50 protein-coding genes, 1 pseudogene and 1 other annotated feature (2 of these 52 only partly in view) are annotated in these 57,671 nt (G+C 41.7%); of the genes and pseudogenes, 19 read left to right on the forward strand and 32 right to left on the reverse strand.

Annotated elements, in window-relative coordinates:
- Together O7C57_RS16850 and mak are read right to left on the reverse strand one after the other, a co-directional pair.
- Window positions 1–348: the 5' end (the start) of a bifunctional 2',3'-cyclic-nucleotide 2'-phosphodiesterase/3'-nucleotidase gene (locus tag O7C57_RS16850; RefSeq protein ID WP_163860698.1), read on the reverse strand. It extends 1,602 nt beyond the left edge of the window; only the first 348 of its 1,950 coding nucleotides appear in the window; the start codon lies at window positions 346–348; the stop codon falls past the left edge of the window.
- 215 nt (window positions 349–563) lie between these two features.
- Window positions 564–1,469: a fructokinase gene (gene mak, locus O7C57_RS16855; RefSeq protein ID WP_154622315.1), complete on the reverse strand. Its 906-nt coding sequence runs from the start codon at window positions 1,467–1,469 to the stop codon at window positions 564–566.
- A 196-nt stretch (window positions 1,470–1,665) separates the two neighbouring features.
- Here mak and rdgC point away from each other — a divergent pair, with 196 nt between their 5' ends.
- Window positions 1,666–2,571, forward strand: coding sequence for a recombination-associated protein RdgC (gene rdgC, locus O7C57_RS16860; protein ID WP_196713791.1), 906 nt, complete (start codon window positions 1,666–1,668; stop codon window positions 2,569–2,571).
- 226 nt (window positions 2,572–2,797) lie between these two features.
- Complete coding sequence (locus tag O7C57_RS16865; protein WP_154622317.1) at window positions 2,798–3,313, forward strand: GNAT family N-acetyltransferase; 516 nt, start codon at window positions 2,798–2,800, stop codon at window positions 3,311–3,313.
- Window positions 3,314–3,509: 196 nt separating this feature from the next.
- On the opposite strand, the gene yedF is transcribed toward O7C57_RS16865, so the two are convergent.
- The 3 genes from yedF to O7C57_RS16880 all read right to left on the reverse strand — a co-directional run bounded on the left by yedF (window position 3,510) and on the right by O7C57_RS16880 (window position 6,819).
- The gene (gene yedF / locus O7C57_RS16870; RefSeq protein ID WP_004926886.1) at window positions 3,510–3,749 is read right to left on the reverse strand and encodes a sulfurtransferase-like selenium metabolism protein YedF; all 240 of its coding nucleotides are present in this window, start codon (window positions 3,747–3,749) and stop codon (window positions 3,510–3,512) included.
- Window positions 3,746–4,960 (reverse strand): selenium metabolism membrane protein YedE/FdhT, encoded by a 1,215-nt coding sequence (yedE, locus tag O7C57_RS16875; protein WP_154622318.1) that lies wholly within the window; start codon window positions 4,958–4,960, stop codon window positions 3,746–3,748. The genes yedF and yedE overlap by 4 nt, the downstream gene beginning before the upstream one ends.
- Window positions 4,961–6,627: 1,667 nt before the next feature.
- Entirely contained in the window at window positions 6,628–6,819 is a 192-nt protein-coding gene (locus O7C57_RS16880) for a hypothetical protein (RefSeq protein WP_163860696.1), read from the reverse strand.
- A gap of 514 nt (window positions 6,820–7,333) precedes the next feature.
- Between O7C57_RS16880 and O7C57_RS16885 the strand changes: the two genes are divergently transcribed.
- A complete protein-coding gene (locus tag O7C57_RS16885; protein ID WP_163860695.1) occupies window positions 7,334–8,224 on the forward strand; it encodes an alpha/beta fold hydrolase in 891 nt (296 codons plus the stop codon).
- 381 nt (window positions 8,225–8,605) lie between these two features.
- Here O7C57_RS16885 and exbD read toward each other — a convergent pair whose 3' ends face one another.
- The gene (exbD, locus tag O7C57_RS16890; protein ID WP_154622415.1) at window positions 8,606–9,031 is read right to left on the reverse strand and encodes a TonB system transport protein ExbD; all 426 of its coding nucleotides are present in this window, start codon (window positions 9,029–9,031) and stop codon (window positions 8,606–8,608) included.
- 5 nt (window positions 9,032–9,036) lie between these two features.
- Window positions 9,037–9,972 (reverse strand): tonB-system energizer ExbB, encoded by a 936-nt coding sequence (gene exbB, locus O7C57_RS16895; protein WP_154622416.1) that lies wholly within the window; start codon window positions 9,970–9,972, stop codon window positions 9,037–9,039.
- Window positions 9,973–10,332: 360 nt separating this feature from the next.
- Here exbB and metC point away from each other — a divergent pair, with 360 nt between their 5' ends.
- Window positions 10,333–11,520, forward strand: a complete 1,188-nt coding sequence (gene metC / locus O7C57_RS16900) for a cystathionine beta-lyase (RefSeq protein ID WP_154622417.1) — start codon at window positions 10,333–10,335, stop codon at window positions 11,518–11,520.
- 167 nt (window positions 11,521–11,687) lie between these two features.
- Window positions 11,688–12,359, forward strand: a complete 672-nt coding sequence (locus tag O7C57_RS16905; RefSeq protein WP_154622418.1) for a DedA family protein — start codon at window positions 11,688–11,690, stop codon at window positions 12,357–12,359.
- A 43-nt stretch (window positions 12,360–12,402) separates the two neighbouring features.
- Here the strand turns inward: O7C57_RS16905 and O7C57_RS16910 are convergent, their stop codons facing one another.
- Complete coding sequence (locus tag O7C57_RS16910; RefSeq protein ID WP_154622419.1) at window positions 12,403–13,431, reverse strand: MerR family transcriptional regulator; 1,029 nt, start codon at window positions 13,429–13,431, stop codon at window positions 12,403–12,405.
- A 171-nt stretch (window positions 13,432–13,602) separates the two neighbouring features.
- On the opposite strand from O7C57_RS16910, the gene O7C57_RS16915 reads away from it, so the two are divergent.
- Complete coding sequence (locus O7C57_RS16915) at window positions 13,603–14,004, forward strand: hypothetical protein (protein WP_154622420.1); 402 nt, start codon at window positions 13,603–13,605, stop codon at window positions 14,002–14,004.
- A gap of 66 nt (window positions 14,005–14,070) precedes the next feature.
- On the opposite strand, the gene carB is transcribed toward O7C57_RS16915, so the two are convergent.
- The 3 genes from carB to dapB form a co-directional block, all read right to left on the reverse strand.
- A complete protein-coding gene (gene carB, locus O7C57_RS16920; protein WP_154622421.1) occupies window positions 14,071–17,292 on the reverse strand; it encodes a carbamoyl-phosphate synthase large subunit in 3,222 nt (1,073 codons plus the stop codon).
- A 14-nt stretch (window positions 17,293–17,306) separates the two neighbouring features.
- Window positions 17,307–18,470, reverse strand: a complete 1,164-nt coding sequence (gene carA, locus O7C57_RS16925; protein WP_154622422.1) for a glutamine-hydrolyzing carbamoyl-phosphate synthase small subunit — start codon at window positions 18,468–18,470, stop codon at window positions 17,307–17,309.
- Between the two features lie 446 nt (window positions 18,471–18,916).
- The gene (gene dapB / locus O7C57_RS16930) at window positions 18,917–19,738 is read right to left on the reverse strand and encodes a 4-hydroxy-tetrahydrodipicolinate reductase (protein WP_269723370.1); all 822 of its coding nucleotides are present in this window, start codon (window positions 19,736–19,738) and stop codon (window positions 18,917–18,919) included.
- A gap of 298 nt (window positions 19,739–20,036) precedes the next feature.
- Between dapB and O7C57_RS16935 the strand changes: the two genes are divergently transcribed.
- Entirely contained in the window at window positions 20,037–21,062 is a 1,026-nt protein-coding gene (locus O7C57_RS16935) for a TerC/Alx family metal homeostasis membrane protein (RefSeq protein ID WP_163860691.1), read from the forward strand.
- A gap of 70 nt (window positions 21,063–21,132) precedes the next feature.
- Here O7C57_RS16935 and O7C57_RS16940 read toward each other — a convergent pair whose 3' ends face one another.
- The 6 genes from O7C57_RS16940 to ribF all read right to left on the reverse strand — a co-directional run bounded on the left by O7C57_RS16940 (window position 21,133) and on the right by ribF (window position 27,628).
- Entirely contained in the window at window positions 21,133–21,792 is a 660-nt protein-coding gene (locus tag O7C57_RS16940) for an HAD family hydrolase (protein ID WP_247046870.1), read from the reverse strand.
- Window positions 21,793–21,878: 86 nt separating this feature from the next.
- A complete protein-coding gene (gene ispH / locus O7C57_RS16945) occupies window positions 21,879–22,832 on the reverse strand; it encodes a 4-hydroxy-3-methylbut-2-enyl diphosphate reductase (protein WP_154622425.1) in 954 nt (317 codons plus the stop codon).
- On the reverse strand, window positions 22,813–23,283 hold the full coding sequence (gene fkpB, locus O7C57_RS16950) for an FKBP-type peptidyl-prolyl cis-trans isomerase (RefSeq protein ID WP_154622426.1): 471 nt from the start codon (window positions 23,281–23,283) through the stop codon (window positions 22,813–22,815). Before fkpB ends, ispH begins: the two co-directional genes overlap by 20 nt.
- A 67-nt stretch (window positions 23,284–23,350) precedes the next feature.
- Window positions 23,351–23,851, reverse strand: coding sequence for a signal peptidase II (gene lspA, locus O7C57_RS16955; protein ID WP_154622427.1), 501 nt, complete (start codon window positions 23,849–23,851; stop codon window positions 23,351–23,353).
- On the reverse strand, window positions 23,851–26,661 hold the full coding sequence (gene ileS / locus O7C57_RS16960; protein WP_154622428.1) for an isoleucine--tRNA ligase: 2,811 nt from the start codon (window positions 26,659–26,661) through the stop codon (window positions 23,851–23,853). The genes lspA and ileS overlap by 1 nt, the downstream gene beginning before the upstream one ends.
- 28 nt (window positions 26,662–26,689) lie before the next feature.
- Window positions 26,690–27,628, reverse strand: coding sequence for a bifunctional riboflavin kinase/FAD synthetase (gene ribF, locus O7C57_RS16965; RefSeq protein ID WP_247046873.1), 939 nt, complete (start codon window positions 27,626–27,628; stop codon window positions 26,690–26,692).
- A 601-nt stretch (window positions 27,629–28,229) separates the two neighbouring features.
- On the opposite strand from ribF, the gene rpsT reads away from it, so the two are divergent.
- Window positions 28,230–28,490, forward strand: coding sequence for a 30S ribosomal protein S20 (gene rpsT / locus O7C57_RS16970; RefSeq protein ID WP_154622430.1), 261 nt, complete (start codon window positions 28,230–28,232; stop codon window positions 28,488–28,490).
- Window positions 28,491–28,542: 52 nt separating this feature from the next.
- Here the strand turns inward: rpsT and nhaR are convergent, their stop codons facing one another.
- A complete protein-coding gene (nhaR, locus tag O7C57_RS16975) occupies window positions 28,543–29,466 on the reverse strand; it encodes a transcriptional activator NhaR (RefSeq protein WP_154622431.1) in 924 nt (307 codons plus the stop codon).
- Between the two features lie 184 nt (window positions 29,467–29,650).
- Window positions 29,651–30,823 (reverse strand): Na+/H+ antiporter NhaA, encoded by a 1,173-nt coding sequence (gene nhaA, locus O7C57_RS16980; RefSeq protein ID WP_154622432.1) that lies wholly within the window; start codon window positions 30,821–30,823, stop codon window positions 29,651–29,653.
- A gap of 393 nt (window positions 30,824–31,216) precedes the next feature.
- Here nhaA and O7C57_RS16985 point away from each other — a divergent pair, with 393 nt between their 5' ends.
- Complete coding sequence (locus O7C57_RS16985; RefSeq protein ID WP_196713784.1) at window positions 31,217–32,065, forward strand: EamA family transporter; 849 nt, start codon at window positions 31,217–31,219, stop codon at window positions 32,063–32,065.
- Between the two features lie 53 nt (window positions 32,066–32,118).
- On the opposite strand, the gene dnaJ is transcribed toward O7C57_RS16985, so the two are convergent.
- The gene (gene dnaJ, locus O7C57_RS16990) at window positions 32,119–33,261 is read right to left on the reverse strand and encodes a molecular chaperone DnaJ (protein WP_154622434.1); all 1,143 of its coding nucleotides are present in this window, start codon (window positions 33,259–33,261) and stop codon (window positions 32,119–32,121) included.
- Window positions 33,262–33,371: 110 nt separating this feature from the next.
- On the reverse strand, window positions 33,372–35,285 hold the full coding sequence (gene dnaK, locus O7C57_RS16995; protein WP_154622435.1) for a molecular chaperone DnaK: 1,914 nt from the start codon (window positions 35,283–35,285) through the stop codon (window positions 33,372–33,374).
- Window positions 35,286–35,620: 335 nt separating this feature from the next.
- Between dnaK and satP the strand changes: the two are divergent.
- A pseudogene (satP, locus tag O7C57_RS17000) lies at window positions 35,621–36,186 on the forward strand (acetate uptake transporter).
- 48 nt (window positions 36,187–36,234) lie between these two features.
- Here satP and mog read toward each other — a convergent pair.
- Both mog and tal read right to left on the reverse strand, forming a co-directional pair.
- The gene (gene mog / locus O7C57_RS17005) at window positions 36,235–36,816 is read right to left on the reverse strand and encodes a molybdopterin adenylyltransferase (RefSeq protein WP_154622020.1); all 582 of its coding nucleotides are present in this window, start codon (window positions 36,814–36,816) and stop codon (window positions 36,235–36,237) included.
- A gap of 364 nt (window positions 36,817–37,180) precedes the next feature.
- Window positions 37,181–38,134 carry a transaldolase gene (tal, locus tag O7C57_RS17010; RefSeq protein ID WP_154622019.1) on the reverse strand — a complete coding sequence of 318 codons (954 nt, stop codon included), beginning with the start codon at window positions 38,132–38,134 and terminating at the stop codon, window positions 37,181–37,183.
- Between the two features lie 284 nt (window positions 38,135–38,418).
- On the opposite strand from tal, the gene yaaA reads away from it, so the two are divergent.
- The 4 genes from yaaA (at window position 38,419) to O7C57_RS17030 (ending at window position 41,613) form a co-directional block, all read left to right on the forward strand.
- Entirely contained in the window at window positions 38,419–39,195 is a 777-nt protein-coding gene (gene yaaA, locus O7C57_RS17015; protein ID WP_154622018.1) for a peroxide stress protein YaaA, read from the forward strand.
- Window positions 39,196–39,393: 198 nt separating this feature from the next.
- Window positions 39,394–40,389 carry an aldo/keto reductase gene (locus O7C57_RS17020; protein ID WP_269723371.1) on the forward strand — a complete coding sequence of 332 codons (996 nt, stop codon included), beginning with the start codon at window positions 39,394–39,396 and terminating at the stop codon, window positions 40,387–40,389.
- Between the two features lie 348 nt (window positions 40,390–40,737).
- The gene (locus O7C57_RS17025; RefSeq protein ID WP_154622189.1) at window positions 40,738–40,974 is read left to right on the forward strand and encodes a hypothetical protein; all 237 of its coding nucleotides are present in this window, start codon (window positions 40,738–40,740) and stop codon (window positions 40,972–40,974) included.
- Window positions 40,975–41,040: 66 nt separating this feature from the next.
- On the forward strand, window positions 41,041–41,613 hold the full coding sequence (locus O7C57_RS17030) for a hypothetical protein (protein WP_269723372.1): 573 nt from the start codon (window positions 41,041–41,043) through the stop codon (window positions 41,611–41,613).
- A 141-nt stretch (window positions 41,614–41,754) separates the two neighbouring features.
- Here the strand turns inward: O7C57_RS17030 and thrC are convergent, their stop codons facing one another.
- From thrC to thrL, 4 genes are all read right to left on the reverse strand, one after another.
- Complete coding sequence (gene thrC, locus O7C57_RS17035) at window positions 41,755–43,047, reverse strand: threonine synthase (protein WP_163860684.1); 1,293 nt, start codon at window positions 43,045–43,047, stop codon at window positions 41,755–41,757.
- Window positions 43,048–43,050: 3 nt separating this feature from the next.
- Window positions 43,051–43,980: a homoserine kinase gene (gene thrB / locus O7C57_RS17040; RefSeq protein ID WP_163860683.1), complete on the reverse strand. Its 930-nt coding sequence runs from the start codon at window positions 43,978–43,980 to the stop codon at window positions 43,051–43,053.
- A gap of 3 nt (window positions 43,981–43,983) precedes the next feature.
- Window positions 43,984–46,443 (reverse strand): bifunctional aspartate kinase/homoserine dehydrogenase I, encoded by a 2,460-nt coding sequence (thrA, locus tag O7C57_RS17045; RefSeq protein ID WP_154622192.1) that lies wholly within the window; start codon window positions 46,441–46,443, stop codon window positions 43,984–43,986.
- A gap of 24 nt (window positions 46,444–46,467) precedes the next feature.
- Window positions 46,468–46,589: a sequence feature (Thr leader region), on the reverse strand.
- Window positions 46,528–46,596 (reverse strand): thr operon leader peptide, encoded by a 69-nt coding sequence (gene thrL / locus O7C57_RS21915; RefSeq protein ID WP_071599685.1) that lies wholly within the window; start codon window positions 46,594–46,596, stop codon window positions 46,528–46,530. (Overlaps the previous feature by 62 nt.)
- Before the next feature lie 657 nt (window positions 46,597–47,253).
- Here thrL and arcA point away from each other — a divergent pair.
- A complete protein-coding gene (gene arcA, locus O7C57_RS17050; RefSeq protein ID WP_004926714.1) occupies window positions 47,254–47,970 on the forward strand; it encodes a two-component system response regulator ArcA in 717 nt (238 codons plus the stop codon).
- Between the two features lie 77 nt (window positions 47,971–48,047).
- Here the strand turns inward: arcA and creA are convergent, their stop codons facing one another.
- On the reverse strand, window positions 48,048–48,524 hold the full coding sequence (gene creA / locus O7C57_RS17055; RefSeq protein ID WP_154622193.1) for a protein CreA: 477 nt from the start codon (window positions 48,522–48,524) through the stop codon (window positions 48,048–48,050).
- 253 nt (window positions 48,525–48,777) lie between these two features.
- Here creA and robA point away from each other — a divergent pair, with 253 nt between their 5' ends.
- Window positions 48,778–49,674, forward strand: a complete 897-nt coding sequence (gene robA / locus O7C57_RS17060) for an MDR efflux pump AcrAB transcriptional activator RobA (RefSeq protein WP_154622194.1) — start codon at window positions 48,778–48,780, stop codon at window positions 49,672–49,674.
- A gap of 125 nt (window positions 49,675–49,799) precedes the next feature.
- On the opposite strand, the gene gpmB is transcribed toward robA, so the two are convergent.
- The gene (gpmB, locus tag O7C57_RS17065; RefSeq protein WP_154622195.1) at window positions 49,800–50,447 is read right to left on the reverse strand and encodes a 2,3-diphosphoglycerate-dependent phosphoglycerate mutase GpmB; all 648 of its coding nucleotides are present in this window, start codon (window positions 50,445–50,447) and stop codon (window positions 49,800–49,802) included.
- Window positions 50,448–50,499: 52 nt separating this feature from the next.
- On the opposite strand from gpmB, the gene yjjX reads away from it, so the two are divergent.
- Window positions 50,500–51,036, forward strand: coding sequence for an inosine/xanthosine triphosphatase (gene yjjX / locus O7C57_RS17070; protein ID WP_154622196.1), 537 nt, complete (start codon window positions 50,500–50,502; stop codon window positions 51,034–51,036).
- Window positions 51,037–51,196: 160 nt separating this feature from the next.
- Here the strand turns inward: yjjX and trpR are convergent, their stop codons facing one another.
- Both trpR and sltY read right to left on the reverse strand, forming a co-directional pair.
- Window positions 51,197–51,517, reverse strand: a complete 321-nt coding sequence (trpR, locus tag O7C57_RS17075) for a trp operon repressor (RefSeq protein ID WP_269723373.1) — start codon at window positions 51,515–51,517, stop codon at window positions 51,197–51,199.
- A gap of 70 nt (window positions 51,518–51,587) precedes the next feature.
- Entirely contained in the window at window positions 51,588–53,501 is a 1,914-nt protein-coding gene (gene sltY / locus O7C57_RS17080) for a murein transglycosylase (RefSeq protein ID WP_269723374.1), read from the reverse strand.
- Between the two features lie 677 nt (window positions 53,502–54,178).
- Between sltY and O7C57_RS17085 the strand changes: the two genes are divergently transcribed.
- Both O7C57_RS17085 and ettA read left to right on the forward strand, forming a co-directional pair.
- Window positions 54,179–54,706 carry a bactofilin family protein gene (locus O7C57_RS17085; RefSeq protein ID WP_154623554.1) on the forward strand — a complete coding sequence of 176 codons (528 nt, stop codon included), beginning with the start codon at window positions 54,179–54,181 and terminating at the stop codon, window positions 54,704–54,706.
- A 533-nt stretch (window positions 54,707–55,239) separates the two neighbouring features.
- Entirely contained in the window at window positions 55,240–56,907 is a 1,668-nt protein-coding gene (ettA, locus tag O7C57_RS17090) for an energy-dependent translational throttle protein EttA (RefSeq protein WP_154623553.1), read from the forward strand.
- A gap of 77 nt (window positions 56,908–56,984) precedes the next feature.
- On the opposite strand, the gene nadR is transcribed toward ettA, so the two are convergent.
- Window positions 56,985–57,671, reverse strand: partial view of a multifunctional transcriptional regulator/nicotinamide-nucleotide adenylyltransferase/ribosylnicotinamide kinase NadR gene (gene nadR / locus O7C57_RS17095; protein ID WP_154623552.1) — the 3' portion only. It continues 546 nt past the right edge of the window; the window shows 687 of its 1,233 coding nt (coding positions 547–1,233); the start codon falls outside the window, past its right edge; the stop codon is at window positions 56,985–56,987.

Consider the following 57,671-nt stretch of genomic DNA (forward strand, 5'->3'; position numbering starts at 1 on the left):
ACCAAAGTTACCGACGGTATATCCCATCGTATTCATCAGGCTATGAGCTGGGTGAGACTCTCCATTTTCAAGCCCTTTGGCCGCCATATAATCTGCTAAAGGGCTACCTTGAATCAGGTCACCGTTATCCACTAATACCGCATTCGTCACCTCGCCTTTTGCAGCTTTAATTAAACTTGCTGTTCGTACTAAACCAAATTGCTCAGTCGGCTTATCCTTATAGTAATCAAAATCAATCAAATTACTATGTATGTCGGAAGTTTCCATCACACGTAAATCGACTGTCGCGGCATTGACATTCAATGTCACGAACAATGCTAAAGCAGATAATTTAAAAATGTTATTCACCGTAATTCCCCTTACGTTGATTGATGTAAAATAATCGTTGCCAGTGCTGTGTGCCAAAATAGGGCTAGCACATCTTCATACTTGTCGATAGGCTAACCAGTTCGTATTTCGATAAGTGATAATCAACAATGCCCTTCTTATAAATTGAAGTCACCGTTTATCTTAATTAGACGTGTTTAATTCTAGATAAGTCACAGAATAAATGACGATAGTCACTACTTAGGCCAAAGCCACGCGGCGCCTCGGACACCGCTTGAGTCACCATGAATCGCTTGTCGAATCGGCGTATCGCATTCACGACCAAATACCCAATTTTTCACTCGTGTAGGCAATGAGTGATATAACCCCTCAACATTACTCATTCCACCACCTAAAACAATCACGTCAGGGTCTAACATATTAATGGCTTGTGCTAATGCCCTAGCTAGACGAGATTGGTAGTTATCCATTGCCGTTATGGCATGTGGGTCACCTGCTTTCATCAATGTGATAATGTCAGCGCCTGTTTTCGTATCGCCGGAGAGCTTGCGATAATCCGCCATAAACCCAGTACCGGATACAAACTGTTCAGTACAACCTGTTAATCCACAATAACATTGCTCGTCTTGCAAAAACGCGAAGTCTTGACTGTTCTGCCAAGGTAATGGGTTATGTCCCCACTCTCCTGCAACGCCATTTCCCCCTGAATGCACTTGTCCATTAATTGCGATACCCGCTCCACATCCGGTACCAATAATCACAGCAAATACAACAGGCGCGCCTTTTCCGGCGCCATCCACCGCCTCTGAGACAGCAAGGCAATTAGCGTCATTGGCAACTTTAACTGGCCTTTCAAGGATATTCGCGAGGTCAGCATCAAAAAATTGGCCATTAAGCCAAGTGGAATTGGCATTTTTCACTTTTCCAGTGACAGGGGATAAGGTGCCTGGGATACCGACCCCTACGCGACCTCTCTTTCCTGTTGCCATTTCTGCGTCATTCACTAATCCCGCAATCGCATCTAATGTTGCACGATAATTACCTCTAGGCGTTGCAACTCGCTTCCTAAAAAGTGTGTCACCATTATCTTCCAATGCAATCACTTCAATTTTGGTGCCACCAAGGTCAATGCCAATTCTCATCTTCACCCTCACTGCTTAGCTGTTTTCTGTATCATTGCCTGTATACATTATCAATTTCAAGCGATTAGCTATAAAATTGAGGCCTAATAACATAACAAATGATGCATAAAAGCATTTTTTTTCGCTAAATAATCGACAATTCGTTATCATAGCCACCGGCTAAAATAGGTCATCCATCAACAAAGGTAGGTTTTTCATGTGGTTCAAGAATATATTGGTCTATCGTCTGAATCGTGATTTGGCGCTAAGTGCTGACGATCTAGAGAGACAACTTGCCCCTCTCGCCTATCATCCATGTGGTAGCCAAGACATGATGAAAACAGGCTGGGTGTCACCTATGAAAGGCTCAGATTCACTGACCCATGCTGCTGGCAATCAAATTCTGATTTGTGCTAAAAAAGAAGAAAAAATGTTGCCTTCCCCTGTGATCAAGCAAGAATTACAAGAAAAAATTGAAAAGCTTGAAGCCGACCAAGGGCGAAAACTGAAAAAAACGGAAAAAGACGCGCTTAAAGACGAAGTCGTCCACTCTTTATTGCCTAGAGCATTCAGCAAATACAATAAAACCTATATATGGATTGATACGGTCAATCAACTCATCATCGTTGACGCTGCTAGTGCCAAGCGTGCTGAAGATAATTTAGCCTTGCTCCGTAAAAGTTTAGGCTCATTACCTGTTGTACCATTAACATTCAAAGATCCTATTGAGTTGACTTTAACCGAGTGGATCCGCTCAGGCTCACTTCCTCAAGGCTTTGCTGTTATGGATGAAGCTGAATTAAAAGCGCTCTTAGAAGAAGGCGGTATCATTCGCTGTAAAAAGCAAGAGCTCATTTCAGATGAAATTGCGACACATATTGAAGCCGGAAAGCTAGTCACCAAATTGGCTTTAGATTGGGAAGAGCGCATTCAGTTTATGCTGTCTGATGATGGCTCTCTGAAAAGGCTAAAATTCAGTGATACATTAAAAGAACAAAACGATGATATCGGTAAAGAAGATTATGCCCAACGTTTTGACGCCGATTATGTCCTAATGACTGGGGAACTCAGTGCGCTCATTGCACGCCTTATTGATGTTCTTGGTGGTGAAGCAGAACATTAATCGACGCCATATCAACTGATGGCATCACATATCACACTGTGTTGCCATCACTTTTTAGACCTCGCTAACATTGCCATCATTAAGTCATTGACTGCCTACCGAATCTCTGGTGAATTGAATTACATCTTGATAACAAAATAGCTGACATTTTTATTTGTTAAAAAAAATAATTAAACAAATAATGCAAGCTATTGAATAAGGTTAAACATCAATCGCAGGAATTGCTATGAAAGAGCACATCGAACCGGAAGTGGATGAACATTCACTTGTCACACTGCAAAAAATAACGGCAGATAATTTTTCTGAAATTTGCCTGCTCAGCCATACACTGAGTGAAGCGCAACGCAGCATGGTGGCAGATAATGCCTACTCCATTGTTGAAGCTCAGTTTTCAGACTGTGCGTGGTATCGCGGCATTTATGCTGATGATGTCCCTGTGGGTTTTATTATGTTGCATTCAGGGTTAGACGATGATGAGCTTGAATATGATGGAATTATGCTATGGCGTTTTATGATAGCTGAACCTTATCAAAAACTTGGATTTGGTCGTGAAGCCTTAATCCAAGTGATCCGCTATTTAAAAAAGAAAGGCTATCCACGACTTTATAATAGTTGTGGTGAAGGTGAAGAAAGCCCATTTGAATTCTATAAGAAACTTGGCTTTATCCCGACGGGGGATTATGTCGATGATGAGTGTGAATTAGTGCTTGATTTAACTAGCTGGCAGGAAGAGTCGTCATAAGCGAATGCGCGATGAATAACCTAACTCAGAATACTTATAATCTCAGTGTGAGGGAGTCAAAAACTGAAGTCAGCAGTGCGAGGTCTCAATAATTCGTGTTGCAGCAAGGCCGCCTACCCGTGGTAACCCTAGTCACACCTATAAATAGATGGCTAGGGTCACAAAGCAACCTACAACGCTGCAACTTGAAGTATGGCTATTTTTGGATTAAATAGCGAATAGTCGGTCCATCCTGTTGTATGTCCAGCACGGTATAACCATAATTTTTCGCATCTAAAGGAATATTATTGATGGATTGTGGGCAATCGCTGACCACTTCCAATATTTCCCCTTTTTTTAGCGATGGCATGGCTTCTAACGTCGCGACAGCTGGGTAGGGACAAGGTTCTCCCACCATATCTAATCGATAATCTGGAATGATTTCTTTATGGCTCATACAACCTCCGCTGATGCTGCAACCTGTTTTTGCCCGCGCTTACGGAAAAAGTACTTTTCCCACACCAGCATTAAGATAAACGCTATTGCTAATAATAAATAAGTCACCGCTAACCCACCTTGTGGGCCGAAGGTTTCCAATAGGTTCACTTTATCAAAGTCGGTTGCCAACCAAGGGCCTAAATCATCCCAATAGTAGGCAAGGATCGTGGCTCCGATTATGTTGCCAAAACCGACCCACCAATAGTGAACTTGTCCTTCAACGGCACGATACATCCATCCCGTTTCACACCCTCCTGCTAGCACGATACCGAATCCAAATAATAACCCACCGATGACGGCGTTAGGTCCTGCCCATAAAATTTTTGGCGTTGCACCTAATTGTACATAGCTAAAAATACCTATTGCACTTACGGCCATACCTATAATGATCGCCTTTGCCATATGGGTTCTTCCAGTGATCCATAAATCACGAAAAGCGGAAGTAAAACAAATTTGAGCTCGTTCAATCAGCAAACCAAAACCGATACCGCATAAGATAGCAATGCCTAATACAGGAGAATCCCATAAGGTATAGAAGCCCCATGCGATCGCTAAGGAAAAGATTATCATGCCTAACTTAAAGCGTTTTTTGGCAACATCTGCTCGCTGAGTGAGTGGTGAAGCAGCCGATACTTTTTTCAGATTAATTGGGATCCTAAACATTGGCATTAAAGTGAATTTCGCACCAAAGTAAGATCCTGCCGCCGTTGCAATGGCAAAATACCATGCATGCAGCGAGAACTGGGGAATGCCTGTAAAGAATGCGGCTAAATTACATCCCATTGCTAAACGTGCCCCAAAACCAGCAATGATGCCACCAATAATCGCTTGAAAAATACGAATACGATGTTGTGGCATACGTAATTTAACGTTATTTGCCCATAATGCTGCTGCAAAACAACCAGCAAACATCCCGATAATCATAACGCCATCGATTCTCTCTAATGGGCTACCCGATAAACCGATCACTTTAAAATATCCCCAGTTTTCAGGTTCGGCCCCAAATAACTGTAGAATATGTCCACCCCAACGGGTAAATTCACCTGTGACGGCCCAAAATGTTCCTGTTAATCCAAAGTAGTATGTCGATAAGATACCCGCAGCAATAACTGCCGGTAGAGGTTTCCAAAAACGGATGAGATAGTGAGATTTAAACTCAGACCAAGTCATTTTAACTTCCAAATCATTCGCGCCAGTACCTGGCAGAGAATTCCGCTGTTGTATTGTATGCACACTATCCCTTAAAGCTACGCCAGCAGCAGTAAGAAAATAACGCCTCGTCCCCACAGCAGATATGGATCACATCATACTCCGATAATTGAATTCGTGAAGTGATATGTTACAAATAATTTGCACTACTTATAGGCCTGCACGCGTTCGATTTTTGCGACTTGAAACCGCTTTTCAACAAGTGACATACCGCTTCATGGACACGCCGATGCCATCGCCTTCAGTGAGTCATCAATATAGCAGACAACAGATTAATAATAGCTACCCTGTTGTTTTATATGTGTATTTTAAGAAAAAAAAAGCGTTATCAGAGATAACGCAGGAATGTGTAGTCTTATTTTATCTATAATAGAGGAGTATAATATGAAATTGCCGTGTTACCGGCGTTGCATGCTATGCGTAGTCTGAAGTCAGCCCATTTGACCTCAGTAATAACATTTATCTACTTAAAAAAACGATTCATTGATAAGTCAAAAAATAGTGCTATATAAATCATTTTTATAAACTCAAGATATCAATCTTATTTTATTTTTCCCTAGTTTGGCGAATAGAAATAAAAAAATTGAATCATGAAAAGTGTTTAAAAGTATTTCTAAATGTTATTGAAGGCATTATAACCCAACATAATTGTTGCGCAAGTGTTTTTTTCATTTAACTTAAATTTTGTGGGAGTCATATTTTTTATACTTAAATCAATAGGTTATATAAATCAATTTCAAAATAAAAAAATAAATATATATTTTTAAAAATAATTTACATAATTATCCATTTCTTGAAAATGTTACAAAGCTAATTATTCAATTAACTCTTCTTATATAGATAATAGTTTTAAATTTAATTGTTAGATTTATTTATCCATATATCATCATGTGCACAAATATTAATCTAATTTATTTTATTACTTATTCTACTTGATAACACTTGTCATGGATAAATATAGTGAATATCAAAAACAATAAGAGTAGATTTTTTTTAGTCATAAAAAACATAAGGTTACAATATTGCCATAAAGACTAATAATCAGCCAATAATAAAAACTTAAGTGTTATCACTTAAATTTAAACAAAGCTAAATAACCTCATAATAAAGATATAGTTTATTTTTAATAATCACTTAGTGAAAAATCGAACCAAAAAATGAGATTTAATACACAAAAAAAGACACTCATCTCAATATTTAACTTGTTATAAAGCTGGAGTATTAATTCAAAAAACTAATCGTTACTCGTAATACGTTATACGTGTTAACAGAAAAAATAGCTTAGTTTTTTGCTCCTCTATCACTCCCAAATCGCTCTACCTTGCCAATACTCGTCAAATAATGATAAGAACTGGCTAACTTTGGGAGGCAGATAGCGCTTTGTGGGGTATAACGCACAAATAAAAAATTCAGGTTTGCAAAATTCGTTTAGAGCAGGAAGCAAACACCCTTTTTTAATCTCCTCCTGGCAAGAAAAGCCCCTAGTTGGCAAATACCCTGTCCCTCAATCCAGGCAGATAAAATGGCCTCAGTATCATTTAAAACCAAACGCCCTTTAGGCATATATGATTGTAAATTTGAATTAATTTTAAATTGCCATGGAACGTTATATCCCTTATGTCGAAAAATTAGTCAGTTATGGTATTTAGTGGTTGTAAGTCCTCTGGCATACCATGTTCTTGTATGTAATGAGGTTTAGCACAAGTTATCAGACGATGCGGAGCGAGTACTTTTCTAACTAAACGATTGTCATCATTAAAATCGATATCGACCTCCACTTCTGCCCATCGTTCTAAATAACATCGCACTATTGGCATCATAAAACGTTTTCCGAATGCAACAGGTACTGTCGACCTTAGTAACCCTTTTGGTCGCTGCTGCCCTTGACCCAATATATTTGCAATTTCGTATAATATTTTAAGTCTGGAGGAGCAACAGTGATCATATGGGGTGTTGCTTATGGTGGTGTTTCCGCCACCTTAATGACATGGATGATAGTGCATAGTTTCACCCTATCGAAATTACAGGTTCCTTATACATTTCATTTTTTAATGCGGGTATTGCACTAGGTTCTGCTTTAGGCGGTGTCGTTGTTCTATTAAATAGCTTAGATACAAATCTTATTGTTTCTGCATTGTTATTCATCAGCGTCCTTTTGATATTGCTAACTCACATCGTCAAAAAGGCCATTAACTAAAGATATTATCCTGATTTAAAAGGTGACTACGATAGAGTTTACCTTTAATTCTTGATAATCTTTACTCATTATTATGGCTAGTATTTTCAGTGAAATTACGGCATAAGCAGTACAAAATTCACAAAATTGGAAATAAAATGATAACAAACGCTGAAACAGTACTTTTTTATGATTCATTTGGCATTCCCAAAAACCCTGCTGTCGTACTAATTCCTGGTTTAGGGGGGCATAATATTAGCTGGACGGATGACTTTTGCCAGCAAGTTGCCGATGCGGGTTTTTATATCTTGCGTATTGATAATCGAGATGCCGGTTTATCCCCCCATTTGGATAACTTTCCCTCTATTAATCTCGGCGCACTCATTGAAAAAATGCAAAATAAGGAACAATTTGCTATTCCTTATACCTTGCTAGATATGGCTGAGGATATTGTCCAATTACTCAATAAGTTATCTATTAATAAAGCGCATATTATTGGACGCTCAATGGGAGGAATGATCGCGCAACTGGTTGCAGCTAAATACCCTGAACGTACATTATCCCTCTGCGCAATTATGTCATCAACAGGTAACCCAGAACTCCCACAAAGTGAGCCTGATGTCATGCAGATGCTCATTAGCCCAAGTGCCAACCCTCAAGAAAATTTAGACGCTTATTTATCTGGGCAACTGGCATTTTTCCAGCGGGTCAGTTCCTCGATCTGCCCATTCGATGAAAACTATTACCGTGACTATTTGCTACAGGCTCTGAAACGCAACTATTCACCTGAAGGCACTAAACGCCAAATTGTCGCAGTTGCTGTAACTGGCGATCTGCGACCTTATATTCAGCACATTGACACACCAACTTTAGTTATTCATGGCTCTATTGATCCGCTATTTCCGTTAGCTGCTGGCCAAGATATTGCTAATAATATTGCTAATGCAAAACTAGTCATTATTGAGGGTATGGGTCATGAAACGCCCCCTCTACTCAATCCAAAAATTGCGGATCTCATTATTGCTCATTTACATGAGGCAACGAATTAACTATCCAGTGTATAAATAAGGCTCTAACAGAGCCTTATTACCATTCCTCCTTCACCTTATTTCTTATACGGTAGGTAAATAGGGTTGGTAGTTGCTAAGATAAAAAGCGGTGGGTGAGTATCGTGATGTTGGATAAGGACTCGTTGTGAGCTTTAAGCTTAACCGTCATGTGATAGCTGATATGATAAAAACATCATACTGATAGCGCTGCCAGCGGGTTAATAACCCTGTCAGATGCAAGCAGCACGTCAAAAATGACCATTACGCATAATGAAAATCAGTTTATGGTGTTCGCTTGATAGCACAAAGCGGGAAAATCACGTTTTCCCGCTTTGTTAGCAATCTCAGTTCATTGCATTTTGAAGGATGCCTACTCATTGATTATTTAGGAGATGCGGCTTCCATCCCAACTAAACCAATTTTCAGATACCCTGACTGACGTAATGCATTCATCACATCCATCATCGTTTCATAATCAACACTTTTATCCGCTTGGAAGAAGATCGTGGTTTCTTTATTCGCATTCGTTGCGATATCAAGTGATGATGCTAACTGCTCTTTGCTAACAGCTTGGTCACCAATAAATAGTTGGCTATCCGCTTTTACCGTGAGGAATACCGGTTTCTCTGGGCGCGGTTGCGGTTTCGCTGTCGAAGCAGGCAAGTCAACTTTGATATCTACTGTTGCTAGTGGTGCAGCAACCATGAAGATAATCAGCAGGACTAACATAACATCAATAAATGGTGTTACGTTAATCTCGTGCATTTCACCACTATCGTCTTGTTCGTCACCTAAACGCATTGCCATAATCGTTACCTTGCTTTGCTATTTGCCAGATCCAGATCGCGGCCTAAGAGTAGAGCAGCTTGGGCAGCTACATCACCAACTTGGCCACGGTAGTTATTAATCATTCTGGCGAAAATGTTATAAATAACAACCGCTGGAATTGCGGCGATCAAACCGATTGCTGTCGCTAATAGTGCTTCTGCAATCCCTGGAGCAACAACAGCGAGGTTAGTAGTTTGTGAGTGAGCGATACCAATGAAGCTGTTCATGATCCCCCAAACAGTACCAAACAGTCCAACAAAGGGTGAGATGGCCCCTATTGTTGCTAAATAACCATTCCCGCGTCCCATATGGCGGCTAACCGCCGCAATAGAACGCTCAAGGCGGAACCCTGTGCGCTCCTTAATTCCAGCGAGATCCGTGCTTTGAGCTGACAATGTTCTTTCTAGAACCGCTTGCTTAAGCAGGAAAAGTGTTACGCTGTTCGACTTAAAGTCTTTAGCAACACTCATTGCTTCATCTAAAGATTTCACTTCTCTTAACTGTTTTACTTCAGCTTTTAAACGACGACGTGCCGCCAGCAGTTCTATTCCTTTGGAAAAGAATAACGCCCATGTGATAACTGACGCTAATACCAAACCAATCATAACGGTTTTCACAACATTATCGGCGTTTTGGTACATTCCCCAAACTGATAAGTCTTTATCAAAACCACCTTGGTTATCCGTAGTAATTTCAACACTTTCACTCACGGTCGGTGTTGTTGTATTTTCTGCCGTAGCTGGATTTTGTGTTTCCGGTGCATTATTTGCTGGCGTTGAAGACGATGGATTCGTTGTCGCAGGCGCCGCAGCGGCTGGTGTCGTTTGGGCAGACGTTGGGGTTGTTGCTGGTGTGGTTTCAGCACTTGCTGTTCCCATCAGGCCTATCGCCAATAGAATAGAAGCTGTTAGTTTACGCATCAGTTGGCCTTATACTCTCTTTTTCTGTGTTCTATTAATAAATTCGTGCCGATGATTTCACGCTCACCGACTAACCTATAAAAGCGAAATTCACTCGCCCAATTGTTCTCTTTTTTCAAAAGACGGTGCAGATAATATCAAACACAGCGCGAATTGATAGTAATTATCATTACTATTCAATATTTTTTTCGTATTCTTTGTCCTTTCACAAAAAAGCCCTTAATAAGAACAAGACTATTACGCACTGACATGAAAAAAAATCCGATTCAGTCTTTACGCTTGTACATCTTCAACAAAATCATTTAAGTTCAATGAATCTTTTTAGTTTCCTATCGCTCAGTACAAGTTAAAGGACTCAATATGGCAAAGATTAGACCTGAAACACAACTCGTGCATCTAGGCAGAAATCCGACTTATACGCAAAAAGGGGTTAACCCTATTATTCAGCGTACTTCCTCCGTCATCTTCAATACACTTGAAGAAAAGCAGCACGCGACGCGCAATAGGGCAAAATCGGTGCTTTTCTATGGTCGTCGAGGCACACAAACTCACTTTGCCTTCCAAGAAGCTATGACTGAGCTAGAATGTGGTGCAGGTGCCGTGTTGTATCCTTCTGGTGCCGCGGCGATCAACAATGCGATCTTATCCTTTATCTCCTCAGGCGATCACATACTAGTGACGGGTTCTGCTTATGATCCAACACAAAACTTTTGTGATAAGATCCTCACTAAATTCAATGTTGATACAGACTATTTCGACCCTATGATCGGGGCTAATATCGCTGAACTCATTCGCCCTAATACACGCATTGTTTTTCTCGAAGCGCCAAGCTCTATTACGATGGAAATCCATGATCTTCCCGCTATCGTGAACGCAGTTCGCCAGAAATCATCGGATATTATTATTATGATTGATAATACTTGGGCTGCTGGCGTATTACTGAAACCGCTTTTGTTAGGCATCGATATCTCAATACAATCCGCCACTAAATACATCAATGGCCATTCTGATGGCATGTTAGGTGTTGCGGTTGCCAATGAACGCTGTATCGATACCTTACGTGAAAACTCCTATTTACTCGGGCAAACTGCTGACCCTGATACGGTGTATATGGCGGGTCGGGGCTTACATACATTAGCCACTCGGCTAAAACAACATGAGGCAAATGGTCTCGCTATCGCTCAGTGGCTAGAACAACAGCCAGAAGTTGATCGTGTTTTCCATCCTGCTCTGCCTTCTTGTCCTGGACACACCTTTTTTGTACGTGATTTTAATGGCAGTAATGGCTTATTCTCTTTTCAATTAAAATCACGTTTATCTCAAGAACAGTTCGAGAGCTTTTTGAATCATCTTAACCATTTTAAGATGGGTTATTCGTGGGGTGGCTATGAATCACTGATTCTCGGATATCAAAAAGAAGATTTACTCGGTATGCGCCAATATGATGTCAATTTCAATGAAGGAACATTGTTCCGTATTCATGTTGGCCTTGAGCATCCTCAAGATTTAATTGAAGACCTAAAAAAAGCGTTTGAACGTAGCCAATAACTATTTTTCACACTTTCATGATGCTTATTTCTACATGAAAGTGTGCATATTCAACGCGGTTATTTATCCACTAATCTGCTTAATTTAGTAAACAAATCAAACTGACTACGTTTTTTTCCTGTAATATAGAAAAGAATTCGCTTTTTCGCAGATAGACAGGAACTATTATGGAAGTACTACGCGAAATCGTACTGGCACTCTGGCATCACGATTTCCTTAAACTCTCCAATCCAGAAGTACTTTGGGTTATTTATACCGTTCTCTTCGTTGTCATTGTATTAGAAAATGGGGTACTCCCTGCCGCTTTTTTACCCGGTGACACCCTGTTAATTCTTTCGGGCGCCCTCATCGCAAAGGGTGTACTGCACTTTATTCCAACTGTTTTACTGCTCACAACAGCGGCAAGCCTCGGTTGCTGGCTCGGTTTTCTTCAAGGGCGATGGTTGAGTGAAACAAACGTTGTCAAACGTTGGTTATCGCAAATCCCTCAAGAATATCACCATAAAGCCAACCATATGTTTCATAAACAAGGGCTTTATGCTTTGCTGATTGGCCGATTTTTAGCTTTCGTGCGCACATTATTACCTGTATTAGCAGGGTTATCTGAGTTAAGCCATCGACGTTTTCAACTCTTTAATTGGCTAAGTGGATTGCTCTGGGTTGGTATTATTGTGACATTAGGCTATGTACTGAATCAGATCCCTTTTGTGAAACAACATGAGCAGATCGTTCTCAGTGCCCTCATGATCCTCCCTGTGCTTTTGTTGGTTGGCGGGCTCATTGGGTCAATTATGATGTATTGGAAACATCGTAAGGCCCTGAATAATAAGTCCGAATAATCAAAAAAACCGCCTCATCATGAGGCGGTAAATAATAAGAGGGTTATGCTTGAGTAAAAGAACGGGTTAAAGCCTCAAATAGGTACTGACCAATTTCAGGAGTCATCCAAGTTCCCTGTGAAATAACCGGATTTTCTCGATAGATTTGACGAATTTTCTCCTGTAGTTCAGGATCTCCTCCCGTAAATTGGTTAAACATCGTTAGCCATGTTTGTGCCAATGCCTGTACTTCTGGCGATTCTGGCGATATTCCTGCGTGTTTCGCAGTATATAGTCCAGCGATCAGCTCAGGCCATACTTTTCCTGATTCGAAATAATGTTCTTTCACAAAAGCAAATTGTGATGCTGTCAGATAAGGTTTAAAAATAGCCAACTGATGCTCACTAAAGCCTTTCGCGACATAGTCAATCATCTCTTCAGTAATACCGGATGACGCTGCAAATTCATTATCGGATAAATGAATTTTATTCAATCTTGCAAAAAACTCAGGGTTACCCCCAGTATCACGTTCTAAGGCAACCATCCACTCTGCTGATATTTGGCGTACTTGTTCAGAATCAACGGCAACACCTTCTTGCATAAGGCTTTTAACGGTTGCTACACGTTGCTGCCACGCTTGATTTTTTAGCGTCTGATCCGTATACAGAGGCATTTGTTCTAACTCTTTCGGTGTAAAATATTTGTCGTACATAGACATCATCTCCAAAATAGAAAACCAATCAGCCTGAGTGAGCACATTACCTGTCCGCATTTGTAATTGCAGTTGCTCTAGTCGATAGCGTAACTTCTCTGCCTGTTTTATTTGTTCAGAAAGAGAGCAAATACGCTCCTGAAGCATTTGCGCCATATCCCCACTCTGGCCATCTAAGATCTCACCGATGTCTTTAAGTTTAACGCCCACCTGTCTTAACATTTGAATTTGCGTCAAACGTTCGAGACACTGTACGTTATAGAGTCGATAACCCGCATCGGTTCTCGCAGTTGGAACTAATAATCCTATTTCTTCATAATGATGAAGCGTGCGAATGGTTAGCCCAGTTTTTTGTGCAATTTCACCCACTTGAAATAGCATATCAATCCTCCTGTGATGGATGTGCAGGTTAGTGCCTCACGTAACGTGAGAGTCAATCTTTTTTGAAAATAATTTTATCTGTTGGTGTATTTGGGATTCTCTTTATCTTCACAAACGCACTGATTATAATTTCTGCCAAATGACCCACATTGAATAATAATGGTGAAATTAATGAGCCTGAAAGCAATATTGATAGGATTGCTTTTACTACCTTCTACGCTGGTATTCGCAAATACTCTAGAGACGGGAGAACCAAGCACGCCAGGGTATGAGAAAGCAGAAGAAGCGAAAGCTTGCATTGACCAATACGCTTTTACGATCGCAAGTCACTACAATCAACCTGCCAACCAAATCGCCGAGGCCGCACTGGGCTATTGTGATAATAAAATAGAATCATTTCGCCAATATAACCGAGAAATGAGTGTCGCTAATATCCCACAAAATGACCTACGAGAGTTATCGCTACGAGGCGCTGCGCTCTATGCCGCTGACCAACAATTCCATGATCTCAAGCTTTCATGGATAAAAGATATTGAATACAAAATATTAAAGCACAGAAACGCGACACAATAACGTTATACCAACAACAAAAAAGCCCTGTCACTTCAAGTACAGGGCTTTAAACTAAGTTGATTCGTCTTATTTAATCAACGCGTGCATTTCCTGAACTGAGATAACTTTCTCTGTAGGGTCAGCACTTAACGACATGGTTGTTGCAAAACCACCGTTTAACGTTGTGTCATAATGCACTTTATATTGTAATGCGCTACGACGGATTAATTTAGAATCTTCAATCGCTTGTCGGCCAGCCGTGGTGTTAACAATATAATCATATTCGCCATTTTTGATACGGTCTTGAATATGTGGGCGACCTTCATGTACTTTATTTACCAAGCGTGGATTAATGCCCGCTTCCCCTAATACAATCGCTGTACCGTGAGTTGCATCGAGCTCAAAACCATGCTTCAGCAATTTAGCGGCTAAATCCACCACGCGAGTTTTGTCACCTTCACGAACGGATAACAATGCGCGACCTGATTTTTTCATCGTTGAGTTACTGCCTAACATCGCTTTAGCAAAGGCTTCCGCAAATGTACGACCAACCCCCATGACTTCACCCGTTGAACGCATCTCTGGCCCTAAAATAGGATCCACGCCTTGGAATTTATTGAAAGGTAAAACCACTTCTTTCACTGAATAGTAAGGAGGAATAATCTCTTTAGTCACACCTTGCTCTGTGAGTGATTGTCCAACCATGACACGAGCAGCCACTTTTGCCAAAGGAACGCCCGTCGCTTTAGATACAAACGGTACGGTTCGAGCAGCACGAGGGTTAACTTCTATTAGATAGACTTCGTTATTTTTGACTGCAAACTGTACGTTCATCAAACCACGAACACGCAATTCAAAGGCTAGGCTGCGTACTTGCTCACGCATCACATCTTGAATTTCTTGACTTAACGTATAAGCAGGTAGTGAACATGCGGAATCACCAGAGTGAACACCCGCTTGTTCGATATGCTCCATGATGCCGCCAATCAAAACGGTTTCGCCATCACAAATTGCATCGACATCGACTTCGACCGCATCATCAAGGAAACGGTCAAGTAACACAGGTGCATCGTTAGAAACGCTCACCGCCGTTTGGAAGTAACGACGTAAATCCGATTCATCATAAACAATTTCCATTGCACGACCACCGAGGACATAAGATGGGCGTACCACCAGCGGATAACCGATACCTGCTGCTTTTTCAATTGCTTGTTCGATCGTCACAACGGTCGCATTTTGCGGCTGTTTCAGATTCAAACGGTTAACGGCTTGCTGGAAACGTTCACGGTCTTCTGCTCGGTCAATCGCGTCTGGACTTGTTCCAATTACAGGGACACCAGCCGCTTCTAACGCACGAGCCAGTTTGAGTGGCGTTTGTCCACCATACTGAACAATCACCCCTTTAGGCTGTTCAATACGGACAATTTCCAGCACATCTTCTAATGTGACAGGCTCAAAATACAAGCGGTCTGACGTATCGTAGTCCGTTGAAACAGTTTCCGGATTACAGTTAACCATAATGGTTTCATAACCATCTTCACGCAGTGCTAATGAAGCATGAACACAGCAGTAATCGAACTCAATCCCTTGACCAATCCTATTTGGACCGCCCCCCAGCACCATCACTTTTGGCTTATCTGTGTTCGGGTTCGATTCACACTCATCTTCATACGTGGAGTACATATAAGCTGTGTCCGTCGCAAACTCAGCCGCACAGGTATCCACACGCTTATAAACAGGATGTAGGCCATAACCTTGGCGTAATTTGCGTAATTCCGCTTCAGAGACACCAACCAGTTTCGCTAGTCGAGCATCCGCAAAACCTTTACGTTTAAGCACACGTAAAAAGTCTTTATTCAGCCCATTCACGCCTTGTTCGGTGACTTGTTCTTCTAAGCGAACCAACTCTTCGATTTGGACTAAGAACCAGCGATCGATATTGGTTAAATTAAAGATCCCATCAACAGAAAGACCTGCACGGAAGGCATCTGCAATATACCAAATACGCTCAGCGCCAGCGTCTTTCAGTTCGCGACGAATACGTGTTAACGCTTCTGGGTCATCTTGACTGACTTTGGGATCAAAGCCCGTCGCACCGACTTCAAGGCCACGTAATGCTTTTTGCATAGACTCTTGGAATGTGCGTCCAATTGCCATGACCTCACCGACTGATTTCATCTGCGTTGTCAGACGGTCATTGGTACCCGCAAATTTTTCAAAATTAAAGCGAGGTATTTTTGTCACAACATAGTCAATAGAAGGTTCGAATGATGCCGGTGTACGGCCACCAGTAATATCATTCATGAGTTCATCGAGAGTATAGCCAACCGCAAGTTTGGCTGCGATTTTTGCGATAGGAAAACCTGTCGCCTTAGAAGCCAATGCAGAAGAACGTGACACACGAGGGTTCATTTCAATAACAATCAAGCGACCATTTTTGGGATTGACAGAGAACTGAACGTTAGATCCCCCTGTTTCAACACCAATTTCACGCAACACTGCCATCGATGCATCACGCATGATTTGGTATTCTTTATCCGTTAGCGTCTGTGCTGGTGCAACGGTAATTGAGTCACCGGTATGGATCCCCATTGCATCAAAGTTTTCAATCGAACAAACAATAATGCAGTTATCATTTTTATCACGTACAACTTCCATTTCGTACTCTTTCCAGCCAATCAGCGATTCATCAATGAGTAGCTCATTGGTTGGTGAGAGATCAAGACCACGCGTACAGATTTCTTCGAATTCTTCACGGTTGTAGGCAATCCCTCCACCGGTTCCCCCCATCGTAAATGAAGGACGAATAATACAAGGGAATCCGACATCTTCAGCCACTGCATAGGCTTCTTCCATATTGTGTGCGATACCTGAACGCGCCGTCTCTAAGCCAATTTTTTTCATTGCCTTATCAAAACGTTGGCGATCTTCCGCCTTATCAATCGCGTCCGCGGTTGCACCAATCATTGTCACACCGAACTCTTCTAATACACCTTTGCGCTCAAGCTCAAGTGCACAGTTAAGCGCCGTTTGCCCGCCCATAGTAGGCAAGACAGCATCAGGGCGTTCCTTTTCGATGATCTTACGCACAACTTCCCAATGAATCGGCTCAATATAGGTTGCATCGGCCATTTCAGGGTCAGTCATGATGGTGGCAGGGTTTGAGTTGACTAAAATCACGCGATAGCCTTCTTCGCGTAGTGCTTTACACGCTTGTGCACCTGAATAGTCAAATTCACATGCTTGGCCGATAACAATCGGGCCAGCCCCTAGAATCAGAATACTTTTTATATCTGTACGTTTTGGCATTTTTCTGCTCCCGATTATTTTGCGTTATGACGAGGTTGGTTCTGGCGATATTCATGAATCAATTCAATGAAGTGATCGAACAATTTAGCCGCATCATGAGGACCAGAACTTGCTTCAGGGTGCCCTTGGAAGCTGAAAGCAGGCTTATCTGTACGATGAATACCTTGCAGAGTGCCATCAAACAATGACTTGTGTGTCACGCGTAATGTATCGGGTAATGTTGACTCATCAACGGCAAAACCGTGGTTTTGTGCCGTGATCATCACGACATTCTGATCTAAATCTTTAACAGGATGGTTAGCACCGTGATGACCAAACTTCATTTTCATGGTGCTTGCACCGCTCGCAAGCGCCAGTAACTGATGTCCTAAGCAGATACCGAAAACAGGTATTTCTGTGTTTAAGAAATCTTGAATCGCTTTGATAGCATAATCACAAGGCGCAGGGTCACCAGGTCCATTTGATAAGAAAATACCATCTGGATCCATCGCTAATACAACGTCCGCTGGAGTTGTTGCTGGCACGACAGTCAATCGACAACCGCGGTCAACTAGCATACGTAAAATATTACGCTTAGCCCCGAAATCATAGGCAACAACATGCAATGGCAGCTCATCTTCACTTTTTGCACTGAGTTGCCCGTCTTTTAACGTCCAAGAGCCTTGAGTCCAGCTGTAAGCCTCTTTGGTACAGACTTCTTTTGCTAAATCTAAACCGTTTAAACCCGAAAATGCGCGAGCTTTTTCTAATGCCAGTGCCGCATCAGGGTTATCCCCCGCGATAATACAGCCGTTTTGAGCACCTTTCTCTCTGAGTAAACGTGTCAGTTTACGCGTATCAATATCGGCAATCGCAACGACATTATGACGTTTCAGGTATTCTGATAGGCCTTCCTGACCGCGAAAGTTACTGTAAACCAATGGCAGATCACGAATTATCAAACCTTGTGCATGAACTTCTGGGGATTCTTCGTCATCGGCATTAGTGCCGACATTACCAATATGGGGATAGGTGAGAGTAACAATTTGGCGGGAATAGGAAGGGTCGGTAATTATTTCTTGATATCCGGTCATTGACGTATTGAAAACGACTTCTCCAACAGCGGCCCCTTCAGCACCAATGGCGCGCCCGTGGAATTCGGTTCCGTCTTCGAGAACCAGTATAGCTGACTTAATCAAAACACCCTCCAGGGAATAATAAATCACAATTAGTGCATATTAATTCAGATTTGAGGATCTAAATCAATGCCAAAATGCGTTTTTAAGCAAATTTTTGGCAAATTGCGCGCATTCTAATGATGAGATGGAGTCTTGTCTAGAAAAAAACACATTTTTTTCATTTTTTTCTTACTTTTTTGCTTATCAGCCTGATTTTTACTGGAACGAGCATTAAAACCAGCAGCCATAATAACAACGTAAACGGTTGCAAACTAAATTAACTGAATAAGTTATGGTAATACTGAAAGAAAGATAATAAAAGTTTATTTTTTAAACAAAATACAGAAATTTAGGTAGGAAAACAGAGATAAACACAACAAACAAAACAAAATGGAATCATAGATTGCAAATCATAACACATATAACAATAACATCATGATTTGCAATCAATACATAACACTATAAAACTACAAATCTTCCAAGTTAAGCACATCTTTCATGTTATATAACCCTGATTTTTGAGATACTACCCACCCAGAAGCTCTAATTGCCCCATTAGCAAAAGTCATTCGACTGGATGCCTTGTGAGTAATCTCCACACGCTCGCCAATATCAGCAAACATTGCAGTATGTTCTCCAACAATATCTCCCGCACGCACGGTCGCAAAACCAATTGTTCCTGCTTCACGTTCACCTGTATAGCCTTCTCGGGTATACACAGCACAATCCTTAAGGTCTTTACCCAGTGCGGTAGCGATCGATTCCCCCATTGCGAGTGCAGTCCCTGAAGGAGCATCAACTTTGTGTCGATGATGCGCTTCTATAATTTCAATATCGGTGTAATCTCCCATCACTTTCGCCGCTTTTTCTAGCAATTTCAGCACTAAGTTAACCCCAACACTAAAGTTTGCGGCAAAAACAATAGGGATAGATTTAGCGGCATCTGCTATCGCTTGTTTACCCTGTTCATCAAACCCCGTAGTCCCTATTACCATGGCTTTTTGATGTGTGCGACAAAATGCCAAATAACACAATGTTCCTTCAGGGCGAGTGAAATCAATCACAACATCAAAATCATTGACCACTTTATCCAAGCTATCAACAACAGAGATATCCAATTTACCCACTCCCGCGAGTTCACCCGCATCGGTTCCAATCAAAGATGAACCTTCTCGCTCAATTGCAGCACCTAACTGTATCCCCTCTTGATTCTGTGCAGCTTGAATCAGCTGGCGTCCCATACGCCCACCTGCACCAACAATTGCAACTCGTACCGTCGAATGCGTCATTTCATATCCTTTTTAGCCGTTTCGCTGTGATTGTATGGCTCGATAAGCCATCGCATCTTCTCACAGCATGGTCATTTGAAAAATCATTGTGACATAGCTTAACGAGCCTCTTGATACTGTGCTAGTTCTAATCATGAATTATTAACAAAAGCGTATAACAACGAGAAATTATCAGAAAAAGTTGTCACTCCTGTTTCGACAAGACATGCTAAAAATGTGAGCTAGATAGAAAAATGGTTGTGCATCTTGTCATAACAGGATTAAGCTTATTAGGTATTACCATTGTTTAGGGATTATTATGGTTTCCACACATATTGGCTTTCCCACAGAAACCGTTACGGTCTTTGTGATATTAGCCATCGCAGCGATTGCGATCGATTTATTCATGCACCGTTCCGACCGCCCCATTACACTCAAAAATGCCATTTTCTGGTCCCTTTTTTGGATTCTGATTGCGATGGCTTTTGCAGCATTCTTATATTTTCATCATGGCTCAGAAACCGCTAGTTTATTTATCACCGGCTACGTACTAGAAAAAGTCCTTTCTATAGATAACTTATTTTTAATGATGGCTATCTTTTCATGGTTCTCGGTACCAGATCATTATCGACATCGCATTTTGTACTGGGGAGTTATCGGGGCAATGGTCTTTCGAGGTATTTTTGTCGCCATCGGTACAGGACTTCTCAGCTTAGGGCCTTATGTTGAAATGATTTTTGCACTCGTTGTTGCATGGTCAGCTGTAATGATGCTAAAAAATCAAAAAGTGGAAGAGAAGATCGAAGATTACTCCCAACATCTTGCCTATCGTTTGGTTAAACGCTTTTTTCCTTTATGGCCTAAAATTCAAGGGCATGCTTTTTTACTCACCCAAAAAGAGGTCGATACTGAGCTCAGTAAACCTGAAAATAAAGACATCATGATAGGGAGAAACAGTAAAGCAACCTATTACGCGACTCCACTACTGTTGTGTGTCGCGATTATTGAATTATCGGATGTCATGTTTGCCTTTGATTCTGTGCCTGCAATTATTGCAGTCAGCCGTGAGCCATTAATTGTTTACAGCGCGATGATGTTTGCCATACTCGGTCTACGTACACTCTATTTTGTGCTTGAAGCACTAAAACAATATTTGGTCTATCTCGAAAAAGCCGTTGTCATACTGCTGTTTTTTATCGCAATTAAACTGGGCTTAAATGCAACAGATCACTTGTGGCAGCATGGCTATAGCATTTCAACAAACATGAGTTTATGGGTTGTGCTTGGTGTGTTAGCGTTAGGCGTGATGGCCAGTGTGCTATTGCCAAAGAAGAAGAAACTCTAGTGTAATCACTTTGAAGCAAAATTATCAGCCTGTTGAAAATGACTTCTCAATAGGCTGGTAAGTAGTGCCATTAATCTTTCGCAACTACCTGTCGGTGCTTGTAGTGATAATGCTTTTTATGGAAATGACGCCAATGCGCATCTTGTGCCGCTTGCAGTAACTCAAAATCCCCACGAGTATCCCCCCAAGCGCGTAAATGATACTGAGTTAAATCACCATACACTTGCTCTAAGCGTTTAACTTTTTGTTCTCGACGACAGTTTTGTCCAACAAGGTTACCGGTTAATTTCCCATCGACAATTTCAAGTTCGGTACTAATCAGTTTTATTCCCAGTCTTCTGGCAAAAGGTTTAAGCACCAAAGAAGGGGAGGCAGAACAAATCGTCACCTCAGCACCGCTCTCTACTTCAGCGGCAACACCTAACACCCCTTCAGGGCGCATTAGTTTAGGCCAATAAATTTCACAAAATTGCTCTGCTTTTTCTCTCAGCCATTTTTCATCAACCCCAGTCAGAAAGGTTTTAATTAGCACTTCTTTTAATTCATCACGGGTAAGCTTTCTTCTCGCGCATTGCAGAGTCGGTAAAACTAATTTAATAATCTTGCGAGAAAAACGGTATTTGCCAAAAACAAACTTCAAAAATGGGATAAAACTATCGTGGTACGTTAATGTGCCATCAAAATCAAAAACAGAGAGTACATTAACTGAATGGTCGGTATTATTAGACACGACTGAAGACTCCAAAACGATGCCTTCCTCTGAGCTGCTTTCAATCAGCAGATCAGAGGTATTATTAGTCGCTAAGATCACTCGCCTTAGCTAATTTGTTTGACTTCAACACGTAGCTCTTTAGGCACTTCAAACACGATGTTTTCTTCACGGCCTTGTAGTTCCACTACCTCATTCGCACCAAGTTCTTGAAGCTTATCGATAACCTGACGAACTAGAATATCCGGCGCCGAAGCTCCCGCTGTTAAACCGATAATATTTTTATCAGATAGCCACTCAGTTTTAATATCTTCTGCGCCATCAATTAGATAAGCCGGCTTTTTCATCCGAGAGGCTAACTCTGCCAAGCGGTTTGAGTTCGATGAGTTTTTCGAGCCAACAACCAGCACAATGTCAGCACGTTCGGCAAGTTCACGGGCGGCTTCTTGTCGGTTAGTTGTCGCATAGCAAATATCATCTTTACGTGGTCCAACAATACTTGGAAAACGTTGTGTTAAAGCATCGATAACATCTGAGGTATCATCAACAGAAAGCGTTGTTTGCGTCATAAAACACAAGTTGTTTTCATCTTTCACTTGTAGTTTCCAAACATCTTCTGGGCACTCAACAAGGTACATTCCACCTTCAGGGTTGTTATACTGCCCCATGGTACCTTCAACTTCAGGATGACCTGCATGACCAATCAAGATGGCTTCTTTGCCTTTTCGGCTCGCACGCGCTACTTCCATATGCACTTTCGTGACCAATGGGCAGGTAGCATCAAATAGCATCGTTAAATCACGTGAACGTGCTTCTTGGCGGATCGCTTGTGAAACACCGTGAGCGGAAAAAATAAGGATAGAACCATCGGGTACTTCAGAGATCTCTTCAATAAAAATAGCACCGCGCTGACGTAGATCATCCACCACATAACGGTTATGAACCACTTCATGACGTACATAAATAGGGGCACCATAAAGCTCAAGTGCTCTTTCTACAATACTGATTGCGCGGTCTACCCCTGCACAAAAGCCACGAGGGTTAGCCATTAATATTTGCATTTTGACTCTCCAATTGCGGGTCAATTTCAAGTACTTCAATATCAAAAGTGATTTCTTGCTCTGCTAACGGGTGATTAAAATCAATAGTGACTGACTCACCTTCTATTGATTTTACTACCCCTGGCATTTCACTGCCATTCATTGCAGAAAAAAGCATAATAGTCCCTATCTCAGGTATCCCTGTTTCAGTGAAATCACGTAATGAAAAGTATTGAATTAAATCAGGATTATGCTTACCGAATACGGTATCTCCTGGCAAAGAAAAACTTTTCTTCTCACCGACATTTAGCCCCAATAGCTGCGCTTCTAACTCAGGAGAAAGCGAGCCATTACCTAAACTAAATAATGCAGGTTTCCCCTGACTAAGTGAAGAATCCGCCGTTGAACCATCTTCTAATTTCAAGGTGAAATGCAGTAATACGGCACTGTGCGGTTGTACCTGAGTAGACATAAATCGAACCTATTTTGCTATGATAAAAATCAGCCCGGCAAAACCGGGCTGAGGGTTATTATATCAGTTAATTTGCTTTCTTTTTGTCCTTATCCGGTAAGAAACCCTCTAAGATCACTAAAGCAGCACCAATACAAATCGCAATATCTGCAAGGTTGAATGTTGGGTAATGCCAATTACCAATATAAAAATCAATATAATCGACAACGAAACCGTGCATCAACCGGTCACTAAGATTACCAATTGCTCCACTGATAATTAGCGCATACGCAATATTGCTTAAGCGTTTTTGCGCACTTTGGCGATACATCATCACCATTAGGATGATAGATATCGCGATGGCTACCCCAGCAAAGAACCAGCGTTGCCAGCCGCCCTCATCAGCGAGAAAGCTAAATGCAGCACCGAAGTTCTGTGCATACATTAAATTGAGATAAGGCATGACTGGATGCGCATCATACAGCGTCATCTCTTTCAAGACTAACTGTTTGATGCCTAAATCCAATGCTATCAATACAACGGTTAACCACAGCCAGCGCAATCCAGTAGAACAAATCGGTTTCTTCATTATGCAAATTTACGTATTTCACCGTTTCCGGCTACGTTAGTGACACAGCGACCACACAGTTCAGGGTGATCCGCAACGGAACCTACATCATTAGCATAATGCCAACAGCGAGGACATTTCTCACCGGAAGCTTTGCTAAAGCCAATTTTTAAACCACTCAGCTCAGACGCCTGTGCATCCGCTGGCGCTGACGCAATATCAACAACGGAAGCTTGAGAGGTCAAAAGAACAAAGCGTAATTCATCTGATAAACTGTTCAGTTTAGCGGCTAGATCTTTATCTGCATACAAGACAACAGAGGCTTCTAACGAACCACCAATGTGTTTATCCGCACGAGCTTGTTCAAGAACTTTGTTCACTTCACCACGAACAGCGAGCAATTCAGCCCAGAAGTCATCGTTCATCTCTTCAGATGCCGCTAAGCCAAACAAGGCATCATACCATTCTTCAGTTAATACAAACTTAGCACGCTCACCCGGCAATTCGTTCCATATTTCATCCGCGGTGAAAGAAAGCACAGGTGCAATCCAACGAACAAGCGCTTCCGCAATATGGAATAGTGCAGTTTGGCAGCTACGACGCGCTAAGCTGTCACTTTTCGCAGTATATTGGCGATCTTTAATGATATCCAGATAGAAAGAGCCCATTTCGATAGAACAGAAATGCATTAAACGCTGAATGACGGATAAGAAATCATATTCATCATACGCTTTTGTGATCTCTTTTTGTGCTTCTAGCGCACGTCCCACCGCCCATCTATCCAACGTCACCATCTCTTCAGGCTTCACCATATCCGTTTCAGGATTAAAGCCATTTAAGTTAGCAAGTAAGAAGCGCGCGGTGTTACGAATACGGCGGTAAGAATCAGCGGCACGTTTTAAGATTTCATCAGACACTGCAATTTCACCAGTGTAATCTGTTGATGCTACCCATAAACGTAAAATATCCGCACCCAGTTTATTCATCACATCCTGTGGACTGATCGTATTGCCTAAAGATTTGGACATCTTACGGCCTTGACCATCGACAGTAAAACCATGCGTCAGTACTTGACGATAAGGTGCTTTACCTTTCATCGCTGTTGACAGCATTAATGACGACATAAACCAGCCACGATGTTGGTCTGAACCTTCAAGGTACATGTCGGCTGAGTTACCATGATACTCTGGGCGCGCATCCACAACGGCAAAGTGGGTCGACCCTGAGTCAAACCATACGTCTAATGTGTCTGGCACTTTACGGTAGATTTCAGCTTCATCACCTAATAGTTCTGCTGGATCCAGATCCCACCATGCTTGGATACCATCCACTTCAACACGTTTAGCGACTTCTTCCATCAACTCCAACGTGCGAGGATGTAGCTCTTCAGTGTCTTTATGCACGAACAGCGACATCGGGGTACCCCAAGTACGCTGACGAGAGATACACCAGTCAGGGCGATTTTCAACCATGGCTTCAATACGTGCACGACCCCAACCAGGGATCCACTGAACGATATCAATCTCTTTTAATGATTGCTCACGTAAACCGTTTTTATCCATGCCAATAAACCATTGTGGTGTAGCACGGAAAATAACCGGCGTTTTGTGACGCCAGCAGCATGGATAGCTATGTGAAATTGCTTGCTTATACAGCAATGCGCCTTTTTCTTTGAGTAATTCAACAATGACATCGTTAGCCTTGAAGATGAACACACCATCTAATGTTGGGTATGTGTTCGCAAGGAAGCAACCATCGGGACCGACTGGGTTCGCCGTTTCTAGACCATATTTTTGACCGACGACATAGTCTTCAGGACCATGTCCCGGCGCAGTATGTACTGCCCCTGTACCTGCATCTAAGGTTACGTGATCACCTAAGATAGCAGGAACATCAAAGCCCATAAATGGATGCTGGAAGCGCAATAATTCAAGGGCACTACCTTCACATTCACCCAGCACCTTCCAAGACTCAATGCCCGCTGTTTTCATGACATCTTCAACGAGATCAGCAGCAAGGATAACCACTTCGCCATTGGCTTCAACCAGCTGGTATTTAAACTCAGGGTTCAGTGAGATAGCGCGGTTCGCAGGTAACGTCCAAGGCGTTGTTGTCCAAATAACTAACGCTGGCGTTTTATCGCCCGCCACACCGAATTTTTCGTACACCGCATGACTATCTATCGCAGGGAAGCGCACAAAGATAGAGGGTGACGTTTTATCATAGTATTCCACTTCTGCTTCGGCGAGTGAAGAACCACAAGCTGTACACCAGTGAACAGGTTTTGCCCCTTTCACTAGATGACCATTCGCGATAGTTTTCCCTAAGGCTCTGATAATGTTTGCTTCTGTTTTGAAGTCCATCGTCAGATACGGCTTATCCCACTCACCCAAAACACCAAGGCGAATAAAGTCAGCTTTTTGGCCTTCAATTTGCTCTTTCGCATATTGACGGCATTGTGCGCGAAATTCAGCGGCGGAAACTTTTTCCCCTGGCTTACCGACTATTTGCTCAACTTTATGTTCAATAGGTAAACCATGGCAATCCCAACCAGGGATGTATGGGGAATCATATCCCGCCAACCCTTTGGATTTAATAATAATGTCTTTGAGAATTTTGTTAACTGAGTGACCAATATGAATACTACCGTTAGCATACGGAGGGCCATCATGCAAAATAAACGTTTTCTTACCTAATTTTGCCTGACGGATAGCTTGATACAAACCTTCTTTGTACCAACGTTCTAACATTTGTGGTTCGCGTTTAGCGAGATCGCCACGCATTGGAAACCCTGTTTCTGGTAGATTCAGGGTATTTTTATAGTCACTCATCGATTCTCAGTTCCATTTTTCCGCTAAATTATCTGACATTCGTTGCAGCTAAGTAATCTCTAGCCACAATCACATCTTTAGCAATTTGCTCCTTAAGCGCGTCTAATGAAGCAAACCGCTGTTCGTCACGTAACTTCTTACGTAACACGACATCAATATGACGTCCATATAAATCCATATTGGCATCAATTAGATGAACTTCTAATTGTTGGCCTTTACCAGATACTGTTGGTCTAGTACCAATATTTGCCACGCCGGGTAGAGGCTTATCCCCTAAACCATAAACTTCTACAGCATACACACCCGTCACTGGTGTGACTAATCGTTTTAACGGCAAATTAGCCGTCGGGAAACCAATAGTACGCCCAAGTTGATTTCCATGAACAACGCGTCCACTGATACGATATGGGTGGCCTAATAACGTTTCCGCTAATGCCAGATCGTTATCTTGTATTGCTTTGCGAATCGCAGTACTACTGATACGTAGCCCTGAATCACAAAAACTTTCAGTATCCGCGACTTCAAATCCATACTGATTGCCTGCTTGCTGTAGGAAAGCAAAATCTCCCATGCGATTCTTGCCAAAACGAAAATCATCGCCAATAGCGAGATATTTCACGCCCAGTTTTTTTACCAGTAACTCTGCAACAAACTCATCGGGTGTTAAAGAGGCAAAGTGTTGATTGAACTCAACACATAGTAGGTAGTCAATCCCACTATCAGCCAAGTATTTCACTTTATCTCGTAAACGAGTCAGACGAGCAGGTGCTTTGTCACCGATAAAAAACTCAAGAGGTTGTGGTTCAAAAATCATCACAACAGTGGGTAACCCCAACTGCTCACCTTTTTGCTTCAAATTTTGAAGTAAAGCCTGATGCCCACGATGGACACCATCAAAATTACCAATAGTCAGCACGCAACCATGATGGTGCGCCCGGATATTTTGTATACCGCGAATTAGCTCCATAACAGGCTCAATACCGAGGAAATTGCTGGATTATACCTTGTACGACGCTTAAGGTTAACCCAAGTTCGTAAAAGGTTGCATTCAATCGCCATTTTTTGATCAAAATATCACTTAAAGGGAGCTTTTGGCCCAGATAAACCGTACTGCTTAATGACTTTTAACTGGTCAAAATTCTCTATCGCGAATATAAAGATCAAAATATAGGGATAACCAATGGATTATCAATACAACAAAATTGCGCTGAGGTCTCGAAAAATCGTAAATTTTTCTGACTTTCGTACAGACTTATGCAACCTATTGTTATCAATGAATAACAAATAACCAATTTTTGTTCAATAATCATACCCACCGCTATTATCTTCACCTCAAAAATTTTTTCAGTAAAAATTTTTTTTATTATGTGTCATCAAATACGCTTTTTTTCGTGTGAAGATCTGTATTCCTCTAGCATTTGCTGGTAGAATCTTGCACCATTCACAACCGCACATGCGTCGATGTACACGACGTTTATTTGCACAAATCCATTGACAAATGAAGGCCGAAAGGGCATATTCCTCGACCTTTGAATTGTCCTCAATAGAATACATTTGGGAGTTGGACCTTGGCTAATATCAAATCAGCTAAGAAACGCGCTATACAATCTGAGAAACGTCGTCAGCATAACGCTAGCCGTCGTTCTATGGTGCGTACTTTTATCAAGAAAGTTTACTTTGCGATCGCAGCTGGCGATAAAGAAGCAGCTCAGAAAGCATTCAATGACATGCAACCTATTGTTGATCGTCACGCCACTAAAGGCCTGATCCACAAAAATAAAGCTGCTCGTCATAAAGCTAACTTAGCAGCTCAAATCAAAGCGATGTAATATTGCTTCTTGATTAGCTAAAAAAACCGGCTCTTGCCGGTTTTTTTGTCTGTCATACTTTTTTCTCAAGTTTATCAAATGGCGCAGAGAATAAATTGGAAAAATCTTTATTACAGACACGCTGAACGGCTGGATGTTGGATCATACGTTCTGCAAAAATCACAAAATACTCTTCTTTAACGCTATCTAACCGGCCTAGTTCGATAACATCCTCACCTTCCAAAATATCCGCGGCATATAATGATGGCGCCACAAAGATTGCATTATGAGACACACCAAAGGCTTTCATTAACGCAGCATCATCAAATTCACCCAGTACTTCAACTTGCAAATTCTTATTACGGATCCAAGTCAATAAGTGGCGTCCCAACATTGAACGGCGACCCGGTATTAATAAACGACGTTCTTCTAGACATTCAGGAAAAGGTTTCTTAGGTATGGGTTGACGGCAGAAGAAACTGACGCTGCATTCACCTAACTTCACAGAAAATAAGCCTTCCTGCTGTGATGAGTCCACTGGACAATCCGATAAAATCATATCCAGTTTATGTTGGCTCAGTTGTTCGAGTAACATTTCGTGCGTCGATTCAAAACAGCGTAGATGAATCTGTTCATGTTCAACGACAGCAGTTTCTAAAACGCGACTGACTAATTGTTTTGATAACGCATCGGCAACGCCAACATCAAACAAAAGGTTTGATTCTCGACTGTAGTTAACTATGTCAAGCATCTCTTGGCTTAACATAAACATTTTATCTGCGTAGCGAAAAATGAGTTGCCCAAGCTCCGATGGAACTAATCCACGCCCTTGACGCTTAAATAACTTGCCACCTAATCGTTCTTCTAATGCTTTTATCTGTCCGGTAATCGTTTGAGGCGTTAAATACAGCGCTTCGGCTGCCCCAACGACAGAACCTTCTTTACATACATGCCAAAAATAATAAAGATGATTAAAATTAAGATGTGAAACCCGCATATCGATTCCTTCTGTACCGCCAATAATAATCAATACTGACCATACTGTTTTTCTCTGCCCCTTTTGCAGGAGTTATTATGGAAATACCCACAACACGAACAATGCGTGTTGTGGGTATATCATAGTCCATTAACTCGGGAATTCTTACTATTTATTTCTGAAATTATCGGAATTCAGACAATAGTTACTTTTGTTGAATCTTCGGTAAGACTACTCTTAATAAAAAATAACCTAAAAACGCAGCGAGTGTTGATCCAATCAAAATTCCCAGTCTTGAATAGGTGCTATAGCTATCATCCAGCCCGTCAAATGCGAGTCCTGTAATAAAAATAGACATAGTAAAACCGATTCCACATAAGACTGAAACGGCAAATACCTGTTTTAAATTGATAGACTCAGGCAACTTCGCAAACCCAAGTTTTACCGAAATCCAGCTAAACAGAAAAATACCTAATGGTTTACCAAATAATAAGCCCGCAGCGATCCCCAAAGGTAATGTGCTTATTAATCCATCGAATGTGACGCCGTTTAATTGTACTCCTGAATTTGCAAAAGCAAAGATAGGTAGAATCATGTAAGCGACCCATGGATGTAGCACATGTTCGAGTTCTTCTGATGGTTTGGTATTGTTAGTACCACGCAGCGGAATCAAGAATCCAACGATAACACCAGCAAGCGTTGCATGAACTCCAGACTTGAGAATACATACCCAAAGAATCAGTCCAATGACTAAATATGCCGCGGTGTTTTCAACTCTTCGCCAATTCATGAAGACCAATAAGGCAACACACAAAGCGGCTAGGCCAAGCGCAACTAGCGATAATGAACTCGTGTAGAAAAAAGCAATAATTACAATGACACCAAGGTCATCAATGATCGCCAAAGCTAACAAAAAGACTTTCAGTTCTGTTGGTACCCGCTTCCCTAATAGAGCCATTACACCTAATGCAAAAGCAATGTCTGTTGCTGCGGGTATTGCCCAACCTTGGCGAGTGACCTCATCTGCACCATTAAATAATAAATAAATTAACGCAGGAGCTAACATTCCCCCTAATGCTGCAATCGCGGGAAAAATCGCTTTGTCTTTCCCCGCTAATGAACCTTCAAGTAACTCTCGTTTAACTTCAAGGCCCACAACGAGAAAGAAAATAGCCATCAAAAAATCGTTAACCCATAAAATTAACGGTTTATCTAGTTCTAGTGATGAAATTTTCACGGAAATAGGGATATCTAAAAATTGCTGATATAGCCCCTGAGCTGGCGAATTCGCCATAATTAATGCGACTATGGCAGCAATAATTAGGAGTAGCCCTCCTGCTGCTTCTAACCTTAAAAATTTACGGATGATTGCTGTCATATGTTTAACCCCAAAATAAATAGAGTGTTAATATTATGCTAATCATTAATTCGTAAAAAGTCGTTTATTTATCAATAATAGATCGACATTACCGAACAATATGCGAAATTGCTCACTCTTTTTGCTAAATTATCGTTAAATTTAAGTATAAATAAATTATTTTGATTTTATCTTTTTCTTTTTTCAGCAGCAGACTCGATTCAGTTTCTTTAGCTAAAATAAACGACTTTTGCTGTGTAACGAGGCGATTTTTAGACAAGACTGTTTTTGTGCGTATAGGCTCGTAAACCTGTATTTTGGTTTGCAAAAAAAAGAGAAGCCTCTCGAAGCGCTTCACAAAAATGTTCCATTACGCAATACTGGGTAACTATTTTAAATAAATGCTATTTTCTTATGACGACGACTATCTTACTGGCTGTATTATTTGCCGCATTTTGTCACGCGTGTTGGAATGCTTTAGTTAAATTTGGTAACGATCGTTTTTTTGGCCTCGTCATGATCGCCTTTTTTTCAGGAGTATTAACGCTACCGGCCCTATTTCTACTTGGACTGCCTCCCGTTAATGCCCTCCCTTGGTTAACTTTGTCTGTCATTTTTCATATTGGCTATACCTATTTTTTGAGCCAAGCATACACACATGGTGATTTAGGGCAGATTTACCCGATTTCCCGTGGTTCCGCCCCACTGATTACCGCATTACTCAGCCTCATCATTTTTAATGAGATGCTTTCATTATCTGGTTTTCTAGGTATTTTATTGATTATAAGTGGTGTGGTGATTATTGCATTTGCAGGCAAAAAATTTACCTTTAATATCAAGGGAAAAGCACTATTTTACGCATTATGTACCGCGTTTTTCACAGCCTGTTATACCTTATCAGATGGACAAGGCTCTCGCGCCAGTGAAGATCCGATTATTTATACGTTATGGCTATTTTTACTCAATGGGATAGTGCTCATCATTCCCGGCATAATAAAATACAAAACAACATTATTTCAAGGTATTAGGCAGTATTGGCGTTCTGGACTAATGGGAGGGCTAATGCAGCTGATAAGTTATGGCATTGCCATCTGGGCTATGAGCCAAGCCTCTATTGTGTTAGTGGCAGCCATCAGAGAAACCAGCGTACTTTTCGCAATGTTTTTATCCATCGTTTTCTTAAAAGAAAAATTTAATATGATGCGAATTATTGCATGCTTAGTCATTCTATCCGGTGTATTACTTGCAAAGCTGGCTAGCTAATCAGCAATTATAATCACTGATAAAAAATACCCGCAGCTAGCGGGCATTTTCAATTATTTATTAGTCAGGTCATCAAAGAATTTTTTAACACCGTCTAAAAAACTTTTTGTGCGCGGACTATTTTTTTCACCGCTGCTACCACCTAGTGACTCACCAAACTCTTTGAGTAACTCTTTTTGTTTCTCATTTAACTTAACTGGCGTTTCAACCACAATGTGACACATCAAATCACCTTGTAACCCACCACGAACGGATTTCACGCCTTTACCTTTCATACGGAAAATCTTGCCCGTTTGCGTTTCCGCAGGGATTTTGAGTTTTACACGTCCATCAAGAGTTGGGACTTCAATTTCTCCGCCCAATGCCGCAATTGCAAAGTTAATCGGAACTTCACAATGCAGGTTATTACCTTCACGCTCAAAAATATTGTGTGGTAATACATGCACTTGAACAAATAAATCGCCTGCTGGTGCACCATTTTCGCCTGCTTCACCTTCACCAGACAAACGAACACGGTCGCCAGTATCTACACCCGCTGGAATTTTAACGGATAATGTTTTATAGCGCTCAACACGTCCATGACCATGACACTTGTTGCACGGATCTTTAATGACCTTACCGCGGCCATGACACGTAGGACAAGGCTGTTGTACCGAAAAGAATCCCTGACGCATGTGGACTTGTCCCATACCATGACAAGTTGGGCAAGTATCAGCACTCGTTCCGGGTTTAGCACCACTACCATGGCAAATATCACAAGTTTCCAACGTTGGAATACGGATCTCTTTGGTCACTCCACGGACAGCCTCCTCAAGAGTCAGTTCCATGTTGTATTGTAAATCAGAACCACGGCTTGGGCGCTGCTGTCTGCGGCCGCCTCCAAAAATATCACCGAAGACGTCACCAAAGATATCGCTAAAGTCCGCACCGCCGCCAAAACCACCGCCGCCGCCGCCAAAGCCACCTTGTTCAAAGGCTGCATGACCATATTGGTCATAGGCGGCGCGTTTCTGCTCATCAGAAAGGACTTCGTAAGCTTCTTTTATCTCTTTAAATTTAACTTCTGCTTCATCTTTTTTATCCTGATTACGGTCAGGATGGTACTTCATCGCTAAACGCTTATATGCGCGTTTGATATCTTTATCAGAAGCATTTTTTTCGAGGCCTAATACCTCATAAAAATCTCTTTTTGCCATTTATTTTACCCTTAACATGCCGACACGGGCGTAGAGTTTCCTCGACGCCCGTGTTCGGTATCAGTAACCATTAATAACCATTAGCAAGGTCACTGCGCCCGCTAAGGGCATTATTTTTTATCTTTATCGTTAACTTCTTCGAATTCCGCATCAACGACATCGTCATCTTTCTTAGCTTCTGCGCCTGCATTCGCTGAGCCAGCCTGAGCTTGTTGCTGTGCAATTTCCAGAAGTTTAGCAGAAGCAGTGACCAAAGCTTGAATCTTCGCTTCGATTTCTGCTTTATCTTCGCCTTTACTTACCGCTTCCAGCTCAGATGTTGCTTTTTCAATGTTTTCTTTATCTTCAGCAGGCAGCTTGTCGCCAGCTTCTTCGATTTGTTTACGAGTACCATGAATCAACTGGTCAGCTTGGTTACGAACTTGAACTAACTCTTCAAATTTACGGTCAGCTTCTGCGTTCGCTTCCGCGTCACGTACCATTTTTTCGATTTCCTCGTCATTTAGACCAGAAGAAGCCTTAATGGTAATGTTTTGCTCGCGACCACTGTTTTTATCTTTTGCTGATACATGCAAGATACCATCAGCATCGATATCAAATGTCACTTCAATTTGCGGCATGCCACGTGGAGCAGGCTGAATACCATCTAAGTTAAACTGGCCTAATGATTTGTTATCACTTGCACGTTTACGCTCACCTTGCAGAACATGAATAGTCACCGCTGCTTGGTTATCTTCCGCTGTTGAGAACACTTGGCTATGTTTAGTAGGGATAGTGGTGTTCTTCGGAATTAACGACGTCATCACGCCACCCATCGTTTCGATACCTAAAGACAGTGGAGTCACGTCAAGTAACAGAACGTCTTTAACATCACCAGCTAATACACCACCTTGAACAGCGGCACCAATAGCAACTGCTTCATCTGGGTTAACATCTTTACGTGGTTCTTTACCGAAGAAATCAGCAACAGCTTTTTGAACCATTGGCATACGAATCTGACCACCAACTAAAATAACATCGCTGATATCATTCACATTCAGACCCGCATCCTGTAGAGCAACTTTAACCGGCTCCATGGTGCGTTTAACTAAATCTTCTACCAGTGACTCTAATTTTGCACGAGTCACTTTAATGTTCATGTGTTTAGGACCCGTTGCATCCGCAGTAATGTACGGCAGGTTCACATCTGTTTGTTGTGCTGAAGAAAGTTCGATTTTCGCTTTCTCTGCCGCTTCTTTCAGACGTTGCATTGCCAGCGGATCATTGCGTAGGTCAACACCTTGCTCTTTCTTGAACTCTTCAACTAAGTAGTTGATCAAACGGTTATCAAAGTCTTCACCACCTAAGTGAGTATCACCATTGGTCGCTAGCACTTCATACGTTTTTTCGCCGTCAACTTCATCAATCTCAATGATTGACAGGTCAAAGGTACCACCACCTAAGTCGTAAACAGCAATAGTACGGTTACCGATTTCTTTATCTAAACCATAAGCCAATGCAGCTGCTGTGGGTTCGTTGATAATACGCTTAACATCTAAACCAGCGATACGGCCCGCATCTTTAGTTGCTTGACGCTGAGCATCGTTAAAGTAGGCTGGTACGGTAATAACAGCTTCTGTTACTGGTTCACCCAAGTAATCTTCTGCTGTTTTTTTCATTTTTTTCAGAACTTCAGCTGAAACTTGTGGTGGAGCCATTTTTTGGCCTTTCACATCTAACCAAGCGTCACCGTTATCTGCCGCAATAATTTTGTATGGCATGATAGAAACGTCGCGCTGAACTTCTTCGTCTTGGAAACGACGACCGATCAAACGTTTGATCGCAAACAATGTATTTTCTGGGTTGGTCACTGCCTGACGTTTTGCTGGCTGACCGACCAAAATTTCACCGTCTTGTGTGTACGCAATGATGGAAGGAGTAGTACGATCACCCTCGCTGTTCTCTAGAACACGAGCAGTTGTGCCATCCATAATTGCAACGCATGAGTTAGTTGTACCCAAGTCGATACCAATAATTTTACCCATCTAAAACGCCTCCAAAGGAATTCTTTCTATTCAATTTCGATATCAATCTATATGAGGCTCAATATTTCATTTTCAAGGGAGTTTTTACTCCGAGACTCAATTTTTTTGCTTTATGCAATAATTCGATTGATCACGAGTGATGCTGTAAAGATGGGGTCGTAAATTCATTCATCAAGGGGACGACTTAAAAAAATTTCATATTTTTTGCAAAAAAAACTGTCTTTTGATCATTGTTTCAACAATAAAAACTGCGTATTATTCGCCGCCAACTGAGAACAGCTGGCGGAGTTACTTTATATCTTATTGAATATTAATGATTTTTAACCAGAGGTTATATGCAATCTAGCGCTATTGCTAATCCGGGTCCACTTGGTTTATTGGGCTTTGGTATGACAACAATTCTGCTTAATCTCCATAATGCAGGTTTTTTCCCTCTCTCATCGGTTATTTTGAGCATGGGAATTTTTTATGGTGGTATTGCTCAGGTGATTGCCGGACTTATTGAATATAAAAAAGGAAATACGTTTGGCGCAACTGCATTTAGTTCATATGGCATGTTTTGGTTAAATTAGTTGGCTTACTATTTTTGCCAACAATGGGTTTAGCTGAAGCAACGTCTCCAGACTTCTTAGGTATTTACTTACTCATTTGGGGTATCTTTACCTTCTTTATGTTCCTTGGAACATTCAGAGCTAATTTCGCCCTGCAATTCATCTTTGCTAGCCTCACCGTACTGTTTGCATTACTCGCAATCGGTAATTTAACGAATAATGCAACGCTGTTAACCATTGCGGGTTATGAAGGGATAATATGTGGCGCAAGTGCATTTTACTTGGCCATGGCTGAGGTATTGAATGAGCAATATGGCAAAACCATTTTGCCTATAGGGCAACGTCACTGATTTTAAAGGAATAGCTGTCAGGTGAGCTAACCTCACCTGACCTAGCAATCATTCACTACGGATCGCTGACTTCGGCCTAAAAGCCTTAACAACCGCTGGGTCTGTTTCCACATATGGCCCATCAAGAAGTTGAATGCAATAGGGAACGCTAGCAAAAATCCCTGATACCATCACATTCCCTTCAGCATCTTTCAATCCTTCCAATGTTTCTGCTATCGCTTTCGGTTGACCGGGCAAATTCAAAATTAATGCTTGATTGCGTATCGCCCCAACTTGGCGGGAAAGGATGGCTGTTGGTACAAACTTCAAGCTAATTTGACGCATTTGCTCACCAAAGCCGGGCATTTCACGGTCCGCAATCGCTAATGTGGCATCGGGAGTGACATCGCGACGAGCAGGTCCAGTTCCTCCGGTCGTTAAAACTAAATGGCAAGCAAATTCATCCACCAACTCACACAACGTCTGCTCAATCATGATTTGCTCATCAGGGATCAGGCGAGTTTCAATACGAAAAGGCGTTGTTAACGCTTTTGCAAGCCATGCTTCCAAAGAGGGAATACCTTTATCTTCATAAATACCACTTGAAGCACGGTCAGAAACCGAAACCAAACCTATGCGCAATTCATCCATACCAACCTCAATAAATAACCTATAAAATGCTTATTCTCATAACGTGAATAGTCATCATGATACCCATGATGGGCCTATAATATCACGTGAGGTAACAGGTTTCAGTGCTACATATCGCTATAATGGTAAAGTTAAAAGAAAATGTGGAATTGATAGCAATAATAAAATGCTTAAAGGTTGTAGTACTGCTTGTTATGCCGATAAAAATAAAAACCTCATCATATTCAAACGCAACTGTTCACGAGTCACTCTCCCTTATATGTTGGAACGGATACCGCTGCGAGTAACAAAGCATCAATGCCGTTTTCCCCTATAACGCAAAAAACCCAGCCTATGGCTGGGTTTCGTTAAAATAACAGCAGAATTACAGCAAGTCTGCGATCATTTTTTCCAGTTTTTCTTGGTCAATGGCAAACTTACGGATACCTTCAGCCAGTTTATCTACCGCCATCGGATCTTGGTTATGCTGCCAATAGAACTCAGATTCGGTCAGTTTAGCTTCTGGCTCAGCAGTTTTACCTGAATCAACAAGTTTACGTACCACCTCACCTTGTGCTTCTGATAGCTCTTTCAGTAATGCTGGAGAAATCGTTAGGCGATCACAACCTGCCAATTCCAGAATTTCCCCTACGTTACGGAAGCTAGCACCCATAACCACTGTTTTGTAGCCATGTGCTTTATAGTAGTTATAGATTTCAGTGACTGAAATAACGCCTGGATCTTCATGTGGCGCAAATTCTTTTTTGTCGCTATTCGCTTTGTACCAATCAAGGATACGACCCACAAATGGAGAGATCAGGTAAACGCCAGCTTCAGCACACGCACGAGCCTGAGCAAAAGAGAATAACAATGTTAGGTTACAGTTAATACCTTCTTTTTCCAGTTTCTCTGCGGCACGGATACCCTGCCAAGTTGAAGCCAGTTTAATCAGAATACGATCATTGCTGATACCCGCTTCGTTGTACAACTTGATCAGGCGACGCGCTTTAGCAATACACGCTTCTTCATCGTAAGACAGACGTGCATCAACTTCAGTTGAAACACGGCCCGGAACTAATTTTAGAATTTCCAAACCGATATTAACGGCTAGTTTGTCACAAGCATCAATAACCTGCTGTTCGCGGTGATTGCTTTGCTTACGAGCCCACTCGACAGCTTCGTCAATAAGCTTACGATATTCAGGAATTTGTGCTGCATTCAGAATCAAAGAAGGGTTAGTTGTCGCATCTTGTGGTTTATAAAGCTTCATCGCTTCAATATCGCCAGTATCAGCAACAACGGTGGTTAGACTACGTAAGGAGGTTAATTTATCGGTCATTTCTTTAATCTCGTTGTTATAAAGGAATTGAGGCAAACGCCGCACCGTACAATGATAATATCACGCATCCGAGTTGCTGCAAGCGACTAAAACTATTATAAAGCAACTAACTGATATGCAATCGTTTTCGCTTCAAAAATTAAAACTGAATCCTTTTAGCTTCTTATCCAGCTAATCATAGCCCGATGAAATAGGAAAATTGTTTTTACTTATCTCATCAATTAGCCATTTAAGATCAATTTTTGCTAAAGTGGTAATAGTCATTTTATTATAGGGAACTTGTCATGCTCATCACGATTTCACCCGCCAAAACTTTAGATTATGAAAGCCCACTAGCAACAAAAACTTTCACCCAGCCTGAGTTACTGCATGAATCTCAGCAACTGATTGACGTTTGCCGTCAGCTTTCCCCTGCCGATATCTCAAGTTTAATGAAAATTAGTGATAAACTTGCAGGCTTAAATGCGGCACGTTTTGGTGAGTGGCATGCCGATTTTACGCCAGATAATGCACGCCAAGCGATATTAGCATTTAAAGGTGATGTGTATACGGGTATGCAGGCCGAAACATTCTCTGAGCAAGACTTCGCTTTTGCACAACAACACTTACGTATTTTATCTGGACTGTATGGACTGCTACGTCCGCTCGATTTAATGCAACCTTATCGGCTCGAAATGGGCACTCGCTTGAAAAATCCTCGCGGTAAGGACTTGTATGAATTTTGGGGTGATATCATCACAAATCAGCTCAATAAAGCGCTTTCAGCCCAAGGTGATCAGGTCTTGGTTAACCTTGCTTCTGATGAGTACTTCAAATCAGTCAACGTCAAAAAATTAGACGCGACGATGATAAAACCCGTCTTTCTCGATGAAAAAAATGGCAAATATAAAGTCATTAGTTTCTATGCTAAAAAAGCACGTGGCTTGATGAGCCGCTTTATTATCCAAAATAAACTCACCAAAACAGAACAATTGGTTGATTTTAATCTTGAAGGCTATCAATTCGATGAAAGCCAATCTAAAGGGAATGAGCTAGTCTTTACTCGCCCTGAACAGCACTAATTCCTCAAAGCAAAGGTGGTCACGAGTCCTGATCACCTTGTGCAACTTATCGCCAATATTGTGTATTTTTCATCCTCCATCACAGATTTGCTAAAAACTTTCACTTTGCTCAAAAATTAGCATTGATTCACCAGAGCGCTGATATCTTTTGTGACAATATGGCTTTGGTCTCTATGCCAACCATTTTGGAGGTGATGTATGCCTTATATTGCAAATACAGATCGTTATACTGATATGGAGTATCGCTTGTGTGGCCGCAGCGGTTTAAGGCTTCCTCTTATTTCTTTAGGTCTTTGGCACAATTTTGGCGACAATAAATCCTCAGATAATTGCAGAGCCATGCTAAGGCATGCATTTGATCATGGCATTACTCATTTCGATCTCGCCAATAATTATGGTCCTCCCCCTGGGTCGGCAGAAAGCCTATTCGGCCGCCTTCTCCAACAAGACTTTTTACCTTACCGAGATGAGATGATCATTTCATCTAAAGCTGGGTTTACCATGTGGGATGGCCCTTATGGTGATTGGGGAAGTAAAAAATATTTAATAGCCAGTCTCAATCAAAGCCTAAAACGCATGGGCTTAGATTATGTTGATATCTTTTATCATCATCGCCCTGATCCAGACACCCCACTCGAAGAAACCATGGGCGCATTAGATTTGATCGTGCGTCAAGGTAAGGCATTGTATGTCGGGATCTCCAACTACCCCGCCGATCTTGCCAAAGACGCCATTGATATTCTGAATCAGCTTGGTACCCCTTGTCTTATTCACCAACCCAAGTACTCCATGCTCGTCAGAGATCCGGAAGAAGGGCTACTTGATGTACTGGAAGATGAAGGGGTCGGTTCTATAGCTTACTCCCCTTTAGCTGGTGGAATACTGACAGATCGTTACTTAAACGGTATCCCTGCTGATTCTCGCGCCGCGAACAACCCCTCTTTGCCACCTGAAAGGCTCACCTCCGCGGTAATAACGAAGGTGAAAAAACTCAATGAATTAGCGTTGAGTCGTCAGCAAAAACTGAGCCAAATGGCACTTGCTTGGCTTTTACGTCACGATCGCATCACCTCAGTGCTCATTGGCGCTAGCCGAATCAGCCAAATTGATGATGCTCTTGGCATAATAAGAAACCGCCAATTCACCGCAGACGAGCTAAAAACGATTGAGCTTATCTTAGAAAACGATATTTAAATCGCGCTTTCCATCTTGCTGTCTCTTGTTGCAAATACAGCCCAGAGACAGCTGATTCTATTTCAAGAAATGCCCCCATTCATTAAACTCAATGCCCTGACAATACCATCGTTGTCAAATACAGAAATGCCCTTCCGCAAAATGCTATCACCCAATAAAACATAAATATAATTTATATCATTTAAATAAAAATACTCAACCAAACTATTAATTAAAAACTAAAAAACATAAAAATCAAAGAAATATAAAAACACACCATCATAATGGCAAGTTAAAATTGATAAATATAAATGAACACATAAACTGAGTTAGCAGTTTATTTAATTCATTTAACGAAGAGAAAATTATATGAAAATAAAATGTATCCTTATTGCTTCTGTATTTATCCCTACTTTATCTTTGGCCTCGGTTTTTCAATATAACGCTCTTGAGATGCTTTCAGATCCAATCTCTGGATCAAGTCAATATTTAGGACAAAGTGGCCATGGTGGTCATGGCGGTAACGGGGGTAATGGCGGAAGTGGTGGCAATGGCGGTAATGGTGGCAACGGCGGCAACGGTGGTAATGGCGGTAATGGCAACTAATCTGCTGACGACTTAACTTTACTTGATCATCCCCCTTCAATAACGAAGGGGGATTGGAGGATAATTATGCCCAAAGAATTATTTCTCATAGTCTGCACTGCTTTTGTTGTATCAACCTCAATACCAAGCCACTCTTTTAACCGCGTGTCCTCACAGCTGCTCTTTCACCCTCAACATGCTATCTCAAGCGATAACAATATTTTTTACCTTAATAGCAGTAAACAAGGAAATGGCGGACATGGCGGAAACGGTGCCAATGGCGGGAATGGTGGCAGTGGTTTAGGAAATGGTGATGGCGGCGATGACGGTAATGCACAACTAGGCAGCAATGGTAACGGTGGAAATGGCGGGAGCGGCGGTATTAATGGGGGTAATGGTGGCCGAGGAGGAAATGGCGATGGCTACGGTAACGGTGGCAACGGCGGCAACGGCACTGGAAATGGCAATGGGGGTAATGGCGGGAATGGCGGCAATGGCGGGAATGGGGGTAACGGTGGAAATGGCTCAGGGAGTGGGAATGGGGGTAACGGCGGTGATGCTGGCCCTGAAGGTGGTGAAGGCGGACGTGGTGGCCTCGGTGGACCAAACGGTGGTCGAGATGGTTTGAATGGTGCTAGCGCCCGTCGTTCTATCAATTAAATCCTTTAACCGGCGAGTTAGCTGGCTCACTCAATCGCCTGACCTTTGTAACTTATGTTGATTTCAATTTATCTTTATCACGTTATGAGACGAATAAAAATAGAAACGGAAGCTGATAGCTTCCGCTTCATCATAACGCGATTATTTAGGTGCACGTTCCATTAAGAAGGCCCTCAACTTAGCAAAGTCTGAAGGCAAGAAATGGGATAACAAAGGTAACTCTGCACGCTCAGCCAAGGCTTGTGGCAAAGGCAGCGGTTTATTCAAAATCTCTTCTACACTTTCTTTAAACTTAGCAGGATGTGCAGTACCTAAAAACAGGCCATACTCCCCATCTTGTAACTGATCACGCAATACGCGATAAGCAACAGCAGCATGAGGCTCAGATACATAACCTTTTCTATCTAATTCACGGACAGTATCTTTTGTCACGTCATCGGTCACGACACCATGGCCAAGTTGTTGAAGCGACCAGCCTTTACGACGGAATAGCTCTTCAATACGAGGCCAGTTATTAGGTTGGCTAACATCCATCGCATTCGATAAGGTTGCAACCGTTTGATGTGGTTTCCATTGCCCCTCTTCAAGATAGCGAGGAACCGTATCATTCACGTTCGTTGCAGCAATAAAGCGTTTAACTGGTAACCCCATCGATTTCGCCAGTAACCCCGCGGTTAAATCACCAAAGTTACCGCTTGGCACGGAGATAACTAATTGCTCACGTTTTTCCGCAGGGATCTGAGCCACGGCTTCAAAGTAATAACAAATCTGTGCTAGCAAACGACTAATATTGATTGAGTTAGCAGAGTTTAAGTGCAGTGCTTTTTTTAGCTCTTCATCATCAAAAGATTGTTTAACCAACGCTTGGCAAGCATCAAAGTCATCTTTAATTGCAACAGTATGAATATTTTCACCCAGTGTACAAAATAGCTTTTCTTGCAGCGGGCTGATCTTGCCTTCAGGATATAAAATAACGACTTGGACGTTATTTAAACGGTAAAAAGCGTGTGCAACCGCAGCCCCCGTATCACCTGAAGTGGCCGTTAGAATAGTGACAGGTTGATCACCCGCAACTTGACCTAACGCCTGAGCCATAAAACGCCCACCAAAATCTTTAAATGCTAATGTTGGACCATGGTAGAGCTCAAGTGTTGCCACATCTTGCTCAACTTGCGTCACAGGTGCTGGGAATGTAAACGCCTCTTTCACTCGGGACGCGAGCTCAGCTTCTGGGATTTCATCACCAATAAATGCCGTCAAAATGCGGCTACTACGAGTGACAAAATCTAATTTTAGTAACTCGTCAATTTCAGTGGCGCTAAATTCAGGTAGATCTTGCGGGAAAAATAGGCCTTGTTGTTTGCCAAGTCCCTGTTTTACTGCCTGTGCGAAGCTAACTTGTTCGCTATTATCTTTTAAGTTATACAGTTTCATTCTTTACCCTATTGTCCTTGCCCCTGTGAGATCCAAACGGCAGATATGCACAAAGCCTTCATCATTTTGAACGTAATGTTGTTGTAGATAATCTGCCATTTTCTCGGCAATATTTTTGTCATCGCAGATAGCAAATAGTGTGGGGCCTGATCCGGAAATACCACAGGCTAATGCACCTATCTCATACGCATTTTTGCGTGCTTCAGCGAAACCAGGAAGCAGTTGAGTGCGGTAAGGCTCTGCAACCACATCTTGGATCATCGTTACAGCCAGCTGTGGCTGATGAGTATGACACGCGTGAATAAAACCAGATAGGTAACGGCCATGATTCACAATATCATGACGTGGATAACTATTAGGCAAAATAGCACGAGCCTCTGCGGTAGAGACTTTAATCCCTGGGTAAGCCATGACCCAATACCAGTTATCAAATGCAGGAACTGGCTGAGAAATTATTCCATTTTGCTCAATAATCAGCTGTAGTCCCCCAAGAAAGCAAGGGGCGACGTTATCGTAATGTACGCTGCCTGAAATACGTCCTTCCAACTCGCCCATCATGCTTAATAGGGTGGTCTCATCAAAAGGTTGCCCTGCAAACTCATTCAATGCCATCAGTGCAGCAACAACAGAACATGCACTTGAACCTAAACCAGAGCCAATAGGCATATTTTTTTCGAGCGTCATCGCAACATTAAGCGGTTTACCAAGACGTTCACAAAACAATTCCCAGCACTGGTAAACAATATTGTGCTCACTCTTTTTGGGTAATTTTGCAACAAAGCGTCCTTTATTGGTCAAAGAAAAGCTTTCGGCTGCTTCAACAGTGACACAATCGCCTAACAGAGTTCCATCTACTGGCGATACTGCCGCCCCTAATACATCAAACCCGACACTAACATTACCAATTGAAGCGGGCGCATAAACTTTAATCACTTATCAGACTCCCAATTTCCATGATAGGGTACGCAACATATCTGCAAATACGCCGGCAGCGGTAACATCATTACCTGCACCATAGCCTCTTAGAACTAAAGGTATTGGTTGGTAATAGCGTGTATAGAAAGCCAATGCGTTTTCGCCATTCTTGACTTTAAAGAGTGGATCATTGCCATCAACGGCAACAATTTTTACTTGGCAACGTCCTTCCTCTATCAACCCAACATAGCGTAACACTTTTTCTTCCGCTTCTGCGGCTTTTATACGTTCTGCAAATTGTTGGTCGAGCTGTGGTAAACGAGCCATAAATTCAGCAACACTGCCACTGCTATCAAACTCAGCAGGTAATACCGCATCAATTTCAATATCGTCTAGCTCTAATTGATAGCCCGCTTCACGAGCAAGGATCAACAGTTTACGAGCAACATCCATACCGGATAAGTCATCACGTGGATCAGGCTCAGTAAATCCTTTCTCTTTCGCTAATGTTGTCGCCTCAGACAGAGACATACCTTCATCTAACTTACCAAAGATAAAGGATAGTGAGCCAGAGAGAATTCCACTAAAGTGCACCAGCTCATCACCCGCATTCAGAAGATTCTGTAAGTTTTCAATCACCGGCAAACCTGCACCAACGTTAGTGTCATAAAGGAACTTACGTTTTGATACTTCACACGCTGAACGTAGTTGGCGGTAATAATCCATCGATAACGTGTTGGCTTTTTTATTAGGCGTGACCACGTTAAAACCATCTTTTAAGAAATTCACATACTGCTCGGCAATCTCTTGGTTAGAGGTACAATCGATAATCACAGGATTGAGGAAGTGATATTCACGTTCAAGTCTGATCAAACGACTTAAGCTAAAGGGTTCTGTCGCTTGTGCAAGTTCTTCTTTCCAATTATCAAGAGAGATGCCTTGCATATTGGTTAGCATGGCTCTTGAGTTAGCAATTCCGCACACACGTAAATCAATATGTTTTTGCTTTAACCATTGTTGTTGGCGATGGATCTGTTCAATCAACGCATTTCCGACCCCCCCTACCCCAATGATAAAGGCTTCTATCACCTGCTCTGCATTAAATAGCATTTGATGGCATAAACGAACTGCCGTTGTTGCCGCCTCATTAGCGATGACCGCTGAAATGGAGCGTTCAGATGAACCTTGCGCAATCGCAACAATATTTATATTTCCGCGTGTTAAAGCTGAAAAGAAACGTGCTGATATCCCTTTAAGGGTACGCATCCCATCTCCCACTACAGAAATAATCGCCAGCTGCTCCATGACATCAAGAGGATCCAAGACACCGTCTTTTAATTCTAAATAGAACTCTTCTTCCAGTGCTGCGCGTGCTCGCACTAATTCACCTTGTGGCACACAGAAACTAATGCTGTATTCGGATGATGACTGAGTAATCAAGACCACCGAGATCCCTTTACGCGACATGACTGAGAAAATACGAGCTGCCATGCCAACCATCCCTTTCATGCCAGGGCCAGAAACGTTGATCATTGCCATGTTATTAAGATTCGTGATCCCTTTAACTGGTGTACTTTCATCCGTTTGACCATCGCCAATCAAAGTCCCCGGAGCACTTGGGTTAGTGGTATTTTTAATCAGGCAAGGAATTTGGAATTGTGCGATTGGCGCGATGGTGCGTGGGTGAAGAACTTTTGCACCAAAGTAGGACAGTTCCATTGCTTCTTGGTAAGACATCCCTTTTAATAAACGCGCATCAGGCACTAAACGAGGGTCACAGGTATACACCCCATCCACATCGGTCCAGATCTCACAACAGGCCGCCCGTAAACAAGCGGCTAAAACAGCGGCAGAATAATCAGAACCATTGCGTCCTAATACCACCAGTTCGCCTTTATCATTACCCGCGGTAAAACCCGCCATCAATACAAAGTGGTCTTTCGGGATATTTAATTCTGCAATACGCTTAGTCGATTCATTGATATCAACTGTTGATTCAAGGTAATGGCCAACTGCCAATAAACGTTCGACAGGGTTAATCACTGTCACTTTGTGTCCGCGTGCTTTTAACACAGATTCCATGATAGCAATGGAGAGTTTTTCACCACGACAAATGATGGAAGCATTAATGCTATCAGGGCATTGGCCTAGAAGAGTAATACCATGCAGTACTTGTTTGATTTGTGCAAATTCTTGTTCGGTGAGTTTTTTCAGTCTGTCGTAATCAAAACCGGGTTGTTTTTCTTTCAATCCTTTTAGTAAGTTTGCAAAAATCATTTCTGCATCATTCACATGCGTGATGACATCCTGACCTGCAACCGTTTTATCAATCATTGCGACCAAATGGTTAGTGATTTTTGCTGGTGCGGATAACACCAAAGCCACCTGCCCATCGGCCAATTTACTCTCAGCGATGTCAGCAACATTAAGTACTCGTTCGTCATTTGCAACCGAAGTACCGCCAAATTTAAGCACACGCATGGTATTTCTCTCCTGATTTAACACCAAAAAAAAGCCCGCATCTGATTGGACGCGGGCTTTTTCATTTTTTATTTTTTGGATGCGTCAGCCCGCCCCGTTTCCTGTGGTTACGGTGGTGGTAATAATAATCGTAGTCAGGCTGATGTTACGCATAAATTTCTGTCTGTCTCTTGATTCGTTACTTTCTCCCTATACGGTTAAAGCAATTATAAAGAAATGTCAAATTTATTTACCCAAAAAACAGATTACTGGTTATTTTACTTATCAAAGATTATGCTATCTCTTCAACAAAACTTAATGACAACACGACTCAATACCACATTTTGTCAATTTTTAAATCCAAAAAACCAACAATTGGCGATATAAAATATTTATGCGTTATTTTAAAGAAATATCAGGACAGATGGTGACTTATTGGATTAATTCACTCAATGAGTAAAAATAAAAACGGGGCGTATTTTGCTCTTTATCTGATAGTTAAACATCTACTGAATTTGTAAGATTTTCTTCCTAACAAATTTTGTTAACGTGCTACAATTGATTTTGATATGTATCAACAAAAGTTATTTTTTTAGGTGGTAAATGAAGTATTAGCTGTTATATTGCTGTTAACAGCCCAACGTTGGGAAAGTGCCTAAATTTTGATTCATTTTTGAATCTGATAACAACAGAGGCGACAAAATAACGTTGACTCAAAGACATATTTATAACCCATAGACGCGTTTTTCCAGCAAAAACAAAATCAAAACCACCTAATTTGGAAGCGTTCTATGAGTTCACTATTTTATTTTAAAACTTTAGGTAGCAAATATGCAGACCCCACACATTTTGATTGTTGAAGATGAGATTGTCACACGCAATACACTAAAAAGCATTTTTGAAGCTGAAGGCTATGTTGTCCATGAAGCGACTGATGGCGAAGAGATGCACAATGTTCTGTCCGAACATGACATCAATCTTGTTATCATGGATATTAACTTGCCTGGCAAAAATGGCCTCCTTCTTGCTCGTGAATTACGTGAACAAGAAAGTATTGCGCTAATGTTCCTAACCGGTCGTGATAACGAAGTCGATAAGATCCTTGGCCTTGAAATTGGTGCCGATGATTACATCACCAAACCATTTAACCCGCGTGAATTAACAATTCGTGCGCGTAACCTACTTTCTCGCACTATGAATTTAGCCGGGGGTACGGAAGAGCGTCGCTTAGTTGAAAGCTATAAGTTTAATGGCTGGGAACTTGACATTAATAGCCGTTCACTGATTAGCCCAGCAGGCGAGCACTACAAGTTACCGCGTAGTGAATTCCGTGCGATGTTGCATTTCTGTGAAAACCCAGGAAAAATTCAAACTCGTGCCGATTTATTGAAAAAAATGACCGGCCGTGAGTTGAAACCCCATGATAGAACTGTTGACGTGACTATTCGTCGTATTCGTAAGCATTTCGAATCAACACCTGATACACCAGAAATTATCGCAACAATTCATGGTGAAGGTTACCGCTTCTGTGGTGATTTAGACGAATAAGTCACCCTGCACAGAAAAAATAAACCGGCTTAATCGCCGGTTTTTTGTTTTTTAAGCCAGAATATTTTAACCGGTATTTACCACGGCATAATTGGCACTGCGCTGAGTGCATTTTTAGGTGACCCGTCGATCATTTTATCCGAATACGTTAAATAGATTAGCGCATTACGCTTAGGGTCATAAAAACGTACCACTTGGAGTTTTTTGAACACTAATGAGGTTCGTTTTTGAAATACGACATGCGCTTTTTTCGGAGAACGTTTGATACGCTCATTCAACTCAATCGGGCCTACTTGCTGACAAGAAATTGCCGCATCAGAAGTATCCTCAGCTAAACCTAGCCCACCTTTGATGCCTCCCGTTTTCGAGCGGCTGAGATAGCAGGTGACATTATCAACATCGGGATCATCAAAAGCTTCGACAACAATTTTATGGTCAGGGCCAAATATTTTGAAAACGGTATCGACTGAACCAATTTCTTCCGCGAATGACGCGAAAGGCAATGTCGACAGCAGTGATGCCAATAATAGGTGTTTCAGCTTGCAAAAATGCATAGAGGTTTCCTTATCAACCAGAAGGCTTAGTCTCGCTTATTATATACTCTAACTGATTTGAATTGCAGATAGATTATTATCAACGGACTTGCGGTATGAAATATGACAACTATAAAAGAAGTTAATCATTTTCTTTGCAACTAAATGGCAAATACAACTCTTTTACTATAAACGAAAGGGTTAACTTGATATAGAATAGGCGTTCCTTGATAACCTATATCTGTTTTTTAAGTCTTACTGACTAGGGATATACATGGATCAAACAAATATTATTCGTGACCTTCTACGCTGGATCGATGATAACCTAGATAAACCTCTATCACTCGATAATGTTGCTGCAAAAGCCGGTTATTCTAAATGGCACTTACAACGGATGTTTAAAGACGTTACCGACCAAGCGATTGGTGCCTACATTCGTGCCCGTAGACTCTCTCGCGCTGCCGTTGCGTTACGCCTCACCAGCCGTCCAATTCTTGATATTGCTTTACAGTATCGTTTTGACTCACAACAAACCTTTACGCGAGCATTTAAGAAACAGTTTAATATCACTCCAGCCTACTATCGCCGCAGTGATGAATGGTGCGCGACAGGCATTTGCCCGCCAATTATCTTAGATGAGCATAAGCATTTAGATCATGAATTTGTCGTTATGCCTGAACAACCTTTAGTTGGACTAGAGCAGAGTTGTTCTTATTCTTTAGAAGAGTGGTCAACGGCTTGTTCAGAAATGCGTCAAACATTTTGGCATTATTATTTAGAGCATACTACATCTATCGCTTCAGAAGTTTTTGGCTTGCACCATGCTATCCATAATACTGAAAAAGAAGATGAGCAAACGGTGTTCTACACAACCGCGGTTAAACCCGAAGATGCCAGCTTTAATAATGCAGAATATACTCATCTGACTATCCCCGCGGGGGAATATGTCAAATTTAGCTTTAGTGGCGAAGCAACACGTTCGGCGATGCAAGAGTTTTTATATCAAATTTATGGCATTTATCTGCCTAAACTCAATATCACACGTCGACCTGGCTATGATATCGAACATTACAAAATTAAAAATGCCGAACTCCGTGATCTAAACCATCACCATGATGACCCCAAATCACATGTCGCGGCTTTTGATTATTATGTGCCAATAAAACGCTAATTATTTGGAGTTTCAATGTACTCATCATCATTATTCAAACTGTAGCTTTTTTGATATCACGCTAGCTACGATTTGAATTGTTCAGAGTATCTCCTTGTTGAAACTCCAAATATTGACGCTCTTTGCTAGGCTTGCTGCTCATCTAAAGCTGGCTGAGTAAGATGAGTGATTTCTCCCGTGCTTTCAACAATCCATCCATTCGCGAGCCAAGGGCTGTTTTGATAATCGACCCGTGAGATGGAACAGTTACGTAAACGCAACCGGCGTTCTGAATAGGCTGGTACACCTAAAATACGACTTAATAATGTACTCAATGCGATACCATGACTGACTAATAAAGGTTTACTGCCCTCTGGCAGCTCAAGGCAGCTATTCAACGCAGCAAACATGCGCTGATAGAGTTCCTCCATCGATTCACCTTCAGGAATGCGCCCGCCTTCAGTGCCATCAATCAGGCTTTTACGCCATTGCTCTTCTTGTTCCGTCAGACTATCTATTTTTCTCTGTTCAAGAACACCCATATTGAGTTCACGAAGTCGCGGTTCTATGATAATTTCCCCACCGCAAACATCCGCAATTATTTGTGCAGTTTCGCGTGTGCGTCCCATATCACTAGTGATAATATGGGTAATGCCTTCTGATTTAATTCTTTCGGCAACTTGCCTTGCTTGCAGACGTCCAGTGGCCGTGAGAGGGCTGTCAGATTGGCCCTGTATACGGCGAGCTACGTTCCATTCAGTTTCGCCATGGCGAACAAGATAAACCTGTAACATAGATGTGTTCCGTTATTACTTTGCGAATTATGTGTTCAAAGGAAAATAATTAATGTACCAAGTTATAGCTGCAACGACTAATCCTGCCAAAATTAAAGCGATTCATCTTGCTTTCGATGCTGTTTTTGGGCCTGGCAGTTATCAGATAGAAGATATTAACGTTGATAGCAGCGTTCCACAGCAACCTATCGGTAATAATGAAACCCGTACTGGAGCAAGGCAACGCGTAATGGCATCAAGACAAGTCCGCCCTGAAGCCGATTTTTGGGTCGGCATTGAAGCGGGAATTGATGAGGACATGACTTTTGCATGGATTGTTATTGAACATAAACAAATCCGTGGAGAATCACGTTCAGCAAGTATTATGATCCCAGAAAAAATTCTTGCGGGTATTCGAGAAGGACGTGAACTTGGTGAAGAAATGGCCGATTTAACGGGCATCGATAACATTAAGCAGCAAGGTGGTGCTATCGGATTCTTTACTAACGGGGTGCTAACACGTACAAGTGTCTACCAACAAGCACTGATACTGGCGCTGGTTCCCATTAAGCATGAAATTTATAAAGAGCTAAACCAGATAGAAGATTAATTATAACGAAAAAATAACAATAGGGGCAGTCTTTGCCCCTATTTGATATGATGAATAACACAAATTAAATAAATGATTGTGGCAACACAGGGTTTCATCACGCATACATAACTCATGCAGGCCAAATTATTTAATTTGGTATTATTAGTTAGCTCTTTGATTATTTAAGTAATTGTTCCTCTAGCCACACTTTCACCGATTGCGGCGCAGATTTTAAACTATTTGAACCTCGTGTTATGGTTGCAATACCAACACCGAGTTCATTTTTTAATTCTCTTTGACTCATTTCACCACGCATCAACTCCTGAACAATGCGTACTCGGGTGGCAAGCGCTGTGCGTTCATCAGGGGTCAGCAACAACTGTAAAATAGGATGTTGCAAGTCTTGCTCAAACGCGAGCTGAAGTAACTTAACGAAGCGTTGCCAATCATCGTTCTCATCAATCGTGAGTGCGGGGTCATTCAGGTGATTTGCAGTCATGTTATCCAACCATACTATTTAACTAGTACAAATGATAACACATTATTCAGCAAATCACCTGTAAAACCTCTTAATACTTCATTAACCACTCACTATCGGTCAATACAGGACCACTTTGCCCCATAAAGTAACGATAGAAAACGTCGTATGACAATACATTCTTCACGTAGCCCCGTGTTTCAGAGAAAGGGATACTCTCTACAAAGGCAACAGCATCAAGACGCCCACCGCTGTTACCCAACCAGCGAGTCACCCTTGATGGGCCAGCATTATAAGCCGCACTCGATAAAATACGGTTGTTAGAGAATTGCTGATAAACATCCTCTAAGTAAGCCGTACCAATCTCAATATTTTTCACTGGGTTCGTCAGTTGGCTTGTATTCACATAGCCACTAATACCTTGTTTTTGTACGGTGTGCTTAGCGGTTGCGGGCATCAACTGCATAAGGCCCGTTGCGCCAACTGGCGAGCGAGCTTGTGGGTTCCAAGCACTTTCTTGACGGGCAATGGCCATCGCATAACTCTTAGAGACCGTTTTATCTTTGGTGTGGCGTTCGAACTCTTTTTCCCATGCTAATGGGAAACGCTCTTCCAAATGATTCCATAACTTGCCTGTGATCGTCGCTTGTACGCTTAAATCCGCCCAATTATGATTAAAAGCATAACGCGCAAGTTGCTCTTGCTGATTCACGGGGCGTGAAGCGACTAAGCTAACCCACTCGGTTCGCGCTAGATTATCCATCTCCCAATACATTAACTCTTTAACCCGTTGAATCTCAGCTAACTTATCGAGATTACTGTCTGGTTTTTCCGCCGTTTTAATATACAGAGGATATTCTGTATTTAATTTTTGAGCAGCGACCATCGGATAGAAACCTCTCCCATCCATGAGCTGACGCAGTATCGTTTCACCCTCGGCTTTTTTACCTTCATCGATGAGTGTGATCGCCTGCCAATACTGCCACTCTTCTTTATTCTTCGCATCAGTAGGTAGCTGTTTTAGCCATTTAGCGACCCCTGCTTTATCACCCGTACCAAGCGCTAAACGCACTCGACGCTCTTTTAAAGCCGTTGAATCAGTTTCACTGATCACTTCATCACGCCAATTGGCTTGTTCTGGCGTAACATCCCCCATATATTGCCAAGCGATGCTATCTTTCAGCTTTTGTGTTTCCGCCATATTCATTTTTTGCGCACTGCTGATCCCTCTTAATGCAGCGCGTGCTTCATCCGGTGATTGGCGAGCATAACGGCTAAAACCTGCGATTGTTGCCTGACGAGAAAAATCTGTTGGCGTCATCGTTTTCGCAAACTGAGTCACTGAAGCAGGGTCATTTTGTAATTTAACTAATGCATCACCAATTGTTTTATAGTTTAGGGGAAGCCGTTTAGCGAGGTAAGCGGCCATTGATGTGTTCCCGGCATCAATCGCTAGGTGGATCCGCTCAAGGATCATTTCTGGCGTTAAATAGCCTGCCTTTTCCCACTCATTAAATAACTTATCACAGGCGGCGGGCATCGAACGCCCATTTAACCAAGCTTTTTCAGCGCCTTGCCATGCTAGGCTTTTATTCCCCGTAGCCCAATTCGCATAATAATAATTACATTTTGCCTCGGCGGGTTTTGGTTCCTCGGGGCTAAATGCCAGCAAGGACTTCCACTCCTGACGGCGAGCCAACTCATTCACAAAACGATTTTTTAATGTTTTTGCGACTGGCAACGTTGGGTGTGAATCAATAAAAGCCTGCACTTGGCTCGGTGAAATAATATCGAGATCTTGGGTCAGCTCTCGATATTCTAAATAAGGATATAATGGATACTCTTGTAGCGTAGGCAATAGACGCTCTACCTCATCCATTTGTTTAGCATCCCAAGCTTGTTTGATGGCTTGGTAACGCTCTCTTTGTGCTTGTAGAGAGTCTGCCCATACTGTTGTGGACACCAACATCATGGCAATCGGGGCTGCCATCAACAATTTTTTCATGCTTAATACTTCCCTATTCCTGCAACACGCTGAGTTTTTGACCATGATAACTATAACTGATATAAACCTGTTAAGCTTACTCTTATCAAACAAAATCCTAGAGTTAAAAACAACCAGAGTGTTCCTGAAGTCACGATCACCCATATAAATGATCTTTTGATAAGCCCAAATACCCATCAAAAAATAATCTAATCAACTGAATTAATTAGAATAAAGTCATGTATACTCAATCAGATTTTATGTAAAAAATTATTTCTATTAGCATAAACATCTCATACTGTAAAATACTGAAAAAACGCATACAAACAAATAATTAATAAAAAAATTAACCTAACACAAAATTTAACGCTAAACACAAGATACACGATACTCTAAAAAAGAGTATTACTTTTGGTAAAAAATGGACAAACATTAGACTTTGTTGTTAAATAATCTAAGTCGTTAGACAGAAAATGATTCAATTTTAACAATGCGAGGCTCATTTAGAATAATCAATTACCCTTTTAAAATGGGATAGGGATATGGACTTCAAAAACTTATTTTTTTCTATTTTAGGGTGCGGATGGGCCTATCTATTAATATATACATTAATGGATGTCTATTGGTCTATTGTATCTTTGCCTTTTTTAATCATATTCTTCATTATTTTTTATATACTCTCTACAAGGAATAAACGGATGTTTACAAAAAAAAATAAAGATAATTTAGTCGAACCAGTGAAAACTGATGAAATCGCCTACAAGAAAGAGGTTATTGAGCCAAAAGAAGAAAAATTACCTCAAGCACCCGCACCAAGAAAAAGCACCTCCATTTCAAGTAGTTGTAAAATATCTGGCGATTTTATTTTGGATGATGACATTCAAGTATTTGGTCATATAAAAGGCAGTATACGCAGTAATAATGGTGTTGTGACCATCCAAAAAGAAGGGGTTGTCGAAGGCGAAATTTATGCTCAAACGATCTCAATCAATGGCAAAATGAAAGGGTTATGCGTATCTGAAGATCTTGATATCTTAGAGAATGGCCAGTTAGATGGTATCTGCCAAACTAAAAACTTAACAATCAAGAAAGGTGGCGTATTTACAGGTACCTCAGAAAGAACCGATAAAAAAATATCTAGCCATGATGTTAAAAATGAACTTACACAAAAAAAATCAGATGTGATTAATTTAGGTGTGCCTTCATCTTCCCTGCCTACTCGATAAGTAACCTATCAAACATTTATTTTATAGCGGTAATCATTCCGCTATAAAATGATAATTAATACAGGCTAGCTATATTTAGAACTTATTACCAAATAGCTTTATTGCGCTTGGCTGAAATACATCAAACGCTTATCACTGCTCTGTATAAATAGTCGTGATACACTCAAATTATATTTTCAAGATCTCTCTTCTATATTGATAAAAGAATTAAGTAATGGCTGTTTTAACTTTACTTATCTTAAATTTCACGTCAGTTCACTTCTGGACATAAACTGTTTACTCACAATGCGCCGTTATCTAATGCCTCACCAAATTCCCCCTTGTTGAAGCACTCTTTTAGCCTAGAAATAGACAACTATTGACTTAAAGTGAGGAACAATTAGAGTGAGACTCAGAAAAATTTGCAGATAGGACGTAAAGCTTACGGCAGCAAACGCTACATAAGGTATAATAAGGGTATAAGAGCGTTATTTGTATGCGAAAAGCGCTATCGAATATTGAACTTTCATTTATAAAACAATAGGTAAAATAAATTGGCTCAATACGTTTACTCAATGCATCGGGTTGGAAAAATTGTTCCGCCGAAGCGTCATATTTTGAAAAATATTTCTCTAAGCTTCTTTCCTGGAGCAAAGATTGGTGTTTTAGGTCTCAATGGTGCTGGTAAATCTACATTACTGCGTATCATGGCAGGTATTGATACCGATATCGAAGGTGAAGCACGTCCTCAACCAGGCATTAAAATTGGCTATCTTCCACAGGAACCTAAGCTCAATCCTGAGCATACTGTTCGCGAAGCGGTTGAAGAAGCCGTTTCAGAAGTCAAAAATGCCTTGACGCGTTTAGACGAAGTGTATGCCGCTTATGCGGATCCTGATGCTGATTTTGATAAATTAGCTAAAGAGCAAGGCGAATTAGAAGCCATTATCGCGGCACACGATGGGCATAACTTAGATAACCAACTGGAACGTGCGGCCGATGCTTTACGTTTACCCGCTTGGGATGCAAAAATTGAAAACTTATCTGGTGGTGAACGTCGCCGTGTTGCTATCTGCCGACTGCTGCTAGAAAAACCCGATATGTTGCTCCTTGATGAGCCAACTAACCACTTGGATGCTGAATCCGTCGGCTGGCTAGAACGTTTCCTGCACGACTACGAAGGCACCGTCGTCGCGATCACCCACGACCGTTACTTCCTTGATAACGTTGCAGGTTGGATCCTTGAGCTTGACCGTGGAGAAGGTATTCCATGGGAAGGCAATTATTCATCTTGGTTGGAACAAAAAGATCAACGTCTAGCACAAGAAGCCTCTACTGAAGCTGCTCGCCGTAAATCGATCGAGAAAGAACTCGAGTGGATCCGCCAGAATCCAAAAGGCCGTCAGGCTAAAGGAAAAGCACGTTTGGCTCGCTTTGAAGAGCTTAACAGTGTTGAATACCAAAAACGTAATGAAACTAGCGAACTCTTTATTCCACCTGGCCCACGCTTGGGGGATAAAGTTATCGACGTTGAGAATTTATCCAAATCCTATGGTGACCGAGTTCTCATCGATAATCTGAGTTTCTCTATTCCTAAAGGTGCAATCGTCGGTATTATCGGTCCGAACGGTGCGGGTAAATCAACCCTATTCCGCATGATCTCAGGCCAAGAACAACCTGACTCAGGGACTATCACGCTTGGTGATACGGTGAAGATTGCTTCCGTTGATCAGTTCCGTGATGCAATGGACGATAGTAAAACGGTTTGGGAAGAGATCTCTAACGGGCAAGATATTATGCGTATCGGCAACTTTGAGATCCCAAGCCGTGCATATGTTGGCCGTTTTAACTTTAAAGGCGTTGACCAAGGAAAACGTGTTGGGGAGTTATCTGGCGGGGAACGTGGTCGTCTACACTTAGCGAAACTGCTACAAGTTGGCGGTAACGTCCTGTTACTCGATGAACCAACCAACGACCTCGATGTTGAAACATTGCGTGCGTTAGAAAACGCCCTGTTAGAGTTCCCTGGCTGTGCCATGGTTATCTCGCATGACCGTTGGTTCCTTGACCGTATTGCAACACATATTATTGATTATCAAGATGAAGGCAACATCACCTTCTTTGAAGGTAACTTCTCTGAATATGAAGATTACAAAAAACGCACCTTAGGTGCAGAAGCACTACAGCCTCATCGTATGAAATACAAGCGTATGAGCAAATAGTCACGCATGATTGACCAACACAAATACCTCAATAATGGGGTATTTGTGTCATTACTCTAACTTAACGATGAATAGGCTCACTCATCTAACATCAATAATTGCTGAACTAACGAGATACAGGTTAGAAAACGGCTGTCGTAGTCGGGTGATTCAACTCGAACAAACTCAACATGATTTTTCTTTAGCATTTCAATCAGCAATGCTTGGAATTCTTGCCGATCTTTTTCACTGCCTAAGCTACGTAACCCATCGGCCACCCATGGAGTGTTGTTTTCCAATAAGATGACTAAATCAAAACGGTATTCATCAATTAGAGCCTGAACAAAAGGATGTTCTTTTCCTTCGTAGCGCTTACAAAAAGCCTGTGTCGTAATAAAATCGGTATCGATAAATGCGACCTTATTGGCATATTTAACAGCAAAATCAATATATTGAGCATGACCTAACGCAATTTTGTCATAGTCAGAATATTGCAATGCCATCTCATCACCACCGAGGTGGGAAAAAACATAGTCTCGTCCAAATTCCCATGCGCTAGTCGTATTAAAAATATTAGCCAATTTATTCACTAATGTGGACTTGCCGCTCGATTCTCCACCGAGTATGGCGACTTTACGCACAAAGAAGGGTTTGACTTCTGTTGGAATATAATCCCAGTAGCGAAAAGGTGCCTGACGGATCTGATTACCACTAATATTCATAAAGGTACGCTCAGGGTCGATTAAAATCGTTTCTATGCCTAAATATTTTTTGTACCTTGGCGC

This window comes from Providencia sp. 21OH12SH02B-Prov, from assembly GCF_027362595.1.
GTDB lineage: Bacteria > Pseudomonadota > Gammaproteobacteria > Enterobacterales > Enterobacteriaceae > Providencia > Providencia zhejiangensis.

Coding starts and splice junctions, on each gene's coding strand:
- mak (WP_154622315.1), bottom strand. CDS start 1,469: ATGAGAATTGGCATTGACCTTGGTGGCACCAAAATTGAAGTGATTGCA.
- rdgC (WP_196713791.1), top strand. CDS start 1,666: ATGTGGTTCAAGAATATATTGGTCTATCGTCTGAATCGTGATTTGGCG.
- O7C57_RS16865 (WP_154622317.1), top strand. CDS start 2,798: ATGAAAGAGCACATCGAACCGGAAGTGGATGAACATTCACTTGTCACA.
- yedF (WP_004926886.1), bottom strand. CDS start 3,749: ATGAGCCATAAAGAAATCATTCCAGATTATCGATTAGATATGGTGGGA.
- yedE (WP_154622318.1), bottom strand. CDS start 4,960: ATGACTTGGTCTGAGTTTAAATCTCACTATCTCATCCGTTTTTGGAAA.
- O7C57_RS16880 (WP_163860696.1), bottom strand. CDS start 6,819: ATGATGCCAATAGTGCGATGTTATTTAGAACGATGGGCAGAAGTGGAG.
- O7C57_RS16885 (WP_163860695.1), top strand. CDS start 7,334: ATGATAACAAACGCTGAAACAGTACTTTTTTATGATTCATTTGGCATT.
- exbD (WP_154622415.1), bottom strand. CDS start 9,031: ATGGCAATGCGTTTAGGTGACGAACAAGACGATAGTGGTGAAATGCAC.
- exbB (WP_154622416.1), bottom strand. CDS start 9,972: ATGCGTAAACTAACAGCTTCTATTCTATTGGCGATAGGCCTGATGGGA.
- metC (WP_154622417.1), top strand. CDS start 10,333: ATGGCAAAGATTAGACCTGAAACACAACTCGTGCATCTAGGCAGAAAT.
- O7C57_RS16905 (WP_154622418.1), top strand. CDS start 11,688: ATGGAAGTACTACGCGAAATCGTACTGGCACTCTGGCATCACGATTTC.
- O7C57_RS16910 (WP_154622419.1), bottom strand. CDS start 13,431: ATGCTATTTCAAGTGGGTGAAATTGCACAAAAAACTGGGCTAACCATT.
- O7C57_RS16915 (WP_154622420.1), top strand. CDS start 13,603: ATGAGCCTGAAAGCAATATTGATAGGATTGCTTTTACTACCTTCTACG.
- carB (WP_154622421.1), bottom strand. CDS start 17,292: ATGCCAAAACGTACAGATATAAAAAGTATTCTGATTCTAGGGGCTGGC.
- dapB (WP_269723370.1), bottom strand. CDS start 19,738: ATGACGCATTCGACGGTACGAGTTGCAATTGTTGGTGCAGGTGGGCGT.
- O7C57_RS16935 (WP_163860691.1), top strand. CDS start 20,037: ATGGTTTCCACACATATTGGCTTTCCCACAGAAACCGTTACGGTCTTT.
- ispH (WP_154622425.1), bottom strand. CDS start 22,832: ATGCAAATATTAATGGCTAACCCTCGTGGCTTTTGTGCAGGGGTAGAC.
- fkpB (WP_154622426.1), bottom strand. CDS start 23,283: ATGTCTACTCAGGTACAACCGCACAGTGCCGTATTACTGCATTTCACC.
- lspA (WP_154622427.1), bottom strand. CDS start 23,851: ATGAAGAAACCGATTTGTTCTACTGGATTGCGCTGGCTGTGGTTAACC.
- ileS (WP_154622428.1), bottom strand. CDS start 26,661: ATGAGTGACTATAAAAATACCCTGAATCTACCAGAAACAGGGTTTCCA.
- ribF (WP_247046873.1), bottom strand. CDS start 27,628: ATGGAGCTAATTCGCGGTATACAAAATATCCGGGCGCACCATCATGGT.
- nhaR (WP_154622431.1), bottom strand. CDS start 29,466: ATGCGGGTTTCACATCTTAATTTTAATCATCTTTATTATTTTTGGCAT.
- nhaA (WP_154622432.1), bottom strand. CDS start 30,823: ATGACAGCAATCATCCGTAAATTTTTAAGGTTAGAAGCAGCAGGAGGG.
- O7C57_RS16985 (WP_196713784.1), top strand. CDS start 31,217: ATGACGACGACTATCTTACTGGCTGTATTATTTGCCGCATTTTGTCAC.
- dnaJ (WP_154622434.1), bottom strand. CDS start 33,261: ATGGCAAAAAGAGATTTTTATGAGGTATTAGGCCTCGAAAAAAATGCT.
- dnaK (WP_154622435.1), bottom strand. CDS start 35,285: ATGGGTAAAATTATTGGTATCGACTTGGGTACAACTAACTCATGCGTT.
- mog (WP_154622020.1), bottom strand. CDS start 36,816: ATGGATGAATTGCGCATAGGTTTGGTTTCGGTTTCTGACCGTGCTTCA.
- tal (WP_154622019.1), bottom strand. CDS start 38,134: ATGACCGATAAATTAACCTCCTTACGTAGTCTAACCACCGTTGTTGCT.
- yaaA (WP_154622018.1), top strand. CDS start 38,419: ATGCTCATCACGATTTCACCCGCCAAAACTTTAGATTATGAAAGCCCA.
- O7C57_RS17020 (WP_269723371.1), top strand. CDS start 39,394: ATGCCTTATATTGCAAATACAGATCGTTATACTGATATGGAGTATCGC.
- O7C57_RS17025 (WP_154622189.1), top strand. CDS start 40,738: ATGAAAATAAAATGTATCCTTATTGCTTCTGTATTTATCCCTACTTTA.
- O7C57_RS17030 (WP_269723372.1), top strand. CDS start 41,041: ATGCCCAAAGAATTATTTCTCATAGTCTGCACTGCTTTTGTTGTATCA.
- thrC (WP_163860684.1), bottom strand. CDS start 43,047: ATGAAACTGTATAACTTAAAAGATAATAGCGAACAAGTTAGCTTCGCA.
- thrA (WP_154622192.1), bottom strand. CDS start 46,443: ATGCGTGTGCTTAAATTTGGCGGTACTTCGGTTGCAAATGACGAACGA.
- arcA (WP_004926714.1), top strand. CDS start 47,254: ATGCAGACCCCACACATTTTGATTGTTGAAGATGAGATTGTCACACGC.
- creA (WP_154622193.1), bottom strand. CDS start 48,524: ATGCATTTTTGCAAGCTGAAACACCTATTATTGGCATCACTGCTGTCG.
- robA (WP_154622194.1), top strand. CDS start 48,778: ATGGATCAAACAAATATTATTCGTGACCTTCTACGCTGGATCGATGAT.
- gpmB (WP_154622195.1), bottom strand. CDS start 50,447: ATGTTACAGGTTTATCTTGTTCGCCATGGCGAAACTGAATGGAACGTA.
- yjjX (WP_154622196.1), top strand. CDS start 50,500: ATGTACCAAGTTATAGCTGCAACGACTAATCCTGCCAAAATTAAAGCG.
- trpR (WP_269723373.1), bottom strand. CDS start 51,517: ATGACTGCAAATCACCTGAATGACCCCGCACTCACGATTGATGAGAAC.
- sltY (WP_269723374.1), bottom strand. CDS start 53,501: ATGAAAAAATTGTTGATGGCAGCCCCGATTGCCATGATGTTGGTGTCC.
- O7C57_RS17085 (WP_154623554.1), top strand. CDS start 54,179: ATGTTTACAAAAAAAAATAAAGATAATTTAGTCGAACCAGTGAAAACT.